Annotated in this window: 43 protein-coding genes, 1 tRNA gene and 3 pseudogenes; 37 read left to right on the top strand and 10 right to left on the bottom strand. The window is 69.7% G+C overall.

Annotated elements, in window-relative coordinates; genetic code table 11:
- The first annotated feature begins 135 nt into the window (after positions 1 to 135).
- Together ACWCP0_RS36405 and ACWCP0_RS36410 are read left to right on the top strand one after the other, a co-directional pair.
- Positions 136 to 2,010: a LamG-like jellyroll fold domain-containing protein gene (locus ACWCP0_RS36405; RefSeq protein WP_451083034.1), complete on the top strand. Its 1,875-nt coding sequence runs from the start codon at positions 136 to 138 to the stop codon at positions 2,008 to 2,010.
- 219 nt (positions 2,011 to 2,229) lie between these two features.
- Positions 2,230 to 2,522: pseudogene (locus ACWCP0_RS36410) on the top strand (histidinol-phosphatase); the annotation flags it as partial.
- An 82-nt stretch (positions 2,523 to 2,604) separates the two neighbouring features.
- On the opposite strand, the gene fdhD reads toward ACWCP0_RS36410, so the two are convergent.
- Both fdhD and ACWCP0_RS36420 read right to left on the bottom strand, forming a co-directional pair.
- Positions 2,605 to 3,444 carry a formate dehydrogenase accessory sulfurtransferase FdhD gene (gene fdhD / locus ACWCP0_RS36415; protein ID WP_451083035.1) on the bottom strand — a complete coding sequence of 280 codons (840 nt, stop codon included), beginning with the start codon at positions 3,442 to 3,444 and terminating at the stop codon, positions 2,605 to 2,607.
- 5 nt (positions 3,445 to 3,449) lie between these two features.
- Positions 3,450 to 3,701, bottom strand: a complete 252-nt coding sequence (locus ACWCP0_RS36420) for a 2-dehydropantoate 2-reductase N-terminal domain-containing protein (RefSeq protein WP_451083036.1) — start codon at positions 3,699 to 3,701, stop codon at positions 3,450 to 3,452.
- A gap of 182 nt (positions 3,702 to 3,883) precedes the next feature.
- Between ACWCP0_RS36420 and ACWCP0_RS36425 the strand changes: the two genes are divergently transcribed.
- The 20 genes from ACWCP0_RS36425 (at position 3,884) to ACWCP0_RS36520 (ending at position 30,984) form a co-directional block, all read left to right on the top strand.
- Positions 3,884 to 4,261, top strand: coding sequence for a VOC family protein (locus ACWCP0_RS36425; protein ID WP_451083037.1), 378 nt, complete (start codon positions 3,884 to 3,886; stop codon positions 4,259 to 4,261).
- A 191-nt stretch (positions 4,262 to 4,452) separates the two neighbouring features.
- A complete protein-coding gene (locus ACWCP0_RS36430) occupies positions 4,453 to 5,400 on the top strand; it encodes a beta-ketoacyl-ACP synthase III (protein ID WP_451083038.1) in 948 nt (315 codons plus the stop codon).
- 70 nt (positions 5,401 to 5,470) lie between these two features.
- A complete protein-coding gene (locus tag ACWCP0_RS36435; RefSeq protein WP_351222859.1) occupies positions 5,471 to 6,145 on the top strand; it encodes a GntR family transcriptional regulator in 675 nt (224 codons plus the stop codon).
- Positions 6,146 to 6,821: 676 nt separating this feature from the next.
- The gene (locus ACWCP0_RS36440; RefSeq protein WP_451083039.1) at positions 6,822 to 9,623 is read left to right on the top strand and encodes a SpoIIE family protein phosphatase; all 2,802 of its coding nucleotides are present in this window, start codon (positions 6,822 to 6,824) and stop codon (positions 9,621 to 9,623) included.
- A 566-nt stretch (positions 9,624 to 10,189) separates the two neighbouring features.
- On the top strand, positions 10,190 to 11,371 hold the full coding sequence (locus ACWCP0_RS36445) for an ROK family transcriptional regulator (RefSeq protein ID WP_351222941.1): 1,182 nt from the start codon (positions 10,190 to 10,192) through the stop codon (positions 11,369 to 11,371).
- A 134-nt stretch (positions 11,372 to 11,505) separates the two neighbouring features.
- Positions 11,506 to 13,044 (top strand): sugar ABC transporter ATP-binding protein, encoded by a 1,539-nt coding sequence (locus tag ACWCP0_RS36450; RefSeq protein WP_451083040.1) that lies wholly within the window; start codon positions 11,506 to 11,508, stop codon positions 13,042 to 13,044.
- Positions 13,041 to 14,072: an ABC transporter permease gene (locus ACWCP0_RS36455; protein ID WP_451083041.1), complete on the top strand. Its 1,032-nt coding sequence runs from the start codon at positions 13,041 to 13,043 to the stop codon at positions 14,070 to 14,072. The genes ACWCP0_RS36450 and ACWCP0_RS36455 overlap by 4 nt, the downstream gene beginning before the upstream one ends.
- Before the next feature lie 69 nt (positions 14,073 to 14,141).
- Complete coding sequence (locus ACWCP0_RS36460; RefSeq protein WP_451083042.1) at positions 14,142 to 15,188, top strand: substrate-binding domain-containing protein; 1,047 nt, start codon at positions 14,142 to 14,144, stop codon at positions 15,186 to 15,188.
- Between the two features lie 47 nt (positions 15,189 to 15,235).
- Positions 15,236 to 16,432: a Gfo/Idh/MocA family protein gene (locus ACWCP0_RS36465; protein WP_451083043.1), complete on the top strand. Its 1,197-nt coding sequence runs from the start codon at positions 15,236 to 15,238 to the stop codon at positions 16,430 to 16,432.
- 13 nt (positions 16,433 to 16,445) lie between these two features.
- A complete protein-coding gene (locus ACWCP0_RS36470; RefSeq protein WP_451083044.1) occupies positions 16,446 to 17,450 on the top strand; it encodes a sugar phosphate isomerase/epimerase family protein in 1,005 nt (334 codons plus the stop codon).
- 325 nt (positions 17,451 to 17,775) lie between these two features.
- Positions 17,776 to 21,498, top strand: a complete 3,723-nt coding sequence (locus tag ACWCP0_RS36475; protein ID WP_451083045.1) for a ThuA domain-containing protein — start codon at positions 17,776 to 17,778, stop codon at positions 21,496 to 21,498.
- Positions 21,499 to 21,586: 88 nt separating this feature from the next.
- The gene (locus ACWCP0_RS36480) at positions 21,587 to 22,711 is read left to right on the top strand and encodes an inositol-3-phosphate synthase (RefSeq protein ID WP_451083046.1); all 1,125 of its coding nucleotides are present in this window, start codon (positions 21,587 to 21,589) and stop codon (positions 22,709 to 22,711) included.
- On the top strand, positions 22,708 to 24,180 hold the full coding sequence (locus ACWCP0_RS36485; RefSeq protein WP_451083047.1) for an SCO3242 family prenyltransferase: 1,473 nt from the start codon (positions 22,708 to 22,710) through the stop codon (positions 24,178 to 24,180). Before ACWCP0_RS36480 ends, ACWCP0_RS36485 begins: the two co-directional genes overlap by 4 nt.
- Positions 24,177 to 25,043 carry a sugar phosphate isomerase/epimerase family protein gene (locus ACWCP0_RS36490; RefSeq protein WP_451083048.1) on the top strand — a complete coding sequence of 289 codons (867 nt, stop codon included), beginning with the start codon at positions 24,177 to 24,179 and terminating at the stop codon, positions 25,041 to 25,043. Before ACWCP0_RS36485 ends, ACWCP0_RS36490 begins: the two co-directional genes overlap by 4 nt.
- Entirely contained in the window at positions 25,031 to 25,657 is a 627-nt protein-coding gene (locus ACWCP0_RS36495; RefSeq protein WP_451083049.1) for an EboA domain-containing protein, read from the top strand. Before ACWCP0_RS36490 ends, ACWCP0_RS36495 begins: the two co-directional genes overlap by 13 nt.
- Complete coding sequence (locus ACWCP0_RS36500) at positions 25,657 to 26,505, top strand: TatD family hydrolase (protein ID WP_451083050.1); 849 nt, start codon at positions 25,657 to 25,659, stop codon at positions 26,503 to 26,505. Before ACWCP0_RS36495 ends, ACWCP0_RS36500 begins: the two co-directional genes overlap by 1 nt.
- A 12-nt stretch (positions 26,506 to 26,517) precedes the next feature.
- Positions 26,518 to 27,687 (top strand): metabolite traffic protein EboE, encoded by a 1,170-nt coding sequence (gene eboE / locus ACWCP0_RS36505; RefSeq protein ID WP_451083051.1) that lies wholly within the window; start codon positions 26,518 to 26,520, stop codon positions 27,685 to 27,687.
- Positions 27,684 to 29,072, top strand: a complete 1,389-nt coding sequence (locus ACWCP0_RS36510; protein ID WP_451083052.1) for an alkaline phosphatase family protein — start codon at positions 27,684 to 27,686, stop codon at positions 29,070 to 29,072. Before eboE ends, ACWCP0_RS36510 begins: the two co-directional genes overlap by 4 nt.
- 34 nt (positions 29,073 to 29,106) lie before the next feature.
- A complete protein-coding gene (locus ACWCP0_RS36515; protein ID WP_451083053.1) occupies positions 29,107 to 30,135 on the top strand; it encodes a sugar phosphate isomerase/epimerase family protein in 1,029 nt (342 codons plus the stop codon).
- Positions 30,136 to 30,342: 207 nt separating this feature from the next.
- Positions 30,343 to 30,984, top strand: coding sequence for an HAD family acid phosphatase (locus ACWCP0_RS36520; RefSeq protein WP_451083054.1), 642 nt, complete (start codon positions 30,343 to 30,345; stop codon positions 30,982 to 30,984).
- A gap of 77 nt (positions 30,985 to 31,061) precedes the next feature.
- Here the strand turns inward: ACWCP0_RS36520 and ACWCP0_RS36525 are convergent, their stop codons facing one another.
- Positions 31,062 to 32,450, bottom strand: coding sequence for an OFA family MFS transporter (locus tag ACWCP0_RS36525; protein WP_451083055.1), 1,389 nt, complete (start codon positions 32,448 to 32,450; stop codon positions 31,062 to 31,064).
- 162 nt (positions 32,451 to 32,612) lie between these two features.
- Positions 32,613 to 32,882: pseudogene (locus ACWCP0_RS36530) on the bottom strand (CoA transferase); the annotation flags it as partial.
- A gap of 235 nt (positions 32,883 to 33,117) precedes the next feature.
- On the opposite strand from ACWCP0_RS36530, the gene sucC reads away from it, so the two are divergent.
- From sucC to ACWCP0_RS36550, 4 genes are all read left to right on the top strand, one after another.
- Positions 33,118 to 34,263: an ADP-forming succinate--CoA ligase subunit beta gene (gene sucC / locus ACWCP0_RS36535; RefSeq protein WP_451083056.1), complete on the top strand. Its 1,146-nt coding sequence runs from the start codon at positions 33,118 to 33,120 to the stop codon at positions 34,261 to 34,263.
- Positions 34,264 to 34,276: 13 nt separating this feature from the next.
- Positions 34,277 to 35,158, top strand: coding sequence for a succinate--CoA ligase subunit alpha (sucD, locus tag ACWCP0_RS36540; RefSeq protein WP_451083057.1), 882 nt, complete (start codon positions 34,277 to 34,279; stop codon positions 35,156 to 35,158).
- A gap of 165 nt (positions 35,159 to 35,323) precedes the next feature.
- Positions 35,324 to 36,877, top strand: a complete 1,554-nt coding sequence (locus ACWCP0_RS36545) for an aldehyde dehydrogenase family protein (RefSeq protein ID WP_451083058.1) — start codon at positions 35,324 to 35,326, stop codon at positions 36,875 to 36,877.
- 233 nt (positions 36,878 to 37,110) lie between these two features.
- Positions 37,111 to 37,195: transfer RNA gene (locus ACWCP0_RS36550), tRNA-Leu, on the top strand.
- 647 nt (positions 37,196 to 37,842) lie between these two features.
- Here the strand turns inward: ACWCP0_RS36550 and ACWCP0_RS36555 are convergent.
- The gene (locus tag ACWCP0_RS36555) at positions 37,843 to 38,256 is read right to left on the bottom strand and encodes a CoA-binding protein (RefSeq protein WP_451083075.1); all 414 of its coding nucleotides are present in this window, start codon (positions 38,254 to 38,256) and stop codon (positions 37,843 to 37,845) included.
- 537 nt (positions 38,257 to 38,793) lie between these two features.
- Here ACWCP0_RS36555 and ACWCP0_RS36560 point away from each other — a divergent pair.
- The 4 genes from ACWCP0_RS36560 (at position 38,794) to ACWCP0_RS36575 (ending at position 43,339) form a co-directional block, all read left to right on the top strand.
- Entirely contained in the window at positions 38,794 to 39,762 is a 969-nt protein-coding gene (locus ACWCP0_RS36560; RefSeq protein WP_451083059.1) for an RNA polymerase sigma factor, read from the top strand.
- An 85-nt stretch (positions 39,763 to 39,847) separates the two neighbouring features.
- On the top strand, positions 39,848 to 40,753 hold the full coding sequence (locus ACWCP0_RS36565) for an alpha/beta fold hydrolase (RefSeq protein ID WP_451083060.1): 906 nt from the start codon (positions 39,848 to 39,850) through the stop codon (positions 40,751 to 40,753).
- Positions 40,754 to 41,127: 374 nt separating this feature from the next.
- Entirely contained in the window at positions 41,128 to 41,574 is a 447-nt protein-coding gene (locus tag ACWCP0_RS36570; RefSeq protein ID WP_451083061.1) for a MarR family winged helix-turn-helix transcriptional regulator, read from the top strand.
- Between the two features lie 43 nt (positions 41,575 to 41,617).
- Complete coding sequence (locus ACWCP0_RS36575; protein ID WP_451083062.1) at positions 41,618 to 43,339, top strand: MFS transporter; 1,722 nt, start codon at positions 41,618 to 41,620, stop codon at positions 43,337 to 43,339.
- Between the two features lie 275 nt (positions 43,340 to 43,614).
- On the opposite strand, the gene ACWCP0_RS36580 is transcribed toward ACWCP0_RS36575, so the two are convergent.
- From ACWCP0_RS36580 to ACWCP0_RS36590, 3 genes are all read right to left on the bottom strand, one after another.
- Positions 43,615 to 44,271 carry a helix-turn-helix transcriptional regulator gene (locus tag ACWCP0_RS36580; RefSeq protein ID WP_451083063.1) on the bottom strand — a complete coding sequence of 219 codons (657 nt, stop codon included), beginning with the start codon at positions 44,269 to 44,271 and terminating at the stop codon, positions 43,615 to 43,617.
- 138 nt (positions 44,272 to 44,409) lie between these two features.
- Positions 44,410 to 45,024 carry a hypothetical protein gene (locus ACWCP0_RS36585; protein ID WP_451083064.1) on the bottom strand — a complete coding sequence of 205 codons (615 nt, stop codon included), beginning with the start codon at positions 45,022 to 45,024 and terminating at the stop codon, positions 44,410 to 44,412.
- Positions 45,025 to 45,969: 945 nt separating this feature from the next.
- The gene (locus ACWCP0_RS36590) at positions 45,970 to 49,068 is read right to left on the bottom strand and encodes an NACHT domain-containing protein (protein ID WP_451083065.1); all 3,099 of its coding nucleotides are present in this window, start codon (positions 49,066 to 49,068) and stop codon (positions 45,970 to 45,972) included.
- 618 nt (positions 49,069 to 49,686) lie between these two features.
- On the opposite strand from ACWCP0_RS36590, the gene ACWCP0_RS36595 reads away from it, so the two are divergent.
- The 6 genes from ACWCP0_RS36595 (at position 49,687) to ACWCP0_RS36620 (ending at position 53,603) form a co-directional block, all read left to right on the top strand.
- On the top strand, positions 49,687 to 50,526 hold the full coding sequence (locus ACWCP0_RS36595; RefSeq protein WP_451083066.1) for a hypothetical protein: 840 nt from the start codon (positions 49,687 to 49,689) through the stop codon (positions 50,524 to 50,526).
- A 22-nt stretch (positions 50,527 to 50,548) separates the two neighbouring features.
- On the top strand, positions 50,549 to 50,917 hold the full coding sequence (locus ACWCP0_RS36600; RefSeq protein ID WP_451083067.1) for a mCpol domain-containing protein: 369 nt from the start codon (positions 50,549 to 50,551) through the stop codon (positions 50,915 to 50,917).
- Positions 50,918 to 51,050: 133 nt separating this feature from the next.
- A complete protein-coding gene (gene cas6 / locus ACWCP0_RS36605; protein ID WP_451083068.1) occupies positions 51,051 to 51,731 on the top strand; it encodes a CRISPR system precrRNA processing endoribonuclease RAMP protein Cas6 in 681 nt (226 codons plus the stop codon).
- A 403-nt stretch (positions 51,732 to 52,134) separates the two neighbouring features.
- Entirely contained in the window at positions 52,135 to 52,512 is a 378-nt protein-coding gene (locus tag ACWCP0_RS36610) for a hypothetical protein (RefSeq protein WP_451083069.1), read from the top strand.
- 450 nt (positions 52,513 to 52,962) lie between these two features.
- Positions 52,963 to 53,193 (top strand): FitA-like ribbon-helix-helix domain-containing protein, encoded by a 231-nt coding sequence (locus ACWCP0_RS36615; protein ID WP_451083070.1) that lies wholly within the window; start codon positions 52,963 to 52,965, stop codon positions 53,191 to 53,193.
- Between the two features lie 5 nt (positions 53,194 to 53,198).
- Entirely contained in the window at positions 53,199 to 53,603 is a 405-nt protein-coding gene (locus ACWCP0_RS36620; protein ID WP_451083076.1) for a type II toxin-antitoxin system VapC family toxin, read from the top strand.
- A 334-nt stretch (positions 53,604 to 53,937) separates the two neighbouring features.
- Here ACWCP0_RS36620 and ACWCP0_RS36625 read toward each other — a convergent pair.
- Positions 53,938 to 54,480, bottom strand: a pseudogene (locus ACWCP0_RS36625) (dioxygenase); the annotation flags it as partial.
- Between the two features lie 68 nt (positions 54,481 to 54,548).
- A complete protein-coding gene (locus ACWCP0_RS36630) occupies positions 54,549 to 56,048 on the bottom strand; it encodes an MFS transporter (protein WP_451083071.1) in 1,500 nt (499 codons plus the stop codon).
- Between the two features lie 620 nt (positions 56,049 to 56,668).
- On the opposite strand from ACWCP0_RS36630, the gene ACWCP0_RS36635 reads away from it, so the two are divergent.
- On the top strand, positions 56,669 to 56,959 hold the full coding sequence (locus ACWCP0_RS36635; RefSeq protein WP_451083072.1) for a zinc-ribbon domain-containing protein: 291 nt from the start codon (positions 56,669 to 56,671) through the stop codon (positions 56,957 to 56,959).
- The last annotated feature ends 712 nt before the right edge of the window (positions 56,960 to 57,671 follow it).

Raw genomic sequence — 57,671 nt, forward strand, 5'->3', positions numbered from 1 at the left:
CGCGGCGATCTGGCACAACCACAAGACCGGCCAGCCGGTCACGCGATCCCTGACCGCCTACGACCACTAACGATCATTCGGAATGACTCGTCTAGCGTGCACCCCGTCAAGCCCGTCCAGTGCCCGGAGACCTACATGAGCAGTCCGCTTCCCGCCGGTCGGCGTACCTTCCTCGCCGCTGCCGGGCTCACCGCCCTCGCCGCCGGGACAGCCGGGACAGCAGGTGCCGGGACCGCCGTCGCGGCCGGGGCCGCCGCAGCGTCCGACAACGTTGCCGGGTCCGGCTCGCGCCCGGACCCCGACCGCCGCAGCTTCACCGTCGTCGTGATGCCCGACACCCAGTACCTGTTCGACGGCGCGAGCATCAACCCGGAGCCCGTCGAGGCGTCGCTGCGGTATGTCCTCGACCGCGCCCGGGACGAGAACATCGTCTTCCTGTCCCACCTGGGTGACCTCGTGGAGAACGGCCGGCAGGAGGAATTCGCCCCGCTGAGCGAGGTGTTCGAGCTGCTCGACCACCGCCGCGCCGGGTACAGCGTGCTCGCCGGCAACCACGACATCGTCTCCTCCACCGACGACCAGCGCGGCCCCAGCCCCTACCTCGACGCCTTCGGCCCGCGCCGGATGCGCCGGCTGCCCACCTTCGGCGGAGCCTCGCCCGACGGCTACAACACGTACCACCTCTTCCGCGCCGCGGGCCGTGACTGGCTGGTCCTCGCCCTCGACTGGCGCATGTCCGCCGCCGGTTTCGCCTGGGCGAACGAGGTGGTCGCGCAGCACCCGGAGAGCCCGGTCATCCTCACCACCCATGACCTCGTGTTCGGCGAGAACCCGGGCGAGGAGGCCCGGCTCTCCCCGTACGGGCAGCGGCTCTGGGACGAGCTGATCGCCGGCAACGACCAGATATTCCTCACCCTGAACGGCCACTACTGGCCCGCCGCCCGCACCACCCGCACGAACGACGCGGGCCACGACGTGCATCTGCACCTCACCAACTACCAGGACCGGTACTTCGGCGGCAGCGCGATGATCCGCCTCTACCGCTTCGACCTCGACCGGAACACGATCGACGTCTCCACCCTCTCCCCGTGGCAGCTCGAGCGCGCCGCCCGCGACAAGGCCAACGCCCTCGCGCTCCAGGAGACCGAACTGACCGGCCCCGAGGACCGGTTCTCCGTCGCGATCGACTTCGAGAAGCGCTTCGCCGGCTTCGCACCGGTGCCGCCGCGGAGCTCCCGCCCCGCCCACCGCATGCTGGTGCCCGGCACCGTGGCGTACTGGCGCTTCGACACGGGCCACGCGGACGGCACCTCCGCCGCCGAGACCCTCCGCGTCCCCGACCTCTCCGGCCACGGCAACGACCTCACCCGCGGCGCCGTCCCCGGCAGCCCCGCCGACGCCCTGCGCTGGTCCGCCGAGCACCACCCCGACCAGCCCGGTCACGGCAGCCTCTACTTCGACGGGAACAAGCGTCCGCTGCGCGGCGCCTTCCTGCAGACCGTGAAGGGCGCCCCGCTGAGCACCGCGACGTTCCGCTCCGGCTACACCGTCGAGGCGTTCTTCAAGCTGCCCGCCGACTGGTCCGGCTCCCAGCACGCCTGGTCGGGGATCCTCAGCCGCCAGGGCACCCTCGCCGCTGCCGGAAAGACCGGAGACCCCGACGAGCCCGTCGTCACCCTCTCCCTCTCCGACGGCCACGCCCTCCAGTGGGCGGCCGCACCCCTGAACCAGAAGTCGCTCGTCTCCAACTGGGGTCACGAACTCCCGCTCGACCACTGGTGGCACGTCGCCGTGGTCAACGACGGCCGCAGCACCACGATGTACGTCGACGGCTGCCCGGTCGCCCGCAACCCCGCCACGGCGACCAACGGCCTGACGACCCTCGGTCTCTCCTGGCTGCTCGGCGGCTACGAGTACGGGGGCGTACTCGACCAGCTCTTCCACGGCTGGATCGGTGACGTCCGCATCGCCGAACGCGCTCTGCCCGTCGGCGCGTTCATGAACGCGTAGGTCACCGGCCCGGCTCACTCGAGGAGAAACCGTACACACACGCCAATCCCTGCCGCGCTGGGCCGACCCCCATGTCCCCGCCGAGGCACTCGACGCGCAGGGCCTCAGCCACCGCAGCCTTCTGCGCCGCGCAGGCCCGTACGGCGCAGCCTTCGCGGGCGCGGCCTGCACCGCCGCGTCCGCGCCGGCGCCGGTCCTGGCCGAGGCACACGGGGCCGCGCGGTCCGCGGCCCCGCCGCCGACCGCGACGCGTGGCGCGCCCCCGACGCCCGGGTCGTGCACACCGCCGATGTCCTTGGCCGCCGAGGCCGGTACACGCTGCGGATCCCGCTCGGCCGCGTGGAGGAGTCCTGCTGCGTACGTCTCCGCGGCAGCGACGGCAGTCGCAACGGCCCAGGTCTCCTCGGGGCCGCGGTCGACCCGCACGGGCCGATCGCGCACGAGCCCGGCAACGGCGACCGTGGCTGCACACATGGTGCTGCACGAACCCGGAGTTCATCGACGTCGCCGGACAGTCGGTCCGGGCAGTACGGCCACCGGGAAGGGAAGAGGACCCGGCCGGCGCAGGGGGCGCTCCCCGCCGGCCGGGCCCGGTCACACCCCCGTATGCAGGGCGATGCGCTCCTCGCCCGCGTACACGTTCATGTCGGGTCCGCGCAGGAACCCGACCAGCGTCAGTCCGGTCTCCGCCGCCAGATCCACGGCCAGCGACGACGGGGCGGAGACTGCGGCCAGCACCGGGATGCCGGCCATCACGGCCTTCTGTGCCAGCTCGAACGACGCCCGGCCCGACACCAGCAGGATCGCCCGCGACAGCGGGAGCAGATCCTCGCGCAGCGCCCGGCCGACCAGCTTGTCGACGGCGTTGTGCCGTCCCACGTCCTCACGGACGTCGAGCAGTTCGCCCTCTTCCGAGAACAGCGCGGCGGCGTGCAGCCCTCCCGTCCGGTCGAAGACCCGCTGCGCCGCCCGCAGCCGGTCGGGCAGGCCGGACAGCAGCTCGGGCTCGACCCGGACCGGGGGAGCGTCGGCGATCGGGTGGCGGGTGGTGGTGCGCACGGCGTCGAGGCTCGCCTTGCCGCACAGGCCGCACGACGACGTCGTGTACACATTGCGCTCGAGGGTGATGTCCGGGACGGGCACGCCGGGCGCGAGCTGCACGTCGACCACGTTGTACGTGTTCGACCCGTCGTCCTTCGCGCCGGCGCAGTACACGATCGACCGGACTTCGGCCGCTGTGCCGATCACGCCCTCGCTGACCAGGAAGCCCGCTGCGAGCGCGAAGTCGTCGCCCGGGGTGCGCATGGTGATCGCCAGCGGGCGGCCGTTCAGCCGGATCTCCAGCGGCTCCTCGGCCACCAGGGTGTCCGGCCTGGCGGACACGGACCCGCCCCTGACCCGTACGGTGCGGCGGCGCTCGGTGACCCGTCCCATGATGATCAGTCCCGGTTCTGTACGTGGTGGAAGCCGAAGCGGCCCTTGATGCAGAGCGTGCCGTGGGTCACCTGGTTGTCGTGCGGCGAGGTGACCTGGACGAGGTCATTGTCCTGGACGTGCCCCCGGACACCGTGCTGCCCCAGGGCCGCCGGATGCGGTCCACGGCGGATGAGAGGGACGTCGTCTCCGGCGCGCTGGAGAGCGGCTCCGACGCGGGCGCCGATCGCTCCGGCGCCGGCGACCGTGGCTTTCACGTGGGCTCTCCGTTCGGTCGAGGGAACCGGGTTGCGGTGCTGCAAGGACGGATCAGGCGGCGCGAGGGCACGTCCTGTCCGAACCTGTCGGCGATACATTGTCTACAGTATGGATTTGCTGCGGACAAGGCGTGTGGCAGCGTGGAGACCGACAGCTCCGCCGACCGGAAGAGGAGTCAGCGATGGCCGGGGAGATCTCCTTCTTCGAACTGGGGGTGGAGGACCCGCAGAAGGCCCGCGTCTTCTACGGCGGCCTCTTCGGGTGGACCTTCGAGGCGGTTCCGCCGGGGACCGGCTTCTCGGTCCGTACGCCGAACGTCCCGGGCGGTGTCCATGGTGCCGACGCCGAGGCGAGCCCGTACGTCTTCTTCAAGGTCGACGACCTCGACATCGCGCTCGCCCGCGTCGTGGCGCTCGGCGGCACCGTCGAACCCGGGCCCGGCGGGGCTGCCGAGGACCCGGAGACCGTCGCCCGCTTCGGGCGCTTCCGTTTCTGCCGCGACGACCAGGGCTCGCCCTTCGGCGTGCACCAGCCACCTACGGGCGGCACGGTCGGGTGACGAGGTCCCCAGGGCCGAGAGACTCCCGCCGAGAGCCTACGGAGTCCCCCAGGCTGACGGAGTCTCCAAGCAGGCTGACGGAGTCTCCAAGATCGCGAGGCGATTCCTGTCTGTTCGGCTCACCTCGTACCCATGAGTCGCAGGCGACACTGGAAGGCTCCTGATGTCGACAGCAAAGGGGGTCCCCGGGCATGACCGGCACGCGTATCGCCGCGCTCGGGCACTACCAGCCCGCCAGAGTGCTCACCAACGACGACCTGGCGGCCATGGTCGACACCAGTGACGAGTGGATCACCAGCCGCGTCGGGATCAGAACCCGCCATGTGGCAGGTCCCGACGAGCCGGTGGACGAGCTGGCCGCCCACGCCGCAGCGAAGGCGCTCGCCTCGGCCGGCCTCGCGCCCGCCGACATCGACCTGGTCCTCGTCGCCACCTCCACCGCGACCGACCGCTCCCCGAACACCGCGGCACGCGTCGCCGCCCGGCTCGGCATGACCTCGCCCGCAACCATGGACCTCAACGTCGTCTGCGCCGGCTTCACCCATGCCCTGGCCACCGCCGACCACGCCGTACGGGCCGGGTCCGCCACCCGTGCCCTGGTCATCGGCGCCGACAAGATGTCCGATGTCGCCGACTGGACCGACCGCTCCACCTGCGTCCTCGTCGGCGACGGCGCGGGCGCAGCGGTGGTCGAGGCGTGCGAGGGGGACGCGGCGCCGGGTATCGGGCCGGTGCTGTGGGGCTCGGTCCCGGAAATGGGGAACGCGGTACGGATCGAGGGCACGCCGCCCCGCTTCGCGCAGGAGGGCCAGGCCGTCTACCGCTGGGCCACCACCCAGCTCCCGCCGATCGCCCGCGCCGTGTGCGAACGGGCCGGGATCGCGCCCGAGGACCTCGCCGCCGTCGTCCTGCACCAGGCGAACCTGCGGATCATCGAGCCCGTCGCCCAGCGGATCGGCGCGGTGAACGCGGTCGTCGCCCGCGATGTCGTCGAGTCCGGCAACACGTCGGCCGCCTCGATCCCGATGGCCCTGTCCAAGCTGGTGGAGCGCGGCGAGGTGGTGTCGGGTGCGCCGGCGCTGCTCTTCGGTTTCGGTGGCAATCTTTCCTATGCGGGGCAGGTTGTGCACTGTCCGTAACCGGATTGGACTCGGTAGACTGTAGACGACAGCCAATCGGGCGGTTGACCGATCGCACGGAGGGGAAGCGATGTTGTCCGCAGGACTTCCGCAAGGAGCCGTGCCCAGGCTGGAGCGCCCGGGCCCGCTGCGCGAGCGTGTGTACGAGGCGCTGCTCGAGCTCATCACCACGCGGGCACTGCGCCCCGGTCAGCACCTGGTCGAGAGCGAACTCGCCGGCCACCTCGGTGTGTCGCGCCAGCCCGTCCGTGAGGCGCTCCAGCGCCTCAACACCGAGGGCTGGGTCGATCTGCGCCCGGCGCAGGGCGCGTTCGTGCATGAGCCGACCGATGAGGAGGCCGACCAGCTGCTCTCGGTCCGTACGCTCCTGGAGGCCGAAGCCGCCCGGCAGGCCGCGGCCAACTCCGGCTCGGCGGGCATCGCGGCGCTCGAAGAGCTCTGCGCCAGGGGCGAGCAGGCCGTCGCGGACGACGACGTGGACCTGGCGGTCGCGACCAACGCAGCCTTCCACGCCAAGGTGATGGAGCTCGCCGGCAATGTCGTCCTCGCCGAGCTGGCGGGGCAGGTGGACCGCCGCGTCCGCTGGTACTACACGCCGGTCGCCCGGCAGCGCGGAAAGCAGTCCTGGATCGAGCACCGGGAGCTGATCGCGGCGATCTCGGCGCGCGACGAACAGCGCGCGACGGAGATCATGCGCGCGCACACGGAACACACGCGCCGCACGTACCACCAGCGCGAGGCCTGAGCACGACCCCCTGCGGGCGGGGCGCCGCCCCAGCCCGGTATCGGTGGGTCGGGTCGGCGCGTCCGTCCTCAAGCGCGGGACGGGGTTGGAGTCCGCCCGTACGCGCCGGCGAGCCGGTGTCCGTCCTCGAGCACCGGACCGGCTTGGAGTGCACCGCCTACGGGTTGGTGGTCCGCGGTGTTCGTCCTCGAGCGCCGGACCGGCTCGGAGTGCACCGCCTACGGGTTGGTGGTCGGTGGTGTTCGTCCTCGAGCGCCGGGCGGGCTGTGTGTGCCCGGTACCGGGTCGTGGCCCTGGGTGTGGGTCCTCGAGCGCCGGACCGGCTGGAGTGTATCGCCTACGGGTTGGTGGTCGGTGGTGTTCGTCCTCGAGCACCGGGCGGGCTGGGTGTGTGCCCGGTACCGGGTCGTGGTCCGGGATGTCCATCCTCGAGTGTCGGACGGGCTTGAGGTCCGCCCCGTACGGGCCGGGTGGCCGGCCTCAGGCGCCGAAACGGGTGTGGTGTGCGTGGCCTCGACGCCAGACGCGCCGAAAAGGAGTCCCGCCGATGGAGGAGCCCCCATGCCCACAGGGCGAAGGGGGGCCGGGGCGGAGTCCCAGGTGCGGGAAGGGGAAAGGCCCCCGCCTACGGCACCCTGAGGTGCGGGGCGGTCGTCCCCGGGCGCATCCTTGCTGTGTGACCTGGTACGGCGCGGCCAGGCCCGGCCCGTCCCGGCGCCGCGGGCCGAAGCGCGGGACGAGCAACAGCGCTGTCCCCGGCTCGGACGAGCTCGGCCAGGCGCTCGCCGAGGCCGCGGTCAAGGCCATCGGCGCGGTCGGAGGCCACGCCGGTGGGGTGTATCTGCGCTCGGAGACACCAGGGCTCCTTCGGCTCGGAGTGCTCGTGGGGCTGCCGGGAGAACTGTTCCGCCCGTGGTGGCGCATGCACGTGAACCGCCCCTTCCCCGTCGCGGAGTGCTTCCGCTCGGGCCAGGCCATCCACCTCGCCGACGCCGAGGAGGCCATGCGCCGATTCCCGCAGCTCATGGCCGGGCTCCCGTTCCCGTTCGGCTCGATGTACGCGCCCGTCACCAGCGGCCGCGACCGGTTCGGGGTCTTCGTCGTCCTCCGCCCCGCGACGCCCGGCCGCCCGGTCGGCCAGTCCGACATCGACCGGCTCGACACATCCGCCCGGCAGCTCGCAGGCAACCTCGCCCGGATCGAGACGGGCGGCTCGCGCGTGGAGTGGTGCGACGAGCCGATCCTCACCCAGGCCCCGGAGATCACCCGGCCCTCGCTCCGTATCGGCCATTTCGACTGGGACATCGGCAGCGGCGCCCTGACCGCGGACGCCGACCTGTGCGACATCCTCCGCACCGACCCGGCGCGTTTCCCCGGCACCATCGACGCGCTGGCCGAGAGCCTGGCCCCCGAGGACGTGCCCCAGCTGTGGGCCGTCGCGCACGAGGCCAACCCCAACGGCCGGGTGGTGAGCCGCAGGATGCGCCTCCTGCGCTCCGACGGCACGGCATCGCTGGTGGAGTTCACGGGGAGGTCGGTGCGCGGGCCCGCCCTGACCGGTGGTGACGCCAAGAACGCGAGCAAAGGCGACACCAGTAGCGATACCAAAGGCGATACCAAAGGCGACGCCAAAAGCGACATCGCAGGTGGCCGCGGGGCCCGCGGCGACGACGGCTACCGGCTGACCGGCTTCCTCGTCGATCTCGGTTCCGCAGCGGCCGCGGGTGAGGCGGGTGACCGGCTGCCCGGCGGCCTCTTCGCCCTCGACCGGTCCGGCCGGATCACCTATGTCAACCGCAAGGCACAGGCACTGCTCGGCGGCACCCGCCTCGAACTGACCGGGCGGGTCCTGTGGGAGGCCGTGCCCTGGCTCGGCAAGCCCGCCTACGAGGACTACTACCGGGCGTCGCTCCTGTCCGACGAACCCGTCCAGTTCCAGGCCCGCCGTCCGGCGGGCGAGTGGATCGGCGTGGCGCTCTATCCCGGCCACCTCGGCGTGACGGGACAGGTATCGGCCCTGGAACGCCCCAGCTACGAGCCCGGTTCCGTCAGCAGGCCCGGGGCCGGGATCGGCCCGTTCGCCTCCCCGGGCGACCGGGCCTCCGCGCTGTACCGCCCGGTCGCCCTGGCCATCGCCCTGACCGAGGCCGTCACCGCACGCCAGGTGTCGGCCGTCGTCACCGAGGAACTGCTGCCCGCCTTCGGCGGCCGCCAACTCGCCATATACGTCCTGCACGAGCGGCATCTCTACCTGGCCTGGGAGACCGGCTTCCCGCCGGGCTTCCTGGAACCCTTCGAGGGAGTAGGGCTCGACGCCCGCCTGCCCGGTGTCGAGACGCTCACCACCGGTCGGCCGATCTTCTTCGAGTCCATGGACCAGCTCGCAGCGGCGTATCCGGGCATCCTGATGGACGCCTCCGTCGGAGCCCGCGCCTTCCTGCCGCTCATCGCGTCCGGCCGCCCGATCGGCACCTGCATCCTCGGCTTCGACCAGCCACGGGGCTTCGCACCGGAGGAGCGTACGGTCCTCACCGCTCTCGCCGGACTCATCGCCCAGGCGCTCGCCCGTGCCCAGCGGTACGACACGGAGGCGGCGCTCGCGCGCGGCCTCCAGGACGCCCTGCTGCCGCGCAGGCTGCCCGAGCCCGACTTCGTGGAGACCGTCGCGCGCTATCTCCCCGGCACTCAGGGCATGGACGTCGGCGGGGACTGGTACGACGTCATCGAGACCGGCCCCGGCCTTGTCCTCGTCGTGGGGGACGTGCAGGGACACGGCGTGGCGGCCGCTGCCACCATGGGGCAACTGCGCAGCGCCGTGAGGGCGTTCGCGCTCGCCGACCGTGAGCCCGAGGAGGTGATGAGCGGCACCAACCGGCTGCTCATCGACCTCGACCCCGGCCAGTTCGCCACCTGCTGCTACGTCCGGCTGGACCCGGCGACCGGGGCCGCCCAGGCCGTGCGCGCCGGGCATCCGCAGCCGCTGCTGCGCAGCCCCGAAGGCCGCACCGAGGTCCTCGACCTGCCCGGCGGGATCGTCCTGGGCGTCGACGCGGAGGAGAGGTACCCCGTCAGCGATCTCACCGTCGAACCCGGGGCGGTGCTGGCCCTGTACACCGACGGGCTGATCGAACGGCCGGGTACGGACATCGACTACGGCATCGAGCGGCTGCGCGCCACCCTCGCCCGGGCCGGCGGCAGCAGTCTCACCGACGCCGCGGACCGCCTCATCCGCGAGGCACGCCAGGCCGAGGACCGCCCCGACGACATCGCGCTGCTGCTCACCGCTCGCTGGTCGGAGCGGCACGCGGACAGGACGCTCGGCGGCTCCGGCTCCGGCCCCGACTCCAGCCCCGACTCCGGCCCCGACTCCGGCCCCGACTCCGGCCCCGACTCCGGCCCCGACTCCGGCCCCGGCCCCGACTCCGACTCCGGCCCCGGCCCCGACTCCGGCCCCGACCCCGACTCTGGCTGCGGCTGAGGACGCGCACCTGCGTTGCCGCGCCGCCGCCCGGCGTCCCGCCCGGATCCGCTCGGACCACCCTGAACGCGTCGGCGTGCGCCTCGGCCCACTGGGCGACGGTGCGCGGAGGTCGTCGCTCAGGTCGTGGGCGAGATCGTCAGGTCGCGGTCCGGTCGTCCGCGCCCGCGACGGCCGTGGGGTGGTCGGCCCGTCGTGCTTCGGCTGACAGCGTCACCACCGGCACCGCGACCGGCCCGATGAGCTGTGTCGTGACGCGGCGGCCTCGGCGCCGGTGGGAGGAGACATGGGACCACCACAGCAGCCTGTGCCGTCGCCGTCACTTGTACTCCGGCATCCGGGCCCGCATCGGCGCTGAGGCCTGCCCAGGTGGCCCGAATCGCTGCCCCGAGTGGCTGACACCGTTCGGCTTTGTCCTGGGTGTGGAGAAAGTTGCGGGGGATTCCTGCGCAACTTCTTCCCAGTCGAGGACGGCGCTGCTAACTTCCCCTCGAAAGCCCGACGGCACAGGCCATGCGGGATTCCCCATGCCGAAGGCCGGGGGAGGGGAGGGGCACGTGAGACGCATGACGGCGCGACCCGCCAATGCGCATCAGGCGCGGCTGCTGCGGCTGTTGCGCGACGGCGGCCCCAACTCCCGGGCCCAGCTGGGCGATCTGGTCGACCTCTCGCGCTCCAAGCTCGCCGTCGAGGTCGACCGGCTGCTGGAGACCGGACTCGTCGTCGCGGACGGGCTCGCCGCGTCCCGCGGCGGACGGCGCTCGCACAACATCCGGCTCGCGCCCAATCTGCGCTTCCTGGGCGTCGACATCGGCGCCACGTCGGTCGATGTCGCCGTCACCAACGCCGAACTGGAGGTCCTCGGCCACCTCAATCACCCGATGGACGTCCGCGAAGGCCCGGTCGCCGTCTTCGAGCAGGTCCTCGCGATGGCCGCCAAGCTCAAGGTGTCCGGGCTCGCCGAGGGCTTCGACGGAGCCGGGATCGGGGTCCCGGGGCCCGTCCGGTTCCCCGAAGGCGTCCCCGTGGCGCCGCCGATCATGCCCGGCTGGGACGGCTTCCCGGTCCGCGAGGCGCTCAGCCAGGAACTGGGCTGCCCCGTCATGGTCGACAACGACGTGAACCTGATGGCGATGGGGGAGCAGCACGCCGGAGTCGCGCGCTCCGTCGGCGACTTCCTCTGCGTCAAGATCGGCACGGGCATCGGCTGCGGCATCGTCGTCGGCGGCGAGGTCTACCGGGGGACGACCGGAAGCGCCGGCGACATCGGCCACATCCAGGTCGAGGCCGACGGACGCGCCTGCGCCTGCGGCAACAGAGGCTGCCTGGAAGCCCACTTCAGCGGCGCCGCGCTCGCGCGCGACGCGGACGAGGCGGCACGTACGGGACAGTCGCCCGAACTCGCGGCGCGACTGGAGACGGCCGGGAGGCTCACCGCCGTCGATGTCGCCGCGGCGGCAGCGGCCGGGGACGCCACCGCGCTCGATCTCATCCGCGAGGGCGGCAACCGCGTCGGCCAGGTCATCGCCGGCCTCGTCAGCTTCTTCAACCCGGGACTCGTCGTGATCGGCGGAGGCGTCACCGGGCTCGGCCACACCCTGCTCGCGAGCGTCCGCACCCAGGTCTACCGGCAGTCCCTGCCGCTGGCCACCGGCAACCTCCCGATCGTGCTGGGTGAACTGGGCCCCACCGCCGGAGTGATCGGCGCGGCCCGGCTCATCAGCGACCACCTGTTCTCCCCGGCCTGACCCGACGGCGATGTCCGTGGGCATCCGCTCCGCCGAGGCGGGACGGACGGGCACGGACCACCCGCCGATCCGCACCACCCGCACCTGGTTCCACCTGCCCGCTCACCGGCCCGCACCCGCCGAGGGGATAAGCCATGGCACCAGAACCACCGCCGGCACCGCCCGCACCACCGCTCCTCACCATGTCCGGCATCACCAAGTCGTTCCCCGGCGTCCGCGCCCTCGAGGGCGTCGACCTGGACGTCCAGGCCGGCGAAGTGCACTGCCTCCTCGGCCAGAACGGTGCCGGAAAGTCCACCCTCATCAAGGTGCTCGCCGGCGCCCACCAGCCCGACGACGGAGAGATCACCTGGCGCGGCGAGCCCGTGTCGCTGAAGTCGCCCATCGCGGCCATGCGTCTCGGCATCGCCACCATCTACCAGGAACTCGATCTGGTCGAAGGCCTGTCCGTCGCGGAGAACGTCTTCCTCGGCCATGAACCCACGACCGCCGGATTCATCGTCCGCGGCCGCGACGCCCGCCAGTCCGCCGCCGCGCTCCTGCGCCGCCTCGGCCACCCCGAGATCGACCCCGGACGCGCCGTCGGCGACCTGTCCGCCGCCCAGCAGCAGATCGTGTCGATGGCCCGCGCACTCTCCCACGACGTACGCCTCATCGTGATGGACGAGCCGTCCGCGGCCCTCGACCCCGACGAGACCGCCAACCTCTTCCGCATCGTCGCCGACCTCACCGCGGACGGCGTCGCCGTCGTCTACATCTCCCACCGCCTGGAGGAGATCCGCCGCATCGGCGACCGCGTCACCGTCCTCAAGGACGGCCGGGCGGTGGCCGGCGGACTGCCTGCCAAGGACACCCCTACGCGCGACATCGTCGCCATGATGACCGGCCGCAACGTCGAGTACGTCTTCCCCGACCGGCCCGACGGCGCCCCCGACAGCGCCCCTGTGCTGCGCGTCGAAGGACTCGCCAGGGACGGCGAGTTCGCACCCGTCGACCTCGAACTGCGCCCGGGTGAGATCGTCGGACTCGCCGGACTCGTCGGCTCCGGACGCTCCGAGATCCTGGAGACCATCTACGGAGCCAGGAAGCCCACCGCGGGCCGGGTCACCGTCGACGGACGCCCGGTCAAACCCGGCAGCGTGCGCTCCGCGGTCCGCGCCGGACTCGGGCTCGCACCCGAGGAGCGCAAGGCCCAGGCGCTGCTGATGCTCGAATCGGTCACCCGCAACGTGTCCCTCTCCTCCCTCTCCCGCTTCTCGCGCGGCGGCTGGCTCGACCGCGGAGAGGAGCGCCGTGCCGCCCGGCGCTCGACCCGGGAACTGTCCCTGCGCCCCGACAACCCCGACGCCCGTATCCGCACCCTCTCCGGCGGCAACCAGCAGAAGGCCGTCCTCGCCCGCTGGCTGCTCCGCGGCTGCCGGGTCCTCCTGCTCGACGAGCCGACCCGCGGCGTCGACGTCGGCGCCCGCGCCGAGCTGTACGCCGTGATCCGCCGGCTCGCCGACGCCGGCCTCGCCGTACTCCTCGTCTCCAGCGAGGTTCCCGAAGTGCTCGGTCTCGCCGACCGGGTGCTGGTGCTCCGTGAGGGCCACGTCGTGCACACGGCACCCGCGGAGGAGCTCGACGAGCACCGCGTACTCGACCTTGTGATGGAAGGGAGCCCGAGCTCATGACGCAGCCTGCCTCCGAGGCTCAGCAGGCACCGCCGCCGCCCGCGGCCAAGTCCACCCCCGACAGGGGCGGCCGGCCTGCGCTGGGACTGCGTGCCGACGTGCGCAACCTCTCCCTCCTCGGCGTCCTCGCCGCACTGGTCGTGGTCGGCGGCATCACCAATCCCGACTCCTTCCTGGACACGTCCAACCTCCAGCTGGTCCTCACCCAGGCGTCCGTCATCGGTGTCGTCACCGTCGGCATGACCTTCGTCATCACCAGCGGCGGGATCGACCTGTCCGTCGGCGCGATCGTGGCCCTCGCCTCGGTGTGGGCGACGACCCTCGCCACCCAGGAGTACGGCTTCGCCGGCATCCTCTTCACCGCGGTCGTCGTGGGTCTCGGCTGCGGGCTGGTGAACGGGCTTCTCATCGCCTACGGCGGGATGGTGCCGTTCATCGCGACGCTCGCCATGTTCGCGTCGGCCCGTGGACTCGCCCTCCAGCTCACCGACGGCAAGACCCAGATCGTCAGCGTGACGTCGGTCCTGGACCTCGGCCTCCCCAGCTCGTACATCCTCGGCGTCCCGCCGCTCGTCCTGGTCTTCGCCGCCGTCACCGTCATCGGCTGGCTGCTGCTGAACCGCACGACCTTCGGACGCCGCACCGTCGCCGTCGGCGGCAACGCGGAAGCGGCCCGCCTCGCCGGCATCGACGTCCGCCGCCAGCGCCTCTACCTCTATCTGCTCTCCGGGCTGTGCTGCGGCATCGCGGCCTTCCTGCTGATCATCCTGTCCGGCTCCGGCCAGAACACCAACGGCAATCTGTACGAACTCGACGCCATCGCCGCAGCGATCATCGGCGGCACCCTGCTGAGCGGCGGCCGCGGCACCATCGTCGGCTCCGTGCTCGGTGTCCTCGTCTTCACCACCATCACCAACATCTTCGCCCTCAACAACCTGGAGAGCGCCGTCCAGCAGATCGCCAAGGGAGCGATCATCGTGGCCGCCGTACTGGTCCAGCGCAGCACCTTGCGCAGCGGCGAGGCCTGACGGCTTCCTGCCGGCCTCGCCGACCCACCACCCGCCCCCGCACGCCCGATCCCGAAGGGTTTCATCGCCATGCCAGAAATCCCGGCCACCAGCCGCAGAGGGCTCCTGTTCGGCACCGCCGCCGTCTCCGCCGGCGCCCTCCTCACCGCCTGCACCAGCAACGAACCCAAGAAGCAGGGCACGGCCACGAACAACGCCCCGGCCGCCGACGACAAGCCCGGCAAGCCCGTCACCATCGGCTTCGCAGGACCCCAGGCCGACCACGGCTGGCTCAACGCGATCAACCAGAACGCCAAGGACCGGGCGGCGAAGTACTCCGAGGTGACCCTGGAGATCACCGAGGGCTCGAACGACACCGCGATCCAGATCGGCCAGATCCAGACGCTGATCAACAAGAAGGTCGACGTCCTGGTGATCCTGCCGGCCGACGGCAAGGCCCTCACACAGGTCGGCCTGCAGGCCATGAAGGCCGGCATCCCGGTGATCAACCTGGACCGGATCTTCGCGACCCCGCAGGCGTACCGCTGCTGGATCGGCGGCGACAACTACGGCATGGGCCTCAACGCCGGCCGCTACATCGGCGAGCAGCTCAAGGACAAGCCGAACGCCAAGGTCGTCGAACTCGCCGGAATGGACAACCTGGAGCTCACCAAGCAGCGCACCCAGGGCTTCGACGACGCCCTCAAGAACTACCCGAACATCACGAAGGTGGCCCGCCAGGCCGCCGAGTTCACCGTCGAGACCGGCCAGGCCAAGATGGCCCAGCTGCTCCAGGCGCAGAAGCAGATCGACGCGCTGTGGAACCACGACGACGACCAGGGCGTGGGCGCCCTGCGCGCCATCCAGCAGGCGGGCCGGGACGAGTTCCTGATGGTCGGCGGCGCGGGGGCCAAGTCCGCGATGGACGCCATCAAGGCCGACAACGGCGTCCTGAAGGCGACCGTCCTCTACCCGCCGACGATGGCCGCCTCCGCCATCGACCTGGCCCGGGCACTGGGCCAGGGCAAGGGCGTCGGCGGACTGTCGGAGCTGGAGATCCCCGCCTCGATGACCCTCTACTCGGCTGTCGTCACCAAGGAGAACGTCGACGAGTACCTGCCCACGGGCTTCAGCTGATCGTCCCCGGCCCGCCGCCACCGAGGAATCGACGAGGAGGAACCCGTATGGAACAGAGGGACAGTGAGGCCGCGCCGCCGACACTCGGCGTCGGCATGGTCGGATACGCGTTCATGGGCGCCGCCCACTCCCAGGGGTGGCGCACCGTGGGACGGGTCTACGACCTGCCGATGCGGCCGGTCCTCGCCGCGATCGGCGGCCGTGACGCGGCCGCCGTCCGGGCCGCGGCGCACAGACACGGCTGGGCCGCGGCGGAGACCGACTGGCGTGCCCTCGTGGCCCGGGACGATGTGCAGCTCGTCGACGTCTGCACACCGGGTGACAGCCATGCGGAGATCGCGATCGCGGCGCTGGAGGCGGGCAAGCACGTCCTGTGCGAGAAGCCGCTGGCCAATTCGGTCGCCGAGGCCGAGGCCATGGCCTTGGCGGCCGAACGCGCCCGGGAGCGCGGCCAGGTGGCCATGGTCGGCTTCAACTACCGGCGGGTGCCGGCGATCGCGTACGCCCGCCGGCTCATCGCCGACGGGAGGCTCGGCGCCATCCGCCACGTACGGGTCACCTATCTGCAGGACTGGCTCGTCGACCCGGACTTCCCGCTGACCTGGCGCCTGGAGCGGGAGCACGCGGGGTCCGGGGCGCTCGGCGATCTGGGGGCGCACGCTGTCGACCTGGCGCAGTATCTGGCAGGAGAACTGCTGGTGGGTGTCTCGGCGCTCACCGAGACCTTCGTGCGGGAGAGGCCGCTGCTCGCCGGGGCCGCGAGCGGGCTGACGGCGTCCGGGGGCCTTGCGCGCGGGCCGGTCACCGTCGACGACGCGGCCCTGTTCACCGGGCGGCTGGCCTCCGGGGCGCTCGCCTCCTTCGAGGCCACCCGGATGGCCTCGGGCCGCAAGAACGCCCTGCGGCTCGAGATCAACGGACAGCGGGGGTCGCTCGCCTTCGACCTGGAGCGGCTCAACGAGCTGTCGTTCCACGACCACACCGAGCCCGCGGCCTCCTCCGGATTCCGCCGGATCCTGGTCACGGAGGGCGAGCACCCGTATCTGGAGGCCTGGTGGCCGCCCGGTCACGCCCTCGGCTACGAGCACACCTTCACCCACCAGGCGCGCGACCTGGTGCACGCCATCGCCGACGGGACCGACCCGGCGCCGTCGTTCGCCGACGGGCTGCAGGTGCAGCGCGTGCTCGCGGCGGTGGAGGAGAGCGCGGAGAAGAACGCCGTCTACACAGCCGTCCCCGTCTGAGGAGGTCCCCGTCGTGCCACGTCCCTTCACCCTCTTCACCGGCCAGTGGGCCGACCTGCCACTGGAGGAGGTCTGCCGGCTCGCCCGTGACTTCGGCTACGACGGCCTCGAACTCGCCTGCTGGGGCGATCACTTCGAGGTCGACAAGGCCCTCGCCGACCCCTCGTACCTGGACGGGCGCCGGGCGCTGCTCGACAAGTACGGCCTGAAGTGCTGGGCGATCTCCAACCACCTCGTCGGGCAGGCCGTCTGCGACAACCCGATCGACGAGCGGCACAAGGCGATCGTGCCCGCCCGCATCTGGGGCGACGGCGAGCCCGAGGGCGTACGCCGGCGGGCGGCGCGCGAGCTCGCCGACACCGGGCGGGCCGCTGCCGCCTTCGGGGTCCGTACCGTCATCGGCTTCACGGGCTCGTCGATCTGGCACCTGGTCGCCATGTTCCCGCCGGTTCCGGAGCGCATGATCGAGCGCGGGTACGAGGACTTCGCCGAGCGCTGGAACCCGATCCTCGACGTCTTCGACGCCGAGGGCGTGCGCTTCGCCCACGAGGTCCATCCGAGCGAGATCGCGTACGACTACTGGACCACGCACCGCGCGCTGGAGGCGGTGGAGCGGCGCCCGGCCTTCGGGCTGAACTTCGATCCGAGCCACTTCGTCTGGCAGGACCTCGATCCCGTCGGCTTCCTCTACGACTTCAGGGACCGGATCTACCACGTCGACTGCAAGGAGGCCCGTCGGCGGCTCGACGGCCGCAACGGGCGCCTGGGCTCGCACCTTCCCTGGGGCGACCCGCGGCGCGGCTGGGACTTCGTGTCCGCGGGGCACGGCGACGTGCCGTGGGAGGACGTGTTCCGGATGCTGCGGTCCATCGGCTACGACGGCCCCGTCTCGGTCGAGTGGGAGGACGCCGGAATGGACCGGCTGGCGGGCGCTCCGGAAGCGCTTGCCACGCTGAAGCGATATGACTTCGATCCGCCGTCGGCATCGTTCGACGCCGCTTTCGGAGGCAACGACTAGCACATCGGCGCAGGCCTGGCCCGGTGGCGGCAAACGTGCCGCCGGGCCGGTCAGGCCTGCCCTTGCCCGGCTTTGTCCTGCCCCTGGAGAAAGTTCAACTTACTTGGTGTGCAAGGGCTTTCGGCCCAGGACGAACCCGGCTACCGTCCCTGAGGTGTACAGGACATAGCCCCGATCGGGGCGTGACTCCGATCGGGTCTCTGCCCGGATCCCGACCAGCGTGACGGCGCACGCCGGTCCCCGGAGTTCCCGCGGCACGTTCCGCGCGAGGAACCGCACGGCAGCAGCACCCGCCCGTACGACCGGCTACTCCCGGAGGACACACGTGCACAGAAAACGGCCCGGAGCACGCAGATTCAGGAAGGGACTCGCGCTCCTCACCGGCGGCCTGCTGGCCGCGACGTCACTCGCCATCGCCGTCCCCGCCGGGGCCGCGGCCCCCGCGCAGGACCCGGAAGCCGCGGCAGCGGCGGCCGAGGAGTTCCAGCAGGTCACCCTCGCCAAGGGCGAGCCCGAGGTCGGCGAGCCCATGTCGCTCGCCGTTCTCCCCGACCGCAGCGTGCTGCACACCTCCCGCGACGGCGAGCTGCGTATGACCGACGCGGCCGGCAACACCCGCGTCGTCGGCACCATCCCCGTCTACTCGCACGACGAGGAAGGCCTCCAGGGCGTCGGCATCGACCCGAAGTTCAGCGAGAACCGGGCGATCTACCTCTACTACGCGCCCCCGCTGGACACCCCGCCCGGCGACGCACCCAACGACGGCACCGCCGCCGAGTTCGCCAAGTACGACGGCGTCAACCGGCTCTCCCGCTTCGTCCTCAAGACCGACGGGACCCTCGACAACGCCAGCGAGAAGAAGGTCATCGACATCCCCGCCACCCGCGGCATCTGCTGCCACGTCGGCGGAGACATCGACTTCGACGCCCAGGGCAACCTGTATCTGTCGACCGGCGACGACTCCAATCCGTTCGCCTCGGACGGCTACACGCCCATCGACGAGCGGCCCACGCGCAACCCGGCCTACGACGCCCGCCGCACCTCCGGCAACACCAACGACCTGCGCGGAAAGATCCTCCGCATCAAGGTCGCCGACGACGGCTCGTACACCGTCCCCGAGGGCAACCTCTTCGCCCCGGGCACGGACAAGACCCGGCCCGAGATCTACGCGATGGGCTTCCGCAACCCGTTCCGCTTCAGCGTCGACAAGAAGACCGGAGTGCTGTACGTCGGCGAGTACGGGCCCGACGCGGGCGCTGCCGACCCCAAGCGCGGACCTGCGGGACAGGTCGAGTTCGCCCGGGTCACCAAGCCCGGCAACTTCGGCTGGCCCTTCTGCACCGGCGACAACGACCCGTTCGTCGACTACGACTTCGCGACCAAGGTGTCCGGAGCGGCCTTCGACTGCGCCGCCCCGAAGAACGACTCGCCGCACAACACCGGCCTCGTCGACCTGCCGCCCGCCGAGACGGCGTGGATACCCTACGACGGCGGATCCGTGCCCGAGTTCGGCACCGGCTCCGAGTCCCCGATGGGCGGGCCCGTCTACCACTACGACCCGGCGCTCGACTCCCCGGTGAAGTTCCCGGAGGCCTTCGACGGCGACTTCTTCGCCGGCGAGTTCGGCCGCCGCTGGATCAAGCGCATCGAGCACGGCGCCGACGGCACCGTCCAGTCGATCAACGACGTCCCCTGGACCGGGACCCAGATCATGGACATGAGCTTCGGCCCCGACGGGGCGCTGTACGTCCTCGACTACGGCACCGCCTGGTTCGGCGGCAACGAGCACTCCGCGCTGTACCGGATCGAGAACGCCACCGACGGGCACTCGCCGGTCGCCGAGGCCAAGGCGAACAAGACCTCGGGCACGACCCCGCTCAAGGTCACGTTCTCCTCGGCCGGCACGACCGACGCCGACGGCGACGCGCTCACCTACCGCTGGGACTTCGGCGACGGCGGCACCTCCACGTCCGCCAACCCGGCCTACACGTACCGCAAGAACGGCACCTACACGGCCACGGTGACCGCCAGGGACCCGAGCGGGCGCACCGGCTCGGCCAGTGTCCAGGTCGTCGTCGGCAACACGGCACCCAAGGTGACCCTGGAACTGCCCGTAGAGGGGGCGCTGTTCGACTTCGGCGACGAGATCCCGTTCAAGGTCACCGTCACGGATCCCGAAGACAGCGCGGCCGGCACGATCGACTGCGCCAAGGTGAAGGTCACGTACGTACTCGGTCATGACAGCCACGGGCACCCCGTGACCTCCGCGAACGGCTGCACCGGCACCATCAAGACCTCCGCGGACGGCGGGCACGACCCGAACGCCAACATCTTCGGAGTCTTCGACGCCGAGTACACCGACGGCGGAGGCGGCGGCCAGGCGCCGCTCACCACCCACGACCAGGCGCAGCTGCAGCCGCGCCACCGGCAGGCCGAGCACTTCGACGCCCAGTCCGGGATCAGCGTCATCGACAAGGCGCCCGCCAACGGAGGCAAGACCGTGGGCGACGTTCACAACGGAGACTGGATCTCCTTCAAGCCCTACAACCTGACCGGCTCCACCAAGCTCACCGCACGCATCTCCTCGGGCGGCGCGGGCGGCTTCCTCGAGGTGCGCACCGGATCGGCGAACGGCACGCTGCTCGGCTCGGCCCCCGTGCCGGTGACCGGCGGCTGGGAGACCTTCCAGGACATCGACGTACCGCTGCGCGCCGTGCCCAGGGCGACCACCGAGCTCTTCCTGGTCTTCAAGGGCGGCGCGGGAGCGCTCTACGACGTCGACGACTTCGAGATCTCCAACACGCCCGTCGACCGCACCGCCAAGCGGGTCCTGGTCTTCTCCAAGACCGCAGGATTCCGCCACGACTCCATCCCGACCGGTGTCGCGGCCCTGAAGGAGCTCGGCGCCGGCAGCAACATCACGGTCGACGCCACGGAGGAGGCCGGCCAGTTCACGACCAACAACCTCGCCCGCTACGACGCCGTCGTGTTCCTGTCGACCACCGGTGACGTCCTGAACGCCGAACAGCAGAAGGCGTTCGAGAACTACGTCGCCACGGGCGGGGGCTACATGGGTGTCCACGCGGCCGCCGACACCGAGTACGACTGGCGGTTCTACGGCGGACTCGTCGGCGCGTACTTCCACTCGCACCCGCAGATCCAGAAGGCCACCGTGCGGGTCGAGGACCACGACCACCCGGCCACCTCGCACCTGGAGTCGGCCTGGGAGCGCACGGACGAGTGGTACAACTACCGCACCAACCCCCGCGGTCAGGCCCGGATCCTCGCCACCCTCGACGAGACCACCTATCAGGGCGGCAACATGAAGGGCGACCACCCGATCGCCTGGTGCCAGACCTATCAGGGCGGCCGCGCCTTCTACACCGGCGGCGGCCACACCAAGGAGTCCTACGCCGAACCGGCGTTCCGGCAGCACCTGCTGGGCGGACTGCGCTACACCTCCGGACAGGTCAACGCCGACTGCAAGCCGCAGACCGGCTACCGGGACCTCTTCAACGGGCAGACGCTGGAGGGCTGGAAGCAGGCAGGCCCGGGGAAGTTCAACGTCGTCGACGGTGAACTCCGGTCCGAAGGCGGCATGGGCATGCTCTGGTACCAGGCCAAGGAGCTGAAGTCGTACTCCCTCAAGCTCGACTGGAAGATGGAGGGCGACGACAACTCCGGCATCTTCGTCGGCTTCCCCGCATCCGACGACCCCTGGTCCGCGGTGAACAACGGCTACGAGGTGCAGATCGACGCCACCGACGCGGCCGACCGCACCACCGGTGCCGTCTACGGCTTCAAGTCGGCCGACCTCAAGGCCCGCGACCGGGTGCTGCGGCCACCGGGCCAGTGGAACAGCTACGAGATCAAGGTCCAGGGTGAACGGCTCACCCTGTTCCTCAACGGTGTGAAGATCAACGACTTCACCAACACCGACCCGGTCCGCAGCCTGAAGGACGGCCACATCGGCATCCAGAACCACGGCGCCGACGACCAGGTGTCCTTCCGGAACATCCAGCTCAAGGAGCTGCCCTCGTCCTCGTAGGGCGGCCCGCCGAGCCGGCGGCGGGCGGGGAGACGCCGTACCCCCGCCCGCCGTCCCACCATCGCATCGCATCGCAGGGAGGCAGCCCGTGACGAATCCCAAGGAACACCGCACCGGGGTCTGGCTGATCGGGGCCCGCGGCTCCGTCGCCACCACCGCGGTCGCCGGATGCGCTGCGGTCACCGCAGGCCTGCACCCGGCCACCGGCATGGTGACGGAGACCCCGCCGTTCGCCCAGGCCGGGCTGCCGCCCCTGTCCTCCCTGGTCTTCGGCGGCCACGACACGACCGGCTGTCCCCTGCCGAAGCGGGCCGAACAGCTCGCGGCGGGCGGCGTCCTGCCCCACGGTCTGCCGTCGGCGGTCAGTGGCGAACTCGCGGCCGCGAACGAGGAGATCCGCGGGGGCGGCCCCCTCCCGGGCGACACCCGGCCGGACACGGCGCTGATCGAGGCCTTCGCCACTGACATCGTTGCCTTCCGCGAGCGCCACGACCTCGCACGCGTGGTCGTGATGAACGTCGCGTCGACGGAACCCGCCCCGGCCCCCGACTCCGTACGACTGCCCGCGAGCTCCCTCTACGCGGCCGCCGCCATCGAGGCCGGCTGTCCCTACGTCAACTTCACACCCTCCACCGGGCTGCGCACCGCGGCCCTCGCCGACGCCGCCTCGGCCCGCGGACTTCCCCACGCCGGCAGGGACGGCAAGACAGGCCAGACGCTGCTCCGTTCCGTACTCGCCCCCATGTTCGTGCAGCGCGCCCTGTCCGTACGGGCATGGTCCGGCACCAACCTGCTGGGTGGCGGGGACGGGGCGGCGCTGGCCGACCCCGCGGCGGCCGCGGCGAAGAACGCCGGCAAGGAGCGCGTCCTCGCCGACACCCTCGGCACCGCACCGGAGGGCGAGGTCCACATCGACGACGTCCCGGCCCTCGGCGACTGGAAGACCGCCTGGGACCACATCGCCTTCGACGGCTTCCTCGGCGCCCGCATGGTCCTGCAGACCACCTGGCAGGGCTGCGACTCGGCCCTCGCGGCACCGCTGGTGCTGGACCTGGCGCGCCTGGTGGCCCGCGCCCACGAGACGGGCCGCTCCGGCCCCCTGCCCGAACTCGCCTTCTACTTCAAGGACCCGGACCCGGGAGCCCCGGCCGCCCTGGCCGAGCAGTACGGGGAGCTGCTCGGCTTCGCGGCGCGCCTGGGGGAGGCCCGGTGACGGCGGGAGGCCGCCGCCGGGGCGCCCCGGGCGTCCTCGCGCTCCTGCGCGGGCCGGCGGCATGGCTGCTGCCCGCGCCCGCGCGGAACCCTGCGGGCAGGCCTGCGGCAGCGCCCGGGCTGCCGGGGCCGGGGGCGGTCTCCGCTCCCGGGCAGAGCGACGTCCGGGGCACGCCGGAGGGCGGGGAGCCGCGGGCCGCAGCCGGGCGCAGCGATGCGCGGGCGGGGACGGCGCCGTCCGGTGGGACGGCGATCGGGACCGCCGCACCGGCACCCGCACCGCCACCGGCACGGCCCGCCGCCGCGGCGAGCGGCGGGCGGCTCCGAGCCTGGGCGGAACTCCTGCGCGTCTCCGCCCTGTTCAGCGTCCCGGGCGACGCCCTCGCGGGCGCCGCCTCCGCGGGGCTGCGCCCCAACCGGGGGACCGCGCTCGCCATCGGATCCTCCCTCTGCCTCTACGAGGCGGGCATGGCCCTCAACGACTGGGCCGACCGCCACGAGGACGCCGTCGACCGGCCGCACCGCCCGATCCCGTCGGGCCGGATCCGTCCCGCGGCAGCCCTGACCGCGGCCGGTGCACTCACCGCGGCCGGGCTCGCCCTGGCCGCCCGCGCCGGCCGCCCGGCACTGCTCGTGGCCTCTGCGCTGACCGCGGCGGTCTGGTCGTACGACCTGCACCTCAAGCACACCCCGGCCGGCCCGGCCGCCATGGCAGCCGCCCGCACCCTGGACCTCCTCCTCGGCGCCGCGGCAACCCACCCCACCGGCCTGCGCCCCGCCCTCCCGCACGCGGCCCTCCTCGGCGCCCACACCTACGCGATCACCTCCGTCTCTCGCCACGAAACCCAGGGCGGCTCCACCAAGACCCCCCTCGCGGCCCTGGCCATGGCCCTGACCATCGCCGCGGTGGCCATCCGCGTACGGCCCACGCCACACGGCCCGCGCCCGAGCGGACGGCAGCAGGGGGAGCGCGGTCCCGGTGCGGCTGTTCCACCCGACGGCGGAACCGGGGACTCGTCGCCGGCCCGCCCGACCGGGCTCGGAGCCGGCGCGCCGTCGCGCGACGCAGCCGGCACGTCCACGCCGCGCAGCGCCCGCGACCGGGTCCGGGGCATACCCCGGGGACCCGCAACCGCCCAGGTGACCGGAGTCTTCGCCCGGGAGCCCGACGGCTCGCCTCCCACGCGGCGCAGCCGCATGCCGCTCCGGTCCGGAAGGGGCGGGACCGGGGAACTCCTCGCCGCAGTCGCCGCCACCGGCTACGCCCGCGCCACCCTCACCCCCTTCCTCCACGCGGCTCTGAACCCCTCCCCGCCCCTCACCCAGCGCGCCGTCGGCGCCGGGATCCGCGCCATGATCCCGCTGCAGGCCGCCCTCGCCGCCCGCGCCGGAGCGACCGGCACCGGGCTCGCCGTGCTCGCGCTCGTCCCCGTCGCCCGACGTCTCGCCCGGAAGGTGAGCCCGACATGAGCCTGCGCCTCGGCTATGGAACCAACGGCCTCACCGACCTCCGCCTGGACGACGCCCTCATGCTGCTCGCCGACCTCGGCTACGACGGCGTCGGCCTGACCCTCGACCACATGCACCTCGACCCCCTCGCCCCCGACCTCGCCACCCGCACCCGCCGACTGGCGGGCCGCCTGGCCGACCTCGGTCTCGAGGTGACCGTCGAGACCGGCGCCCGCTACGTCCTCGACCCGCGCCGCAAGCACGGCCCGTCCCTCCTCGACCCGGACCCCGACGCCCGCGCCGCCCGTACCGGGCTCCTCGTCCGTGCCGTGCAGGTCGCCGCGGACCTCGGCGCGCACGCCGTGCACTGCTTCAGCGGCATCACCCCGCCCGGCACCTCGCCCGACACCGCCTGGCGCCGCCTGGAGGCCGCCCTCACCCCCGTCCTCGACGCCGCGGCCTCCGCCCGCGTCCCCCTCGCCATCGAACCCGAACCCGGTCACCTCCTCGCCACCCTCGACGACTTCCACCACCTCCGCTCGCTCATCGGCGACCCCGACCCCCTCGGCCTCACCCTCGACATCGGCCACTGCCAGTGCCTGGAAACGGCGTCCCCCGCCGACTGCGTCAAGCAGTCCGCCCCCTGGCTGCGGCACGTCCAGATCGAGGACATGCGCCGCGGCGTCCACGAACACCTCCCCTTCGGCGACGGCGAGATCGACTTCCCGCCCGTCCTCGACGCCCTCGCCGTCACCGGCTACCAGGGCCTGACCGTCGTCGAACTGCCCCGCCACTCCCACGCTGGCCCCGAACTCGCCCGCTCCTCCCTCGAGTTCCTCCGCTCCCACACCCCCACGAACGGAGCACCGGCATGGCGATCCTGACCCGCAGCGAACTCGACGCCCGGCTCCCCGGCGCCGCCCGCGCCTGGCTGCACGAGGCCCTCGCCGAGGCCGCCCACACCGCCACCGCGCCAGAGACAGCCGCCACCTCGTACGCCGTGCCCGCCTGGGAGCTCCGCTTCGCCGCCGCCGGCCGCCACTGCGGCCAGGAGTACGCCGACTCCGTACGCACCCTCCTCCTCCACCAGGCCCGCGCCGACGCGGCCACGCTCACCCGTCTCTACCAGCAGGGCACCGCCGCCGAACGCCGGGCCGTCCTCCTCGCCCTGCCCCTCCTCGGCCCCGCCCCCGCCGCCGGGCTCCCCCTCGTCGAGGACGCGCTGCGCACCAACGACACCAGGCTCGTCGCCGCAGCCGTGGGCCCCTACGCCGCGGAGCATCTCGACCCGCACTCCTGGCGCCACGCCCTCCTCAAGTGCCTGTTCACCGGAGTGCCCGTGGACGCGGCCGAAGGCCTGGCCCGCCGCGCCCGCGGCGACGCGGAACTCGCCCGGATGCTCGGCGACTACGCCGCCGAACGCACCGCCGCCGGCCGGCCCGTCCCTGCCGACCTCCACCGCGTCCTCGCCCTGACGTCCCCCACGGAGGAGTCCTGATGCGCATCTTCGACCCCCACATCCACATGACCTCCCGCACCACGGACGACTACCAGGCGATGTACGCCGCGGGCGTCCGCGCCCTCGTCGAACCCTCCTTCTGGCTCGGCCAGCCCCGCACCTCACCCCACTCCTTCTTCGACTACTTCGACTCCCTCCTCGGCTGGGAACCCTTCCGCGCCGCCCAGTACGGCATCGCCCACCACTGCACGATCGCCCTCAACCCCAAGGAGGCCAACGACCCCCGCTGCACGCCCGTCCTCGACGCACTGCCCCGCTATCTCGTCAAGGACAACGTCGTCGCCGTGGGCGAGATCGGCTACGACTCCATGACCCCCGCCGAGGACACCGCACTCGCCGCCCAGCTCCAGCTCGCCGCCGACCACGGCCTGCCCGCCCTCGTCCACACCCCGCACCGCGACAAGCTCGCCGGCCTGCGCCGCACCGTCGACGCCGTCCGCGCATCCGCGCTCGCTCCCGAGCACGTCCTGCTCGACCACCTCAACGAGACGACGGTGAAGGAGGCCGCCGACAGCGGCTGCTGGCTCGGGTTCTCCATCTATCCCGACACCAAGATGGACGAGGACCGCATGGTCACCATCCTCAAGGCCCACGGGACCGAGCGCGTCCTCGTCAACTCGGCCGCCGACTGGGGCAAGAGCGACCCGCTCAAGACCCGCAAGGTCGCCGACGCCATGCTCGCCGCCGGATTCACCGACGACGACGTCGACCAGGTCCTGTGGCGCAACCCCGCCGCCTTCTACGGCCAGAGCGGCCGCCTCCAGCTCGACGTCCCCGCCCCCGAGGCCCTGCACGAGGGCAACTCCATCCTCCGCGGCGGGGAATGAGGAGGGGGACCCATGCGCTTCCGCCACCCGGACGGCTCCATCGTCCACCTCGCCTACTGCACCAATGTCCACCCGGCCGAAACCCTCGACGGCGTCCTCGCCCAGCTGCGCGACCACTGCGAACCCGTACGCAAACGCCTCGGCCGCGACCGCATCGGCATCGGCCTGTGGCTCGCCAAGGACGCCGCCCGCGCCCTGACCACCGACCCGGCGGCACTGCGCGGCCTGCGCGCCGAACTCGAGCGGCGCGGCCTGGAGGTCGTCACCCTCAACGGCTTCCCCTATGAGGGCTTCGGCGCCGACGAGGTCAAGTACCGCGTCTACCGTCCGGACTGGACGGAGCCCGAAAGACTCGCCCACACGACCGACCTGGCCCGGCTCCTTGCCGCCCTGCTGCCCGACGACGTCAGCGAAGGATCCGTCTCCACCCTTCCCCTCGGCTGGCGCACCCGCTTCGACGGCACCGCCGCCACTGCCGCCCGCACCGCACTCACCACCCTCGCCGCACGCCTCGACGCGCTCGAAGAGCTCACCGGCAAATCCATCCGGATCGCCCTCGAACCCGAGCCCGGCTGCACCGTCGAAACCACAGCCGACGCGATCCGCCCCCTTGCGGCCGTGTCGAGCAGCCGCATCGGCATCTGCGTCGACACCTGCCATCTCGCCACCTCCTTCGAAGAACCCGGTCCCGCACTCCACGCACTCACCACCGCCGGCATCGCCATCCCCAAAGCCCAGCTGTCCGCCGCCCTGCACGCCGAACACCCCCATCTCCCCGACGTACGCGACGCACTCGCCGCCTTCGCCGAACCCCGCTTCCTCCACCAGACCCGCACCAGGACCGCCGCCGGCCTGCGCGGCACCGACGACCTCCACGAGGCCCTCGCAGCCGACGCCCTTCCCGTCAGCGCCCCCTGGCGCGCCCACTTCCACGTCCCCCTGCACGCGCCGCCGGCCCCACCGCTCACCTCCACTCTCCCCGTGCTCCAGGACACCCTCGCCCGACTCGTGGGTGTTCCCGCCCCGCTCACCCGCCACCTCGAGGTCGAGACCTACACCTGGCAGGCCCTGCCCGCCGAGCTGCGTCCCCGCAGCCGCGCCCAGCTCGCCGACGGGATCGCCGCCGAACTCACCCTCGCCCGCGATCTGCTCACCGACCTCGGCCTCAAGGAATTGCCATGAACGACACGGCGCGACCCACCCCTCTTCTCGTCCTGGACGTCGTCGGCCTCACCCCCCGGCTCCTGGACCACATGCCGTGCCTGCAACGGCTTGCCGGCAGCGGCTCCCAGGCCCCCCTGAGCACCGTCCTGCCCGCCGTCACCTGCGCCGCCCAGTCCACTTTCCTGACCGGCGCCCTCCCTTCCGAACACGGCATCGTCGGCAACGGCTGGTACTTCCGCGAACTCGGCGACGTCCTGCTGTGGCGCCAGCACAACGGACTCGTCGGCGGCGACAAGCTCTGGGACGCCGCCCGCCGCGCCCACCCCGGCTACACCGTCGCCAACATCTGCTGGTGGTACGCCATGGGCGCCGAGACCGACATCACCGTCACCCCTCGCCCCGTCTACTACGCCGACGGGCGCAAGGAACCGGACTGCTACACCCGGCCCCCGGCACTCCACGACGAACTCACCGACAGATTCGGCACCTTCCCCCTCTTCCACTTCTGGGGCCCGGGCGCCGACATCGTGTCCAGCCGGTGGATCGTCGACGCCACCCGCCACATCCTCCGCACCCGCACGCCCGACCTGGCGCTCTGCTACCTCCCGCACCTCGACTACGACCTTCAGCGGTACGGCCCCGATGACCCTCGCTCCCTGCGGGCCGCCGCCGACCTCGACGCGGCCATGGCTCCCCTCCTCGACGACGCCGAACGCGAAGGCCGCACCGTTGTCGCCCTCTCCGAATACGGCATCACCCGTGTCACCCGGCACGTCGACATCAACCGCGAGCTGCGCCGCGCCGGCCTTCTCGAAGTCCACACCCAGGACGGCATGGAGTACCTCGACGCGATGGCCTCCCGCGCCTTCGCCGTCGCCGACCACCAGCTCGCCCATGTCTATGTGCGGCGACCGGAGGACCTGGACGCGACCCGCGAGGCCCTCACGGGCCTGTCCGGCATCGCCGAACTCCTCGACGACGAGGGCAAGAAGCGCCACGGCCTCGACCACCCGCGCTCCGGCGAACTCGTCGCCGTCGCCGACCCGGACGCCTGGTTCACGTACTACTACTGGCTCGACGACGACAAGGCCCCCGACTTCGCCCAGCTCGTCGAGATCCACCGCAAGCCCGGCTACGACCCGGTCGAGCTGTTCATGGACCCCGAGGACCCGTACGTCCGCGTCAAGGCCGCCACGGCCCTCGCCCGCAAGAAGCTCGGCATGCGCTACCGCATGGCGGTCGTGCCGCTCGACCCCTCACCTATTCGCGGCAGCCATGGCCGCCTCCCCACGAGCGATGACGAAGGTCCGCTCATTCTGTGCTCCACCCCCCGCGCTCTCAGCGGCCGCGTCGCGGCCACCGACGTGAAGTCCCTGCTCCTTCAACTCGCCGGTCTTCACTGAACCACACTCCACCGACAACGAGGAGTTATCCACAATGAGCCGCAACAGCAAGGCCACCGATCCCGAGCTCGCCCACAAGCTCAGCAGACGCGGCATGCTCGGCGTCGCCGCCGGAGCCACCGCCGCCGCCCTCCTCGGCGCCGCCGCCCCCACCGCCGCCGCCCACGGCCCGGGCCGCGGCCGTCCCGTACTGCCCCCGGGACGCCTCGGCATCCAGCTCTACTCGCTCCGCGACAAGGTCTCCACGCTCGGCTTCGCCGCCGTCTTCGCCGAACTCGAGAAGTACGGCTACGACGAGGTCGAGTACGCCGGCTACACCCAGGGCTCCGCGGGCGCCATCACCCTCGCCCAGCTCAAGCGGCTCACCCGCGACCACGGGCTGCGCGCCATCGGCAGCCACGTCGGCTACTACTCGTCCGACCCGAACGCGTACACCTTCGCGCAGAACCTCGACAAGGTCCTGGACGACGCCCAGGCCCTCGGGCTCAAGCACATCGGCACCGCATCCGGCCCCTGGCGCTACGGTGACACCGTCGACGGCTGGAAGCGCTGTGCCGAGGAGTTCAACGAGTACGGCGCCGCCGCCAAGGCCCGCGGCATGAAGTTCTACCAGCACAACCACGCCGAGGAGTTCTCCTTCGCCTGGGACAGGCCCGACGTCCGCCTCTACGACGTCCTGCTCGCCGAGACCGACCCCGACCTCGTGTACCTGGAGATGGACATCTACTGGGCCTACGCCGGCCAGTTCCGCTTCTCCAAGCGCGTCGACGGCACCCCTGCCCCCTTCGACCCGCTGCGCTACGTCCTCAAGCAGCCCGACCGCTATCCGCTCTTCCACGTCAAGGACGGCGAGCACGACGCATCCGCCCGTGACGGCTACCGCATGGTGGACGTCGGGGACGGTGACATCGACTACCAGCGGTTCATCTCCGCGGTGACCAGGACCAGGGGCGGCCGGCTCGACCACCACTGGCAGGCCGAACACGACAACCCCGTGGAGTCGTTCACGTTCGCCCGCAAGTCGAGCGATCACCTCCACTCACTGCGCGAGAAGGGCTGCTAGCAGACGCCCTGCGTACCCCGCCCGCGGCGAGCCGTCATGCGCCGCGGGCGGAGCCGTGCGCGGAAAGTCGTCAAAACTTCTGGCTACTGACCAGTAGAGGGAATGTTCCATTCCGTCCATCATCGGACGCGAGCATGCCAACGCCCCTTGTTCGGCAGTGCCGAACGAAGGGCTCTCCCGACCACCCTCGACCCAGGAGAACCCCCCATGCATGCACGCAGATGGCGGACCGCAACGGCGACGGTCGTCGCCGCAGCGGCTCTCACCATGGCCACCCCCGCGGCATCGGCTGCCACCCCGACGGCGACCGCCGGGGAACCCCGCACAGCCGCAACCGCCGCGCAGGCGGCCGACGTCGACTACGCCACCTGGCAGCGGGACGTGGCAGCAGTCGTCGCCGTCGCCCGCCCCTACATCGAGCAGCGCACCGCACAGACCTCCGGCGAGAAGCAGGCGATCGTCCTCGACATCGACAACACCTCGCTGGAGACCGACTTCCACCACTTCTGGGAGCTGCCGACCCCCGCGGTCGCACCGGTCCGCGACCTGGCCCGGTTCGCCGACTCCCGCGGCGTCGCCATCTTCTTCGTCACCGCCCGCCCGGGCATCATCTACTCGCTCACCGACTGGAACCTGAAGCGGGCCGGATACCCGGTCGACGGCCTGTACGTGCGAGACCTGCCCGACCTGTTCCAGGAGGTCAGCACGTACAAGACCGAGAAGCGCGCGGAGATCGAGGCCAAGGGCTACAAGATCATCGCCAACATCGGCAACAACACGAGCGACCTCGTGGGCGGTCACGCGGAGCGGACGTTCAAGCTGCCCGACTACGACGGCCAGTTGTCCTGAAAGGCCAGGTGGCCGCGGGACGGAATTGCCGTCCCGCGGCCACTCGGCCACCCGCTTCCCCCCTTTGAATCACCGACTCAGCCGATGTCCCGGCTGATCGGCTGTGGATTCGCCGCAATGCCCTTCGTCCGCGACCGCCCCGGCGGATGCAGGAACACCGCGACAAAGCCCGCGAAGAGCGATATGGAACCGGCGAGGACGAATGCGCCCTCGTAGTCCCACGTAGCCACGACCACGGCGCCCATGCCCGACCCCAGCAGACCCGACACCAGCTTCGAGCTGTAGACCAGGCCGTAGTTGGACGCGTTGTTGTTCTCGCCGAAGTAGTCGGCCGTCATCGCCGCGAACATCGGGAAGATCGCGCCGCCTCCGAAGCCGGAGATGCTCGAGAACAGCAGGAACAGCGGCAGGTTGCTGATGCTGCCCGACCAGAGAATCCCGTACTGGGACAGGCCCAGCACGATGCAGACGAAGATCAGGCACTGCTTGCGGCCGTAGCGGTCGGACAGCCAGCCGATGACCCCGCGCCCCGTACCGTTCACGATGGCCTTCAGCGACATCGCGGTAGCCACGATTCCGCCCGCGAAACCGGCCTCGGCGCCGAACGGCACCTGGAAGGCGATACCGAAGATGTTCACGCCCGACGTACAGAGCAGGCAGAACCACATCAGCGCCACCCGGCCCGTCCGCCACGCCTCTGCCGGCGTGTACTGCTTCACGGCCGGCGGGTTCTTCTCCATCGCCCGCCGTGCCCGTGGGTCGTCGGGCTTGCGCAGCGGATCGACCTCGGCCGGCCACCAGTTCTTCGGCGGATCCTGGAAGAAGTACCCCGCGACGGCCACCACGCCCGCCAGGAAGAGTCCGACCGCGACCAGCACCCACCGGAAGTTCGTCAGATCCATGTAGCCGGTGAAGATGAACACGAACGGCACCGAACCGTACGCGAAACCGCCGTTGACGAAACCGGTCTTGCCGCCCTTTCGCTCCGGATACCACTTGCCGACCATGTTCACGCACGTCGCATAGACCATGCCTGCGCCCATGCCGCTGAACATGCCGAATCCGACGTATGCCACTACGACATGCGGCGCGTACGCGAGTGACAGATAACCCAGCAGGGTGCCCACCGCACCCAGCATCATCGCCCACCGGGCCGGCAGCTTTCCGCTCTCGCGCAGCTTCCCCGCCGGGAAGGCCACCGCTGCCTGGAAGAACACCCACACCCCGAGCATCCAGAAGATGTGCTGGTTGCCCCATTGGTGCGCCGTGTGCAGCGTGTCCTCGGCGGAGGCGAACGCGTACTCCGCCGAACTGATGCCCATCATGCCGACCCACGGCAGAATGACCATCCATTTCCGCTTGCGGCCCATGATGTCCACATCGGACTCGCCGATGCGGTACATCCGGCCGTTCTCGTCCGTCACCTCCCTGTAGGAGACGGGCGTAGTGATGTCTGTTGTCGCCATGTTCGGTTGAACCCCTCGCGTCGAAGAAGCCAGGCCAGCGCCCCCTGTCCGTACTCTTCGTGCCGGGGCCCGCGGAAACGAAAACCGCGGCCCCGTGGGTCGTGCCCTCTCTCAGCTCATCGACCACCGCCCGACAACCCCGCGGCCCGAGCCCGCTTCCGGCTCCTGGCCGCGCTCGGTCCTGGTGTTCGACGTGATGCTCCGCTCGGTGCAGTTGAGCATCGTGGAGGAGAGCGGGTCGACGTCCGGCACATCCCGCAACTGCTTGCGCGTGATGTCACCGCCCGGCGGCTCCGGCTTCACCACGTCCGGGCCCGGCCACGCCGGCAGCTGGGTCGCGGAGGGGCCCGCCCGGACGTGCGTCATGTCGGAGGAGTCCGACTGGGCATGCGTCATGTCGAGGACACGGATGGCCTCGAGAGCCTTGCTCATGGTCGGCGCTCCTCACGTCTGCACGATCAGGTTCGGGAACCCGGGGACCCACCCGTCCGGGTTCGTCGGGGAGTTGTGGCGCTCGCCGGAGGTGCTCTGAGCTGGGCGAAGCTGCCCGCACGTGAGCTTCCGGCTGATTGCATACAGTCGACGAATACTGTATGAACCTTGTTATCCCGCATCCGGTGGGTGGTGTCCAGGGGGCGTGCGGCACTTTCCTCGACAGGGAGCCGGAATGGATCTATTTGAGTACCAGGCACGTGAGATCTTCCAGCAGTACGGAATCGCCGTACCCGAGGCCGAGACCGTTGACTCGGCCCGCGACGCCCGCCACGTCGCCGACCGCCTCGGCGGCCGTGTTGTCGTCAAGGCCCAGGTCAAGACCGGCGGCCGCGGCAAGGCGGGCGGCGTCAAACTCGCCGCCGACCCGGCCGCCGCCGAGCTCACCGCCCGCCAGATCCTCGGCATGGACATCAAGGGCCATACGGTACGCAAGGTGATGCTCGCTCAACCCGTGGACATCGAAGCCGAGTTCTACGTCTCCTACGTCCTCGACCGCGCCGCGGGCCGCTTCCTGGCCATCGCCTCCGCCGAGGGCGGCATGGACATCGAGGAGGTCGCCGACACCCGGCCCGAAGCCGTGGCCCGCATCCCCGTGGACCCCGCCGAGGGCGTCACGGACGAAAAGGCGGCCGAGATCGCCGCCGCAGCCGGACTCCCGCCCGCCGCGGCGCCCGTCCTGCGCAAACTGTGGACCGTCCTCACCCAGGAGGACGCCCTCCTCGTCGAGGTCAACCCCCTTGTGCGCACGGCTGCAGGAGACATCCTCGCCCTCGACGGCAAGGTCACCCTCGACGACAACGCCCGCTTCCGGCAGGCCCGCTGGGGCGGCGACGACGACGGCCACGACGACCCGCTGGAGTCCGCAGCGGCCGAAAGGGGCCTCAACTACGTACGGCTCGACGGCGAGGTCGGCATCATCGGCAACGGCGCCGGTCTCGTCATGTCGACCCTCGACGTCGTCGCCGGCTGCGGAGCCCGGCCGGCCAACTTCCTCGACATCGGGGGAGGGGCCTCGGCCCAGGTCATGGCGGACGGACTGAGCGTCGTCCTCGCGGATCCGGGCGTCGAGTCCGTTCTCGTCAACGTCTTCGGCGGCATCACCGCCTGCGACGCCGTCGCCGACGGCATCGTCAAGGCCCTCGAGACCGTCCGGCTGACCAAGCCCCTCGTCGTACGCCTCGACGGGAACAACGCGGCCCGCGGCCGCGCCATCCTCGACGCCCGTGCCCACCCCCTCGTGGAGCAGGCCACGACCATGGACGGCGCCGCACGTCAGGCTGCCACCCTCGCCACCGAAGCCGCCTCCACCGCCCGTTGAGGAGACCAGACACATGGCCATCTTTCTCACCAAGGACAGCAAGGTCCTCGTCCAGGGCATGACCGGCGCCGAGGGCATGAAGCACACCCGCCGGATGCTCACCTCCGGTACGGAGGTCGTCGGCGGCGTCAACCCGCGCAAGGCGGGCCGCACCGTCGACTTCGACGACCGCACCGTTCCCGTCTTCGGCTCCGTACGCGAAGGCGTCGAGGCCACCGGTGCCGATGTGACGGTCGTCTTCGTGCCGCCGCCCTTCACCGGCGCGGCCGTCAGGGAGGCGGTGGACGCGGGCATCGGGCTGGTGGTCGCCATCACCGAAGGCGTCCCCGTCCACGACGCCGTCGCCTTCACGGCGTACGCGAAGGAACGCGGCACGCGCGTCATCGGCCCCAACTGCCCCGGCCTCATCAGCCCCGGACAGTCCAACGTCGGCATCATCCCCGCCGACATCGCCCCGGCACCGGGCCGCATCGGACTCGTATCCAAGTCGGGCACGCTGACCTACCAGCTCATGCACGAGCTGCGGGACATCGGTTTCTCGTCGGCGGTCGGCATCGGCGGCGACCCGGTCATCGGTACAAACCACATCGACTGCCTCGCCGCCTTCGAGGCCGATCCGGACACCGAACTCATCGTGCTCATCGGCGAGATCGGAGGCGACGCGGAGGAGCGCGCCGCGAGCTATGTCAAAGAGAAGATCTCCAAATCTGTCATCGCCTACATCGCCGGCTTCACGGCACCCGAGGGCAAGACCATGGGCCACGCCGGCGCCATCGTCTCCGGCTCCTCCGGCACCGCACAGGCGAAGAAGGCCGCACTGGAAGCAGCGGGGGTGAAGGTCGGCTCGACGCCGAGCGAGACGGCCCGCCTGGTCCGTGAGCATCTCGGGCGGTGACAATGGGTGACGTCACCCACACGTGACGCCACGGGTGGACGCACGATGGGCGGGGATCACTACGTTGCTGCCTGAGCGAGACGGTTCCGTCTGAGCAACCATGACGAGTGACGCAAGGCCATCACTCCTCCCCGCCCGACTGTGCACCGAGAGCGGAGAACACCCGTGGCATCAACCCTCACCGCACCCCTCACCCTCAAACCGGGTACGTCCTGGGCCGACGCCTGGCAGCGCTGCCTGGCCGTCGCCCCCGAGGCCTTCCACGACGACCGGGTCCTCAACCTGTGGGACAGCCGGTGGCAGGCCGACGGCCGCGCCCTTCCTGCGACCAGCCCCATCGACGGCGGGCCGATCGCCGGCCCGCCCCGTCTCGACGCGGCCACCGCCCACCGGGCGGTCCGCGCGTCCCTCGACCGGCACCGCGCCTGGCGGCACATCCCGCTCGCCGAACGGCGCGCCCGTGTCGCCGCCACGCTCGACGCCCTCACCGAGCACCGCGCGCTGCTCGCCCTCCTACTCGTCCACGAGATCGGCAAGCCGTGGCGGCTCGCCCAGGCCGACGTCGACCGGGCGATCGACGGCGTCCGCTGGTACGTCGAGGGGATCGACGGCATGCTCGACGGCCGAGCGCCCCTCGACGGCCCGGTCTCCAACATCGCCAGCTGGAACTACCCGATGTCCGTCCTCGTCCACGCGATGCTCGTCCAGGCGCTCGCCGGGAACGCGGTCATCGCCAAGACCCCGACCGACGGCGGACTGTCCTGCCTCACCCTGGCCACTGCTCTCGCCGCCCGTGAGGGCATCCCCGTCACCCTGGTCAGCGGCAGTGGCAGCGAGCTCTCCGAAGCGCTCGTCCGCGCGCCCGAGATCGGCTGCGTCTCCTTCGTGGGCGGCCGCGACACCGGCGCCCGTATCGCCACCGCCGTCGCCGACCTCGGCAAGCGGCACATCCTCGAACAGGAGGGCCTCAACACCTGGGGAATCTGGAACTGCTCCGACTGGGACACCTTCGCCGCCGTCATCCCCAAACTCTTCGACTACGGCAAACAGCGCTGCACCGCCTACCCGCGCTTCGTCGTGGAGCGCAGTGCCTTCGCGGACTTCCTCGCCGCGTACCTCCCGGCCGTCCGCTCGATCCGCCTGGGCCACCCCCTGGCGGTCGCGGACCCTGCGGACCCCCTGCCCGAGCTGGACTTCGGCCCGCTCGTCAACGCGGCGAAGGCCAAGGAACTGACCGACCAGGTCGCCGAGGCCGTCGACCGCGGAGCCGTCCCGCTCCACCGCGGCTCCCTGACGGACGGCCACTTCCTGCCCGGCCAGGACACCGGCGCGTACATGGCCCCCGTCACGCTCCTGGGGCCGCCGCCGTCCTCCCCGCTGCACCACGCAGAGCCGTTCGGTCCGGTCGACACGATCGTCCTGGTCGACACCGAGGCGGAGCTGCTGGCCGCGATGAACGCCTCCAACGGTGCCCTCGTCGCGACCCTCTCCACCGACGACCCGGAGACCTTCGACCGCCTGTCGCCGCAGATCCGCGCCTTCAAGGTGGGCCGGGGCAAACCGCGCTCGCGCGGCGACCGCGAGGAGCTCTTCGGCGGCTTCGGCGCCTCCTGGCGCGGCGCCTTCGTCGGCGGCGAGCTGCTGGTGAAGGCGGTCACGGTGGGGCCCGCCGGCGAGCGCGTGCCCGGGAACTTCCCGGACTACCAGCTCAACGCATGAGAAAGGGGGACCGCCCGGGGCCCTGGTACGGAGCCCCGGGCGGCACCCTCCGGAACATCTTCCGTGCGTGCGTGGTTGCGCTCCGTATCCGCTCGGTGGCGGATGGCCGAGGCCCCTCGATCGCCGCCCGGCACCCCACTGACCACGCGAAATGCGGTTCAGAGGCACCTCGAACCCCTGGTAGAGTTGTCCATGTCGCCGCGGGGAGCACTCCCGGGGCGGAGAAACACCTGGTCCGGGTGGCGGAATGGCAGACGCGCTAGCTTGAGGTGCTAGTGCCCTTTATCGGGCGTGGGGGTTCAAGTCCCCCCTCGGACACTCGTTATGACGATACGGAAGCGAGGACTTCGACCTTAAGGTCGCGGTCCTTTTTTGCGTTGTCGTAGCTGATGGTGATGCCCAGGGCTTCGTAGAGGGGGCCCTTCTTTTCGGCGTCGAAGGCGCGGATGCGTTGCGCGCTGTCCCCGGGTCTCGTCAGTCATCGCCCGGATCTGGTGGGCGGTGGGCTGTGGCTCCGTCTTCCGAGTGGCGGCGGGCAGCGTGTCGAGCTTCTTCAGTGCCACTTCCTTGTCTCGTTGTGCCTCGTTGGTCCACTGGGTGACGACGGCTGGGTCCACCCGCACCGAGCCCTGGGACAAGCCTCGCCGCTGCGCCCACTGCCTACACCGATTACCGTGCCAGAGCAGATCGGGCACCTTGAGGTCCGCCGACGAGACCGGCTCGGCGGAACCCTGCACGAGTACCGACATGTCGCCTGAGCAGGCCGGATGATGTATCGGCACCTGCAGAGCCCAGCAGCCCGGCTGCGCCGACAACGCGCACATGCTGCATCGCGCGTTTCTCAAGCGCGCGATGCGCCACATCGTCCAGTACGACGACGAGAACGGCGTCGTCACCGCCGCCTTGACTCCCGGCTCCTGGGAATGTGAGCGATGTGTGATCGCGCATTGGCCGGCTGGGGAGCATCAGCCCAGCCCCAGCCGGGGTATCTCCCGTCCCGGGGAAAGGTCCATCACCATGAGCAGGCCGGCCTCGCGAGTCCTGTCGTAGGCGGCCTCGTCCATGACGCCCAGCTGGAACCAGACCGCCTTGGCGCCGATCGCCACAGCCTGGTCGGCGATGCCTCCGGCGAGGTCGGAGTTGACGAACACGTCCACCACATCCACCGGGAAAGGGATCTCCGCGAGGGAAGCGTAGCCCTGCTCACCGTGCACCGTCTCGGCCTTTGGGTGCACGGGCACCACTCTCTTGCCGATGCGCTGCAGCTTCTCGGCCACGCGGTAAGCGGCCCGATCGGGGTTGTCGGACAGGCCCACCACGGCCCAGGTGTCTCCGGCAGCGGTGAGAATCTGCCTTATTGTCGTGTCATCGCCATAAATCGTCATGCCCGGCACCGCCGTCCGGTGGTGAGTTCCGCACCGGTTACCGCCAACCGCATGATCATGGGGAGTGCCAGGTCTGTGAACGTCGTCAGTCGCATGAGCAGACGTTAGCCAGTCTGAATACTGTATGCAATAGCACCATCGCCTCGGGCGCGACCCAGGACGCGGTCGGATGTGCGGTCGCGCCCACGATCCGGATCCGCGGGCATCGTTCCGGCCCAGCCGGTGCTCGCCTGGGTGCCTGCTCGTGGCGAGCGCCTCGGCGCTCCCGTGGCGCCCATCCCGGGAACCAGACGTGTGAAGTGGCTGGAGCAGAACGTGGCCGCTGCCGACATCGGGGTGACGGCCGACGAGGTCGCCGCGCTCGACGAGCCGGCCGCGCAGGCGGTGGGGGCGGGTGGGCGTTGCTGAGCGATGCGAGTGCCGTGGTTCTCCGGCATGGCACGACGATCCCGGCATCGGCCGGCCGAGGGAGCGGCATCGCGATCACGTAGTACGGTCGCGCACGACGGCTGACGCTGGAAGAGGGACCCCATGAGCCGGAACGCAGGCGAAGCCTCGCGGATCGAGGACGCGGTGCTCACTCGTGCCGCGCAAGCGGGTGAGGTCACTGCCCTGGGTCTGCTGCTGGAACGGCACCGGGCAGGTATGCGCGCGGTGGCGCTGAGCATTCTGGGGCCGGGGCCCGACGTCGACGACGTGGTCCAGGATGCGGCCGTGACCGCGATCCGCCGTGTGGGCGACGTCCGTGACCCGGCGGCCGTGGGCGCATGGCTGCGGATGATCGTCCGCAACGCCAGCCGTTCCCTGTTGCGCAGCTCCGTTCCCTTCCAGCCGATCGACGATCTGCATGTGCCCTCCATGGACGCCGGTCCGGAGCGGTGGCTGGAGCAGCACACGATGCGGGACTGGATCTGGGAGGCCATGGAAGAGCTGTCCCCCGCACTGCGCCTGCCCCTGGTGCTGCGTCACTTCAGCACCGGCGTCACTTCCTACGAGCGGATAGCCGAGGCCTGCGGGGTCCCGGTCGGCACGGTCCGCAGCCGGCTCAACCAGGGACGGGCCAAGCTCGCGACAGCCCTCGCCGCCACGGCGGACGCCCCGCACGGCGACACCGCGCAGCGCATCCGCGCCAGCCGTGTCGAGGCATGCGAGACGCTGGCCGCCGCAGAGAGCGGACGCTTCGGCGCGCTGCTCACGGAGCGCTGGTCGCCCAAGATCGTCCTGCTCAGGGGGAACGACCCGGTGGGTGGCAGGAGCGTCCTCGTGCGCGGCATGGAAGGTGACATCGAGGCCGGTGTACGGCAGCGCCTGGTCCATACCGTGGCCGGCCGGTCCCTTGTCGTCTGGGAGATGGACCTCCTCAACCCCGCGGACAACCCCGACCACTGCCCGCCCTCGGTGGCCTGGTTGATGACCCTGGACGACGCCGGTCGTCCGCACCGGCTGCGTCTCTTGCACCCGAGGCCGGTGCAGGCCATTCGGTCACTCACCCCGATGTGATGGACGTCACCTGGTTCGGGTCGAACTTCGTCCTCTCTCCGGCGTCCTGCCGGTGTCATCGACACCTGCCGGATACGGAGACCCCATGACCACCTCTGCGACCGATCCTCTGGCCGCCGGAACGCACACCGTCGAGATCGACGGAATCGTGCAGCGCTATCACGTCCACGGCACGGGACCGGTATGCGTCGCGCATTCCGGCGGACCGGGCATCGTCTGGGAGTACCTGCGCATGCCCGCGCTGGAGCGGCACCTGACGATCGTGTACCCGGAGCCGATCGGCAGCGGCGCCTCCGGCCGCCTGACCTCCCACCCCCACGGCTACACCCGGCCCCGCTACAGCCGGTTCCTCGGGGCGCTGATCGAGCACCTCGGCGTCCCCGAGGTGCACCTTCTGGGCCACTCGCACGGCGGCTTCGTCGCCCAGTACCACGCCCTGCGCCACCCCGAGTGCGTCGCCGGGGTGATCCTCTACGACAGCGCGCCGCTGACCGGTCCCGAACACGCCGCCGAGGCCATGCGCCTGGTGCAGTTGTTCGCGGCGCGGCACGCCGACCGTCCCGAACTTCCCGAGGTCCTGAGGGCTTTCCAGGCCATCCCCACCATCTCCGACGACGCACGGATGACGGCCGTCGTCAGGGGGCTGATCCCGTCGTACTTCGCCGACTACTGGGGCCGGGAGGAGGAGTTCGCACCCTTGCGTGCCTCCGTGCGGGCCACCCACATCTCCGGGCTGGACGAGAACCTCTCCCCGCACGTCATCGACGACCGTGAGGACCTCGGCTCGCTCACCGTGCCGACCCTCGTCGTCGTCGGCCGCCACGACGTCATCTGCGGGGTGCGATGGGCCGAGGAACTGCACCGGCTGATCCCCGGATCGGAACTGCTGATCCTGGAGAACAGCGGGCACTTCGGTCACCTCGAGGAGCCGGAGGCCTTCTCGCAGGCGGTGACGCGTTTCGTGACGGCCGCGGCGCAAAGCACGGCGTGACCTTGCCGCCGACCGCAGTGCTCCCGAAGTGGCCGGCATCTGCTGTCCGTTCGTTCTCGTGGACAGCGCCGGCCCTCCGCATGCAACCACAGGTGCAGCAGCGGATGCTCGTCCTCCGCGTAGTGGTGCCAGGCCGTAGTCACCCGAAGCACTTGCCTGCCGACCAGGTCGGCGACGAACGGCTCCTCGTCGTCGGTCATCTGCCGCTGCTCGCACGGCGTTCAGTACCCGGGACAGCCGACTTCGCGCGCATCGACTCCGCAGGACAGCCCTGGGCTGCCTGCTCAAGCTGCGGCCTGCTCGAGCCGCTGAACCTTCGGAGCTGAGATCCAGGACACGTTGACGATCAGCTCACCCACTTTCATAATACACTTATGCATAACAGGGTTATGGATTCCGGTGGCTCCGGCGAAGAACTCGTCGTCGCCTTTGAGCAGCTGGTCCGGTATGTGCGTCAGGTCAGCACGGCCGGGGGGCTGAGCACGGCGGCCTCGTCCGTGTTGGGCCGCCTCGGCCGCGAGGGACCCCAGCGGCTGACTGAGCTGGCACGCGCAGAGGGCGTCTCCCAGCCCGGAATGACACAGCTGGTCACGCGTATGGAACGCGACGGGCTGGTGCGCCGCATCGCGAGCACCGACGATCGGCGAGGCGTGCTGGTCGAAGCGACCGACGCCGGAGCCGACCTGGTCGGACGGCGGCGTGCCGAGCGTGCCGAGGCTCTGCGCAAGCTGATGGACCGGCTTGAACCGCAGGAGCAGTCCGCGGTGGTCATCGCCCTCCCCGCGCTCGCCCGATTGATCCAGGCCGAGGCGTCCAAGTGACCGTCGGCATCGATGAGAGCAACCTTCCAGGAGAAAATAGGCAATGAGCGCAACGCATGGGACAACGGCGAGCCTGTTCAAGCAGCCACGTGCTGTGTGGGCCGTGGCGTTCGCCTGCGTCATCTCGTTCATGGGTATCGGCCTGGTCGACCCGATCCTGCCCTCGCTCGCGAGCAGCCTGCATGCCACACCGAGTCAGGTGTCGCTGCTGTTCACCAGCTACCTGGTCGTGACCGCGGTCGCGATGCTCGTGGTGGGGTGGGTCTCCAGCCGGATCGGCGCCAAGCGCACGCTGGTCATCGGCCTGGCGCTGATCGTCGTGTTCTCCGCCCTCGCCGGCGCCTCCGGCTCGATAGGCGGCATCGTGGGCTTCCGCGCCGGCTGGGGCCTGGGCAACGCCCTGTTCATCGCCACCAGCCTGGCGGTCATCGTCGCCTCGGCCAGCGGCGGCTTCGGCGGAGCGATCATCCTGTACGAAGCCGCACTCGGTCTCGGCATCGCCGTCGGTCCACTGCTCGGCGGTGAACTGGGCACCATCAGCTGGCGCGGGCCGTTCTTCGGCGTCGCCGCGCTCATGGCCGTCGCCCTGATCGCCACGATCGCGTTCGTCCCCGCACTGCCCAAGCCCGAGCGCCGCACATCTCTGACCGCCCCGCTCAAGGCATTGCGGCACCGCGGCCTGCTCACCATGGGCATCATGGCGCTGCTGTACAACTGGGGATTCTTCACCATGCTCGGCTACGCGCCGTACCCCATGGAGCTCGACGCCCGGCAGCTCGGCCTGGTCTTCACCGCCTGGGGCCTGCTGGTCGCCGCCTTCAGCGTGTTCTTCGCGCCCCGCCTGCAGGCACGATTCGGCACCGCCCCGGTGCTCTACGGCAACCTGATCGGGCTCGGTATCGTCATGACGGTCATCGCCGTCGGCGTCAACAGCCCCGTCGCCGTGATCGTCGCGGTCATCGTCAGCGGCGCCTTCATCGGCATCAACAACACCCTCACCACCCAGGCCGTCATGCTCGTCTCCCCGGTCGAGCGATCAGTCGCCTCCTCGACCTACGGCTTCGTCCGGTTCATCGGAGGCGGCCTGGCCCCGCTCGTCGCCGGCAAGCTCGCCGACGCCACCGACCTCAGCGTCCCGTTCTACCTCGGCGGCGCCGCCTTCATCCTCGCGGTCCTCGTCCTCGCCTCGGGCCACAAGCTGGTCAGCGCTGCGGAGAAGAACGAGGCCCACGGCGAGACGGTGCGCCCGACCCTCGAGCGCGTCGGGGCCACCCCGGCGCCTGGGTACCGCCCGCTCATCGTGGCAGTCGGCGCCACCAAGGACGCCGCCCTGATCGTCGACGCGGCCGCCGCCATCGCCCGCGACACCGGCAGCCCGCTGGAGGTCGTCCACGTCCGTGAGACCGCCGTGATCGAGGAACAGGCCATCGACACCGAGGACGCCGACCACGCACGCGCCGCGGTGCTCGCCCACCTCAACCACCTCGCCGCACACGGCATCACAACCAGCGGACAGGTACTCACCAGTATCGGTGACCACGCCACAGCCGGCAGGGTCCTCGCTCAGTACGCCGCCGACGTCGAAGCACGCACCATCGTGGTCGGCCGATCCCCGCGCGGACCGGTGGCACAGTTCACCGACGGCAGCTTCACCGCCGCACTGACCCACACCGCGGCCTGCAACGTCGTACTGGTCGAACCCGGTCGGACTCCACAACGGTTGACGGCGGCGTCACTCGAGGAGTTGCGTACCAAGAGCGGGTAGCGGAGACGGGCACGGCGCCGGCAGGAAGGAGACGAAGTGAGTGCGACGAACGAGATCGCTCACACGCTGGGGAATGCCGCCCTCGACGCCGACCTGATCGGCGCACGGGACAAGTTGACGCGTCCTACGCCTTCGAAAACCAGCGTGGCCAGTTTCGGTTCGGCCCGCCGCAAAGCTGAGACAGGCCATCAGGCGCAAGCTCATCGGACACCTGGCAGACCCTGCCGTCACCACACTCAACGCCAAGCCGACACCCCGATCTCATTCCGAAACGATCAGTACGTCGTGCTGTCTTCCGGCGCAGGTGGCAGCTGCTGGGACAGGCGGGTCAGAGCGTCGCGCAATCCGGCACGCGAGGTGACGTGCAACTTTCGGAAAACGTTTCGCAGATGGGCGGCCACGGTTCGGGGAGACAGGAAGAGCTGCGCGGCTATCTGCTTGTTGGTCAGCCCCGTGGCGGCAAGCTGCGTCACTTGCCGTTCCTGCGGGGTCAGATGTGAGCGCGGGTCTGCGCCGGGTACGACGGTCCTGATGGGGATCCCGCTCGCCCGCAGCTCGTTCGCCGCTCGCGCACTCCAAGGCGCGGCTCCCAGGCGCTCGAACGTGCTGAGCGCGGCGCCCAGGTGTTCGCGGGCCTCGACGCCTGCTTTGGCTCTGCGCAGTCTTTCGCCGTAGGCCAGGCAGATTCGGGCCCAGTCGAACGGCCATCGCTCGGCACCGGGCGTGGCGATGGCCGCTTCGAACAGATCATGGTCGATGAAGCCCGGAGTGGCCATGGCCTCGGCGGCATCGGTCAGCATGGCCAGCCGCGGCGAGATCGACGGAATGTCGGTCTTTCTGACCGCCGCGGCGTGCGCGGCTGCTTCGGAGTGGCGGCCGGAGTGAGCGGCGGCTTCGGTGAAATCCAGAAGGAGCCACAGAGCATGCGGCATGTGCGGTGGCAGTCGCCCGGGCGTGCCCACTCCTCTCGGAAGGCGGTAGGCGGCGTCGAAGTCCGCGCCACCGAGCGCCGACAGGGCCCGGATGTGGGAGGCGTAGACGCGGAGCGTGCCCAGCCCTCGGGGGTTCCCTCAGGAGATGAGGCGGTCCGCGACTCTTCGCGCGGTGGTGTCGTCTCCTTGTGCGGCGGCCAGCAGCCCTTGAAGGAACTGGCCTGAGCATGCCAGCACGCGGTAACTGTATGTCGCGCACCACCGGAGACCCTCGTCAGTGGCCTCCTGGAGGTCGTTCCACTGTCCACTGGTGTAGGCGTCGTTCCCCAGGAGGAAGAGCGCCTCGATCGCCGACGTGATGGCGCCGCCGTTTCGACCGTCGTCGACGACGCGCCGCAACGCGCCGCGGCAGCCCGGCAGGCGGTCGACATAGGCGGCAGAGACGGCGGTCCGAATGATGCGTGTGGGGTCGGTCTCCTGGTGGAGACCGGAGATGAGCTCGTCGAGACCGTCCAGCACGGACAGTGCCGCGTGGGCCGGATCGCCGAAGGCGCCCCGGATCACCGGCAGCAGGGGATCCGAGGAGAGCAGCGGACGTCGCGTCACGGCCCTGTCGAAGGAGTGCCACAGGTCCGGCCTTCCGCCGAAGAAACACACCAGGGCCAGGGTGTGCAGTGCTTCGCGGAGGATGCTGTCGTCCGCCCCGTCGGGCAGGTCGTGGTCGTCGATGGCCGCGTACGTTGCGGAGATCACCGGTGATGCCGGCGCCCAGGCAGGCCGCCTCGGCCAGCCTTCGTCCCTTGGCCGCCCCCGTGCTGCTCAGCTCCGAGGCGCGCAGCAGGGTGGTGATGGCGCCGACGGCGTCGCCGCGGCGCAGGGTGCTGTAGGCCACCGCGTGCAGAAGGGCGGCCACCTGGTCGTCGGGACCCACGGTGGCGTTGGCGAGGTGCCGGGCCCGGTGTTCGGATCCTTCCGGGAATTCCTCGGCGAGCGCCAGGTGTCCCCGACGGCGCTCGGCGCTGGTCGACAGATCGATGACCGCGGACCGGGTGAGAGGGTGCCGGAAGACCAGACGGCCCGTGGGGGTGTCGACCTGTACGAGTCCGGCCCTTTCGGCAGAACACAGCCCGGACAGGCCGTCGGGGCCGCCCATTGCCTGCCGAAGGATGTGCAGATCGCCCGAGCCGTCCAGGACGGCGAGCAGGAGCAGTTTCCGCGTGGCGTCCGGGAGCGCGCCGACCCGGGCGGAAAAGATCCTCTTGAGCCGCTCGGTCAACGGCAGCACGGCCGGGAGCGTTCCTCGCTCCCTGTGCTGTGCGTCATCGAGCGGGACGGGCAGCTCAAGCAGCGCCAGGGGGTTTCCCGAGGCCTCCGTGACAACGCGCCGGCGGACCCTGGCCGCCATGGCAGGGAACCGCTCGGTCACCAACGCGTGCGCCGATTCGTCGTCCAGGGGCTGAACCTCGTAGGTAGGTATTCCGGTGCTGCTCAGGAACGACTCGTCGCCGGTCCGGGATGCGGCCAGCAGGGCGATGGAACCGGTGCGTATTGACAGACCGTGGGTCTTTAGCGGACTCACCTGCCAATACGGTGTCTGTGGGCATGGCTACCCCACGCCTGCCCCATAGCGAGTACCCGCAGAGCGGGCCTGCCGCGTCCCCGGCCCGTCGTTTTCGGGAGGCCGGGACCGCTGCGCTGTCATCCGACCTCGGTGTGCACCCCTGGGATGTCCAGGGCGGTGATGCTCGTACCGTCAGGGGCGCAGCAATCGGAGAGGGTCACCACTTTGAGGGTGTCGAACTGCGTGAAGGCGTGATGGTCGGGGGACACGATGCAGTTGTACAGATGCAGGTGGGTCAACGACGGCGGGGCGCTCTTCAGTGCCGTAAGCCAAGCGTTCACGTCGTAGTTGTAGAGATACAGTGTGTCGAAGCTGGTCATCCCCGCGAGCTCCTCGAAACCTAGCGCCGCGCGCATGTCAGTCCCGATCAGGTGCAAGTTCCGCAGGCCAGCGAGGGTGGTCAGCGGGCTCAGGTCGGACCTCGCCATGACCCCGCTTAGGTTGAGGAACTGCAGCTTGGGAAGCAGGCTCAGGATGTCCAGGTCCAGGTCCGCCGAGGAGGGAAGTGCCAGCCAGCTCAATTCCCGGAGCTCTGCGAGAACCGATGCTCTTCTCAGCGGTCCGTTGCCAAACATCGAGAGTCGTTCCAAACCGAGATGGTTCCGGAGGGCAGACAGGTCAGCTCCTTCCACCAGCCTGTTCACCCATAGGTGTTGCAGGGGTGGGAGCTCGGCAAGAAACCCGAGTCCCCGCATGGGATGGCTTATGCGTACGCGTTCTAGCGAACGCAACCGGCTCGCCGCGTGCAACTGGCCGGAGTGAGTGAGCAGCACCTCGCGTCCCGCCAGCCGCAGTCGTGACAGAACATCGTCGGCGTAGACGTCTGCGTCGAAGTAGTTCCATGCTCCGATAAGTTCTCTGACGACGTCCTCACGCTTGTCCGACACGTATCCGACCAGCAGTTCCAGAGACTCCTCACCCCCGATCAGCGCTACCGTGCGTACTGTCTGTGCCGCGGCTTTCTCGGTGAGCTGTCCCAATGACCGCGGCAACCAACGCAGAAGACTGGGCCCCACCGCCGCCAGCGCGGGCGGATCTGTTTTCCGGCTGGCCGGAAGCAGCTTGGTCACGGCCTCGTCCAGGCGGTCCGCGAGGCTGTCCGACATGGATGGCAGCGTCTCCTGGCAGGCTGCCGCCAGCAGTCGCAGTGTGCGGGCGTGCCGGGGTTCCTCCTGGGCGCGATCGAGGATGCCACCGAGCAGTTCTTCCCGTTGGCGGGTGTTGGCATGACCCGCCGCCATGATGATCGTCTCTCGCCACAGATCCAGATGCGCTCGGCCGACCAGGTTGCCGATGCGGTCCTCCTCCGCGGCCTCTTTGGCTGCGAGGTACTCCTGGAAGGTTCGGTGTACGAAGTCCATGCGCCCCTCGGCGGGGGACCGGAGGATCCCGGAGCGGTGTCGTAGCTGCTCCAGGACTTCGTCGCCGTCCAGAACGTCCAGGTGGCGCATCGCCTTCAGCCTTGCTGCGACGTACTCGGCCGCCCTCTCCAGGTCGACCTCGCTGCGATTGTTGTCGGACAAGCGCCACGCAAGGTCTCTCAGTATGACGAGTTTGTCGCCAAAGTTGAGCTTGCTGTCCGCCGCACTCGGCACATTCCGGTCCGCGTCCCGATCGTGGACCAGCGTGTGTAGTGCGTTGCGATACAGCTCCATTCGATCTCGGGGCAGTTGACGGCCCCTGTTCAGGTGCATCGCGCACAGCATGGCCGCCAGCAACGGTGTGCCCGCCAGCGATTGGAGGTGCGCGCGGTCCTTTAGACTGGTGAGCAGGGACTGCTCGTAGTGCGGAAGTTCACCTACAGCGCAGGGCAGTTCGCTGTCCAGTTGCCGTACAGCCTGGTGCCACTGCCGTACGAATGCCGCCATGTCCGGTGGCGTCATCCGGTCCAGGTGGAAGGCTGTGAAGTCCTCACGGCGCAGCCAGTCCGCGCTGGCCGCCGCGGGGCGCGAGGTGACGACCGCCCGTACATCGTCGTACTGCCCGAGCAGCTTGCGCAGCCAGTCCCGTACCGCTCGGCGTTCGTGGTCGAGCAGCTCGTCCACGCCATCGATAAGGAGCAGTGCCTCACCGCTGTTGAGCTGCCGCTCCACCCACCCTCTAGGCATGATCCCGGTAATTGGTCCGGCGATTCCGTCGAGCATTGCCTCCGGGTTGGGCAGCGTGCGACCGCTGTAGTCACGCAGCTTGATCAAGATGGGGGTGAGTCCGTTCCAGTCGGCCAGTTCACCCTTGAAAGCTCCGCGCGCTGCCATGATGGCCAGCCATCGCAGCAAAGTCGTTTTCCCTGAACCGGCTTCGCCCCGCAGCAGTACCCGGGACGCATCGCTCAACGCGGCCTCGACCCGCATGCCGGAGCTCTCGACTCCCGCTTCCTCCCAGTTGCTCATGTCGGGCCTGATACGTGGCAGAGAGGGGGTAGTGCGTTGGCTCTTCCCGTCGTCCCCGGTGGCCCGCAAGCTGACGTACGCGACCGACAGCCGTACGCGGGGTGCGGTCGCCTGGTCGGACGTGCTGCGGAATAGCTCGACTTCGTCGAGGTCCTTGCTGACCAGCTCCAGGTACGTACGGCGGAAGGCAGTGTCGTGGTCCGTGCCGTCTGGCGCAAACAGTGAACGGTCCGGCAGGCGTTCCAGGATTCGCGTCACCTCGGTGCCCAACGTGGCCGTCCGTGTCAGCAACTCCCCCGCTGCCCGCTCCTCGAAGACGGGCAGGCTGCGCACGATTCGGACGTAGTACTCGACACACTCGGCGAAGAGCACCTCGTACAGGCGGCTCTCCGCCTCGTTCAGACCGACAGGCGCGCTCACGGAACTGGTCATGTGGCGGATGAGCTCGGCTGGTTTAGCATTCGCGGCGAGGAGGGCCTCGTCTGAGAGGTCCGCCCGTGTGAACGTGTCGGACACGGCGTCGATAACGGCCTGGCGACCGCCCTCCTCCAAGCGCTGGAACGCGTGCTTCAAGAACGGCTCCAGCCGGTCGAACACCGCGTTGGTGATCTGCTCGAACTGCTGCCTGACCTCGCGCTGCAGCCGCATGCCAGGCACCCGTACCCGGACTAGTTCCTCCATCGGCAGCAAACGCCCCTGCTCCCGCTGCTTGCCTCCCAGCCACAACCGTCCCGCCGCGCTCGCCACGGTCGTGCCCAGCCGTAACGCCGCCGTCTCCGCAATCATTGAGCCCCTCCCTCGCGCGAACTCAGGCATTGTGGCAGCAGACAACGACAAAAGGGGTCCCCTCCGACCGAATGCCAGCTGGCCAGCTCACGCGACCGGATGGGACGACCGTGGATGTTGACGCTCGGCTTTACAGACCGCGCGGCCGGTTGGCCCTGACCGGCGCTCATCACCGCGCGAGCGCCCTGCGCCCCACGTCTGCCCACAGAGACATTTGGTGAGTGGCTGTGCAGGCGACGCCGACCGCCGAGGAGAAGCCCGTACGCCGGACCGTCTGGGTGAGCCTCAAGACGCGGCCTCTGCACCAAGTCGCGCCCCACCACTGCCACATACCTCGTACCGAACCGGTACGTTGGCCCTCTACCTGAGCAGGGCGGCACCTCGGAGGCGTGACTGGTGGCAGGTCGGATCCGGAGAAGTTACCGGCGGATAAATGAAGATCGAGCGATTCTGTCCGCTCTAATCGCGGCCCTCGGTTCCACCTTAGTAGCCGGCTCACTCCCCGAACTACTCAAGCTGGTCCCCGGTGGAAGCAAGACACTTGCCGCATTAATGGTTATTGGATTCGTCATCTTGACGGTCAGTTGGATCAGTCTCAATGGCCGCATGGGAGTGGGAGTGGCAGTCTTCCTCCAACCCACACCTACATCAGGATGGTCCGACGCGCGACTGCTCGAACACTCATCGGCAGCAAGAAGCCGCCATATCAACTACTTCTACGTGAACGTTGATGAACTGCAGCCCGGCCTGACCGCTGACGCCAGAGCTAGTCTTACTCAGCGTGTCATCGAAGCGAGACTGAAAGAAGAGGAAGCAAAGAACTCAAGTCACATCGCATTCTACTTGGCCTGCAGCCTCGCCAACGCATTCAGACTAGGTCAGCAGGTCTTCAATAGCACACAGGGGGCACAGCTCCGGATCTTTGAGTTCAAGGAGATTTCGGTGCATCAAGTGTCCAGCTCAGGGCACAATACACCGCTCCCCCCGCTCGTGCTTGAAGGGACTCCCGGCGGCCCGCAAACGACCCAAGGAAGCTACCAACTAGCCTCAATAATCCGTCGCGACCCCCCGATTCACCTCTCACCGACCAGCAATCAACTGGCGAACAGACACGCGCTAATTCTCAACATCGCAAATCAGCCAAACATGGTGCGCGAGGCCACAGAAGCGGCTCAAGGAACACAGGGAAGTCAGGGCAGGTACGTGGTCGGCGCCAACGACGTGTGCCGTACGGCGTTGGTCTACCAGTGCTCGACCCCAAGATTCCCAGACGATAGATCCGCCTACAATGAATTACTCAAAGTAATTGTGCAGGATTGGGATCTCTACCTGTCCACACAGGCGAGCACCTACGGGTCAATCTCCGAGGGGCGCCTCTTCATCTCTGCACCAAGTTCATTGGCCTTCTCTCTGGGAGCCCTCTTGCCCACATCTACGTCAGTAATCGAATACATCTGACCCACCGCCGAGGGAGGACTCTTTGCCGTTCGCAATCATCGATGGCGACGATGTTGGGAGTAAAGTAGAGAGACACTTGCTATCCAATGACGTCTCCGCGTTCGCCGAAGCTTCCAAAATGGTCGCAGACACGATCAAGGAACTGGCCGAAGAACTAACAAAAATAGATGGAGTCAAGGTAATCACCGTAGGGGGTGACAGCATCTTGACCGAGCTTCAAAGTGATGCCGCGGGTCAACTGATCGACACATTGACTAGCCTCCAGAGGCCGAACCGTCTCACGTTTTCGGCTGGGCTTGGCGCGACGCTGCGGGAAAGTTTCGTGGCGCTAAGAATGGCCAAGTCGTCGGGAAAATGCAAAATCGCAATTTTCCCCGATGAGCTGGGTTAGCCATGGCACCCAATAATTGGCGACTTGGTCCTGCTCCTCGTCGCCTACACGACCTATGCGTGCCGAGAGAAGAGCCCTGATGCCTACCCGGTGGACCCTAACCCTCGAAACCCGACATCCCACTGCCCAAAAATTGGCTACCCCCGTCCAACTCCACGGCCTCGCCGCAACCCTTCTGGAAAGCGCCGATACGGACCATTGGGCCAAAAATAAGCCATACAGCATTGCACCGCTACTGACCACCAACCACCCAGCCACGGCTACCCTCCGCCTGGGCTGGCTCCAGGACACTCCCCGCCCGGACCTCACTTTGCTCACCGGTAGCCGTATCCGCCTGGGCCCGCGATTCTCCACCATCACGCAAGCGACGGAACAATTCATACCCTACGAACTGCTCCGCGACGTTACTCAGGCACACCGTGTCGTCATCGACTTCCTGTCCGCGACGTACTTTTCCCGGCGCAGTCGCTGGTATCCCCTCCCAGATCCCGTCCTCCTCTACGGCGGTCTTCTACGCCGCTGGAACCACTTCGCACCAGTGTTCGCCGGCTTCGACCCTGAAGTAGGAGAATGCCTTCTCGATTCAGTGAGCCTTTCCCACCACGACATCGCCACAACCGTCACTCAGATCGGCACGGCCACCCGCATCGGATTCACTGGTCGCGCCATTTTCACGCTCGCAAGACCTCACCTTGATGAAGCCGCCAAGGCGTTCGTCGCCTTGTCGCTGTTTGCCCACATGGCGGGTGTTGGCGCACAGACCACGCACGGCTTAGGCACGGTGAAGGTCACAATCAACGATACTGAGAAATGACACCCTCCCCGCTTTTGCGCACGCTCATCCCATGGTTCTCGACCTGTACCCTCCCGGAGGGGAGCACCTCTTCGGCCCGACACTCGTGACTGGACAGAACCCCCATACCTAAAGGAACAGGCCGGAAGCGTAATCCCTGGAGCCTCTCCAATTCGATCTCACCAGCAAAACAGCGGGGGGAGTATACCCCTAGAGGTGAATACCCGATTCCGCTTGACGGACAGCTTCACAGACTGCGCGGCCCATAGCGCCTGAGCTGGAAATTTCGCCTGACGCCGCCGCGCCGTCCCACGTCGGCCCCACGCGTTTGGGCAACCGACCGGGTGTGGTGTCGTCCGCGTCCAGAAACCTAGGGCACTGAATCCCGTGGACCGTCGCATGGCGGCTGTGATCCACTCCGCTCATGAGCTTGTCGGTGGATGTCTTCGTCATTGGTGCGGACGGTAAGAGGCAGGTGTTGGACGTTCCAGCGGGATGCTCCGACCTGGCTGGGTTCGAGAGTTGGCGTACCGCTGTGTGGGGCTCGGAGGTAGTCCGTTCGCTCGGAGCCCGGTTCCTTCCAGTCCTGGCCGACGCCGACCTGCAGGTCGAGGCCGGCCAGGTGCCGGCATTCCTGCGCGAGTGCGTCCTGCTCCGCGAAAACGTCGAGAGGATCGTCGGCTGTACGAAGCCCGTACGGACGGTCGAGGAACACAGACACACAATCTCTGCGCGGTTGGCAAACATCGAGGATGCCGCCAGGCGTGCGCAGGCAATGGGCGGCGGCGTCCTCGTCTGGTAACGAGCCTCGAGGTACGCAAAACGGCTTACACCGCCGATCATCGCGAGTATCGGACGACGTCAAACGCCATGTAACGGCTCTGGAACGAACACCGTCCGAGATCACAACTGAGACCCGGCTCACCGGACCTCCGGACGGCGTGAGACCTGTCCCTTCCGGGTCAGTTCGCGCGCTGATCTGCGCGAGCAGCCGGGGTAGGGCCTCGGCGGCTCGGCCGCTCTCACCGTGATTCCCCGCCCTAACAGGTGCGCTTGTGGTGCGTAGTTCCCAGAAGGCAGCTCACTGCTCACCCCTGCTAGTGACCGCGATCAGACCAGCTCAACCACCCGAAGCGAAACAGCGAGGCTAGGCAACGGAGCTGACGGGGGCGTGAGCTGTGAGTTGCTGTGAGCTCGAGCTCGAGGCGGACTCGAGCTAGCAAAATGCTGGCAATGCGACTAGTCTTGTTGCATGGCCACTCTCTATGTACGGGACTTGTCCGAGCAAGCGCTCACCGAGCTGAAGATAAGGGCCGCTCGTAACCGGCAGTCCCTGCAGGCGTACGCACGGACCCTGCTGGAGCAGGAAGCGGCCACCCCGGCGCTTGAGGACGTGATCGCACGCATCCGCGCCCGGGTGACCGCTCGTCTCTCCACCGAGGACGTGCTGCGGGACATCGACGAGGGAAGGCGCCACGAGTGATCGTCATGGACGCGGGCGCGCTGGTGATGCTGCTCGCAGACGCCGGGCCCGTGGGGGAGACGGTACGCGACCGAGTGGTGGGCGAGCGGTTGCTCGCCCCGTACCTCGTCGATGTCGAGGTGGCCACCGCGCTGCTCGGCCGGCATCGCGGCGGCAAGCTTACCGATACGGAACTGGACGAAGCGTTGTCCGCGTTCGCGGGACTGCCGATCCGACGGCAGGAGCACCTGCCCTTTCTGCCACGAGTACGTGAACTCCGCACTAATCTGACCGCCTACGACGCCACATACGTTGCTCTGGCGGAAGGCTTCGGAGTCCCACTCGTGACCAGCGACGGACGGATCAAGGACGGAGTCCGGGCCGCGCGGGCGAAGTGCGTGGTCGAGGTCTTCAACGAGAAAACCGTCTGAGTCAAGCGCCCGAGCCCGGAGAGCGGGCCCGGGGTGCACGGAACACACCGCAGGACCCATCCACAGTTCCTCCGGACTCGGACGTCCCGAAGACCGGCGTAGGGGCGGGCTGTGGCGTCTTCTTGTGGGGGGCCGGGATTCTGGCCTTCGCGCTGTTCCTGTACTTCCGCGGCCAGGGATTCGATCCGGATGCGGCACCAACGTGCGGCGGCAAGGTGATGACCCCTGGCGACATCTGCATCGGCTCCCCGGGCGGCGACTACCAGGAGATGCAGGCCGAGAGGCTCGACAACCACGCCGGTGTGACTCCCGGGCCCTCAGCTTCCGCTCTGCGTCAGGCAGACGGGGACGGGGACGCCGAGGCGCCGGGCTGGACGCCGGCGCCCGTGCCGTCGTTCGTGGCCTCCGGGTCGACGCCCATGGTGATCGTGCCGATGACACCCCGTTCGATGTGCCCCTTGCCGTACTTCAACTTGAGCAGACCGCCCGTGACCGCGCCCTGGTCGTAGATGGTGTCCTGATCGAGCGTTGTGCGCTCGGTGGTGCTGGTGCTGTACGGGGCGACCTCGGCGGAGGCCAGGACGGACTTCTCGTCGAAGAAGAACTGGCCGGTGTGGCAGGTGTGCCCGCTCTCGTAGCCGGAGTCGGTGAGCTTGCTGCCGACGTGCATCTTGGTGTGGATGTGGACGGCGCGGCCCCGGTACCAGCCCGGGAAGATCGTACGGAACTCGACGAAACCGTTGCGGTCGGTGAGCTGGGTGCCGCGCAGATAGCGCGTGTCGTCGGTCGGCTCCTCGTGCACGCCGCCACCTCCTCCGCCCGGGCCGCCGGACGGGGGCGCGCCGGTGGGGGTGCCGGTGGGAGGGGTTCCGGTGGGAACGGCGAGGCTGGGGTGCCCTGTTTGCGATCACAACCGGGACACCGGTCGCGGGCACGGCCCTGCTGTCAGCTGTGGGTGGCATGGCAGTGACTGTGGGCGACCTCGGGCGGGCACGGGGCCGCTGTTGCGTGGGCGTCGGTACGCCACTCGATCAGTGCGATGCCCAACGCCGCGACAACGGCGGCGATGCCGACGCCGACGGACGCTGCCACGGCCCGCCGGTAGTCATCCCCGCTGGAGGTCAGTACCAGGTAGTACGTGCCGGGCAGTGCGGCCGTCCCCACTGCCCCGCCCAGCCGCTGTCCGGTCTGCAGCGCGCCGCCTGCGGCGCCCGCCATCCGCACAGGAACGTTCCGCAGCGTCATCGTCACATTCGGGGAGATGACGAATCCACTGCCGATACCGCCCACGAGGAGGGCGGGGGCAGCTGCCCAGACGGCGACTGATGACGGGGCGAACCCAAGCAGCAGGGCCGCTGCGGCGAGCCCGACAACGACGCCGACCAGGCCGAGCACGGTCAGCAGCCTGCCCATCCGCTCCACAAGCCGTCCGGCTACGACGGCGGCCCCCGCGGAGCCCACCGCGAACGGCGTCACGGCCAGTCCGGACTGCAGCGGCGAATAGCCCAGGCCGTTTTGGAAGAACAGTGCGAACACGATCCACACACCGCTGAAGCCCATGAAGTAGAGCGTCGCCAGGCCGGCACCGGTGGCGTAGCCGCGGGTTTCGGAAATCAACCTTGGATGCAGCAGCGGTTCGCCACCGTGGGCTGCGACCCGGCGCTCCCACCACCCGAAGCCGACCAGCAGCAGCGCCCCTACGGGGAAGAGCCACCACAGACGGCGCACGCCGCCGGAGTCGGCCAGGACCAACGGCAGCATGACCGCCAGGACACCGCAGCCGAGCAGGGCAACGCCCGCCAGATCCAGGTGTCCCTTCTTGCCCGGGGCGACGCGGGGCAGCAGCCGCCGGCCGAGCACGAGTGCGACGGCACCGATGGGAACATTGACGAAGAAGATCCAGCGCCAGCCCTGGGGTCCGGTGGCCAAGGCGAGGATGAGGCCTCCGGTGATCGGACCGACCGCACTGGAGATACCGACGACGGCGCCGAACAAGCCGAAGGCACGAGCACGCTCGGCTCCGGAGAACATCTGCTGGATCAGCGCGGAATTCTGAGGAGCAAGGCAGCCGGCAGTGATTCCTTGCGCCATGCGGGCGATGACGAGCAGGGTGATCGTCGGGGCCGCCCCCGCGGCGACGCTGCACAAGACGAAGGCCGCGAGCGCTCCGAGGAAGATCCGGCGTCGGCCGACAGCGTCGCCAAGACGTCCGGCCAGCACGAGCGCAAGTGCGAACGTCAGCGCATAACCGGACACCACCCATTGCACGGAGGCCGGGGAGGCGCCCAGTTCCCTCTGCATCGAGGGCAGCGCGACCGCGACAATCGTCACGTCGAGCAGGATCATGAAGCCCGCCACCAGGGTGACCCACAAGGCATGCCACCGGCTCGGATCTGGCCGGCCTGCTGACGTCACCGTGCCTTGTTGTCGCCTGCTCCGTTCCACGGGGGCTCCTTTGGACGGAGTCACGGCCCAGTGTCCGTGCACACGGATGGCCCGACACCGCGTGAACAAGTACTTCGTAGCTCCGGGGTGCGTCACATTGCTTCGAGTTGTCATTTTATGTGACATAAGTGCAGCTGTCGGGGCAGAGCCAGGCCCTCCAACGTCGTACCGCTGGCCTCGACGTGGGACCACCGGTCATCCAGGGGGCGCTTCGGACGTTCCTGCGGATGGTCGCAGCGCCCGTGGCTTCGAGTTGGTCCGCGGGCATGGCCACGGCCGACCGACCTGCTGGAGTACCGCAGACGCAAGCACCCAAGCTGGACATCTCCGAGCATCAGCCGCACCATCCATCCGGCTTCCGCGGCGAGGCAGGCTCACCGGCCCGCTCGCGGCCGTGCGTTCGTGAATCAAGAGGCTGCTGTGATCCAAGCGGGCACGGCGGCTGCCGACGCAGAGCCGACAGGAAGTCCGCCTTCGCGCCGCCCCTGGGTTCGCGAGGAAGGCGACACCGCGCCGCGCCTCCGCCGAGCGCAACGGCATGCACGAGACTGTGCTCCGTCACCGCCCCCGCCGCTGACCGCTCTGTGTCGGCAGGCACTGACCCGGGAAGGATGTACAGCATGATCATCTTCGGTACCAAGGGATACCTGTACCAGCTCGCGATACTGACGCTGGTCTGCGGTCACTGCGGCAATCCCTCCGCCCACACGCTCAGGAAGCGCGTCACGAAGTTCACCTTGTTCTTCGTGCCGCTGTTCGCGTTCTCGACGAAGTACGCCACGCAGTGCACCTTTTGCGGCGCGGAGCAGAACGTGACCACGGAGCAGGCGGAGCAGCTGCAGGCGCAGAGCGTGAGCGGGCACGGCGGTCACGTACACGGGCAGTCGCAGCAGCAGCCGTACCAGTCCTGAGCAGGGACGGGGAGCCGCCCCGCGATCCACCGGCGGCGGCACGGCTCGTACAGGTCCGCAATGAGCGGACCGCCCCCGTGCTGCAGCAGTTCGACGTCGAGAGTGCCCGTCCGCCGGAGGTGGTGAGGGCGGTGAGGGCGGTGAGGGCGAGAGGGCGAGAGCATGGCCGGCATTGAGGTCGATCGGGCTGTCGGCTGACGGACCGGGAGTTCAAGGATGTGCTGAGGACCGTCTGCCTGTGCATGATCCTCTCCGCGTTGGCCCTGCTCTGCCGTTCGCCACCGTGGCGCTGACGGCTACGGTCTTGAGGCCCAGGTCTCGCGACGTGCGAGTGGGGCCTTCCGGCAGATCGTGCAGCCGGAGCCGCCCTTGCCGCGATCACGACCGTGTCGTCAGTGGTCGAATCGCCCCTCGGCACGCGCCATAGGGAATGTTCCAGCGGGCTGTGACTCAACGTCACAGCCCGCTTTCGCATGCGCCCCACCCCCGGGGCGTGCTCCGTGAAGAGAAAAAGTCCCCCCGTCCCCTGGACATCCATGGCGTCTGCCGCAACCATAAAGGCGAACTCCATACGGTATGCAATCTGCAGTATGGAGTCTGACCGGGCTTGACGGCTGCCACTGTGCACCACGTGCGGAGCTGATCAACGTCTCGGTCGACCCGGACGGGTGGGCCCCCGGGTTCCAGAACCTGATCGTGCAGACGTGAGGAG

This window comes from Streptomyces sp. NPDC001970 (assembly GCF_053594115.1).

Coding starts and splice junctions, on each gene's coding strand:
- ACWCP0_RS36405 (WP_451083034.1), top strand. CDS start 136: ATGAGCAGTCCGCTTCCCGCCGGTCGGCGTACCTTCCTCGCCGCTGCC.
- fdhD (WP_451083035.1), bottom strand. CDS start 3,444: ATGGGACGGGTCACCGAGCGCCGCCGCACCGTACGGGTCAGGGGCGGG.
- ACWCP0_RS36425 (WP_451083037.1), top strand. CDS start 3,884: ATGGCCGGGGAGATCTCCTTCTTCGAACTGGGGGTGGAGGACCCGCAG.
- ACWCP0_RS36430 (WP_451083038.1), top strand. CDS start 4,453: ATGACCGGCACGCGTATCGCCGCGCTCGGGCACTACCAGCCCGCCAGA.
- ACWCP0_RS36435 (WP_351222859.1), top strand. CDS start 5,471: ATGTTGTCCGCAGGACTTCCGCAAGGAGCCGTGCCCAGGCTGGAGCGC.
- ACWCP0_RS36445 (WP_351222941.1), top strand. CDS start 10,190: ATGACGGCGCGACCCGCCAATGCGCATCAGGCGCGGCTGCTGCGGCTG.
- ACWCP0_RS36450 (WP_451083040.1), top strand. CDS start 11,506: ATGGCACCAGAACCACCGCCGGCACCGCCCGCACCACCGCTCCTCACC.
- ACWCP0_RS36455 (WP_451083041.1), top strand. CDS start 13,041: ATGACGCAGCCTGCCTCCGAGGCTCAGCAGGCACCGCCGCCGCCCGCG.
- ACWCP0_RS36460 (WP_451083042.1), top strand. CDS start 14,142: ATGCCAGAAATCCCGGCCACCAGCCGCAGAGGGCTCCTGTTCGGCACC.
- ACWCP0_RS36465 (WP_451083043.1), top strand. CDS start 15,236: ATGGAACAGAGGGACAGTGAGGCCGCGCCGCCGACACTCGGCGTCGGC.
- ACWCP0_RS36490 (WP_451083048.1), top strand. CDS start 24,177: ATGAGCCTGCGCCTCGGCTATGGAACCAACGGCCTCACCGACCTCCGC.
- ACWCP0_RS36495 (WP_451083049.1), top strand. CDS start 25,031: ATGGCGATCCTGACCCGCAGCGAACTCGACGCCCGGCTCCCCGGCGCC.
- ACWCP0_RS36500 (WP_451083050.1), top strand. CDS start 25,657: ATGCGCATCTTCGACCCCCACATCCACATGACCTCCCGCACCACGGAC.
- eboE (WP_451083051.1), top strand. CDS start 26,518: ATGCGCTTCCGCCACCCGGACGGCTCCATCGTCCACCTCGCCTACTGC.
- ACWCP0_RS36510 (WP_451083052.1), top strand. CDS start 27,684: ATGAACGACACGGCGCGACCCACCCCTCTTCTCGTCCTGGACGTCGTC.
- ACWCP0_RS36515 (WP_451083053.1), top strand. CDS start 29,107: ATGAGCCGCAACAGCAAGGCCACCGATCCCGAGCTCGCCCACAAGCTC.
- ACWCP0_RS36520 (WP_451083054.1), top strand. CDS start 30,343: ATGCATGCACGCAGATGGCGGACCGCAACGGCGACGGTCGTCGCCGCA.
- ACWCP0_RS36525 (WP_451083055.1), bottom strand. CDS start 32,450: ATGGCGACAACAGACATCACTACGCCCGTCTCCTACAGGGAGGTGACG.
- sucC (WP_451083056.1), top strand. CDS start 33,118: ATGGATCTATTTGAGTACCAGGCACGTGAGATCTTCCAGCAGTACGGA.
- sucD (WP_451083057.1), top strand. CDS start 34,277: ATGGCCATCTTTCTCACCAAGGACAGCAAGGTCCTCGTCCAGGGCATG.
- ACWCP0_RS36560 (WP_451083059.1), top strand. CDS start 38,794: ATGAGCCGGAACGCAGGCGAAGCCTCGCGGATCGAGGACGCGGTGCTC.
- ACWCP0_RS36565 (WP_451083060.1), top strand. CDS start 39,848: ATGACCACCTCTGCGACCGATCCTCTGGCCGCCGGAACGCACACCGTC.
- ACWCP0_RS36570 (WP_451083061.1), top strand. CDS start 41,128: ATGCATAACAGGGTTATGGATTCCGGTGGCTCCGGCGAAGAACTCGTC.
- ACWCP0_RS36575 (WP_451083062.1), top strand. CDS start 41,618: ATGAGCGCAACGCATGGGACAACGGCGAGCCTGTTCAAGCAGCCACGT.
- ACWCP0_RS36580 (WP_451083063.1), bottom strand. CDS start 44,271: ATGCCGCATGCTCTGTGGCTCCTTCTGGATTTCACCGAAGCCGCCGCT.
- ACWCP0_RS36590 (WP_451083065.1), bottom strand. CDS start 49,068: ATGATTGCGGAGACGGCGGCGTTACGGCTGGGCACGACCGTGGCGAGC.
- ACWCP0_RS36610 (WP_451083069.1), top strand. CDS start 52,135: ATGAGCTTGTCGGTGGATGTCTTCGTCATTGGTGCGGACGGTAAGAGG.
- ACWCP0_RS36615 (WP_451083070.1), top strand. CDS start 52,963: ATGGCCACTCTCTATGTACGGGACTTGTCCGAGCAAGCGCTCACCGAG.
- ACWCP0_RS36620 (WP_451083076.1), top strand. CDS start 53,199: ATGGACGCGGGCGCGCTGGTGATGCTGCTCGCAGACGCCGGGCCCGTG.
- ACWCP0_RS36635 (WP_451083072.1), top strand. CDS start 56,669: ATGATCATCTTCGGTACCAAGGGATACCTGTACCAGCTCGCGATACTG.